This window comes from Mesorhizobium sp. WSM3873 (assembly GCF_001672445.1).
Taxonomy (GTDB): domain Bacteria; phylum Pseudomonadota; class Alphaproteobacteria; order Rhizobiales; family Rhizobiaceae; genus Mesorhizobium.
The window spans coordinates 115,151-172,153 of record NZ_LYTM01000057.1; the positions used below are offsets into that span (position 1 = coordinate 115,151).

The 57,003-nt window shown below is 64.1% G+C and carries 51 protein-coding genes and 1 pseudogene (2 of these 52 only partly in view); 38 read left to right on the forward strand and 14 right to left on the reverse strand.

All coding sequences use genetic code 11. The features are described from left to right. The 3 genes from A9K71_RS29000 to A9K71_RS29010 form a co-directional block, all read left to right on the forward strand. Window positions 1–1,107, forward strand: the 3' portion of a protein-coding gene (locus tag A9K71_RS29000) for an FGGY-family carbohydrate kinase (RefSeq protein WP_067003928.1). The gene continues 501 nt to the left of window position 1, outside the view; only the last 1,107 of its 1,608 coding nucleotides appear in the window; its start codon lies beyond the left edge, outside the window; its stop codon occupies window positions 1,105–1,107. Window positions 1,108–1,217: 110 nt separating this feature from the next. Next, window positions 1,218–1,613, forward strand: a complete 396-nt coding sequence (locus tag A9K71_RS29005; RefSeq protein WP_067004194.1) for a hypothetical protein — start codon at window positions 1,218–1,220, stop codon at window positions 1,611–1,613. A 49-nt stretch (window positions 1,614–1,662) separates the two neighbouring features. Next, on the forward strand, window positions 1,663–2,853 hold the full coding sequence (locus A9K71_RS29010; RefSeq protein ID WP_067004196.1) for an NADH-quinone oxidoreductase subunit D: 1,191 nt from the start codon (window positions 1,663–1,665) through the stop codon (window positions 2,851–2,853). Window positions 2,854–3,078: 225 nt separating this feature from the next. Here A9K71_RS29010 and A9K71_RS29015 read toward each other — a convergent pair whose 3' ends face one another. Then, entirely contained in the window at window positions 3,079–3,513 is a 435-nt protein-coding gene (locus tag A9K71_RS29015) for a hypothetical protein (protein ID WP_067003930.1), read from the reverse strand. A 627-nt stretch (window positions 3,514–4,140) separates the two neighbouring features. After that, window positions 4,141–5,325 carry a Gfo/Idh/MocA family oxidoreductase gene (locus A9K71_RS29020; protein WP_067003932.1) on the reverse strand — a complete coding sequence of 395 codons (1,185 nt, stop codon included), beginning with the start codon at window positions 5,323–5,325 and terminating at the stop codon, window positions 4,141–4,143. A 304-nt stretch (window positions 5,326–5,629) separates the two neighbouring features. Here A9K71_RS29020 and A9K71_RS29025 point away from each other — a divergent pair, with 304 nt between their 5' ends. The 8 genes from A9K71_RS29025 to A9K71_RS29060 all read left to right on the forward strand — a co-directional run bounded on the left by A9K71_RS29025 (window position 5,630) and on the right by A9K71_RS29060 (window position 14,608). Next, window positions 5,630–6,517 (forward strand): MurR/RpiR family transcriptional regulator, encoded by an 888-nt coding sequence (locus A9K71_RS29025; RefSeq protein WP_067003934.1) that lies wholly within the window; start codon window positions 5,630–5,632, stop codon window positions 6,515–6,517. 71 nt (window positions 6,518–6,588) lie between these two features. Then, window positions 6,589–7,371: an SDR family oxidoreductase gene (locus tag A9K71_RS29030; protein WP_067003936.1), complete on the forward strand. Its 783-nt coding sequence runs from the start codon at window positions 6,589–6,591 to the stop codon at window positions 7,369–7,371. Beyond that, window positions 7,368–8,903 carry a mannitol dehydrogenase family protein gene (locus A9K71_RS29035; protein ID WP_245299828.1) on the forward strand — a complete coding sequence of 512 codons (1,536 nt, stop codon included), beginning with the start codon at window positions 7,368–7,370 and terminating at the stop codon, window positions 8,901–8,903. Before A9K71_RS29030 ends, A9K71_RS29035 begins: the two co-directional genes overlap by 4 nt. Before the next feature lie 18 nt (window positions 8,904–8,921). After that, a complete protein-coding gene (locus A9K71_RS29040) occupies window positions 8,922–9,836 on the forward strand; it encodes a sugar phosphate isomerase/epimerase (protein ID WP_067003940.1) in 915 nt (304 codons plus the stop codon). Window positions 9,837–9,905: 69 nt separating this feature from the next. Then, complete coding sequence (locus tag A9K71_RS29045; RefSeq protein WP_067003942.1) at window positions 9,906–10,940, forward strand: ABC transporter substrate-binding protein; 1,035 nt, start codon at window positions 9,906–9,908, stop codon at window positions 10,938–10,940. 154 nt (window positions 10,941–11,094) lie between these two features. Continuing rightward, entirely contained in the window at window positions 11,095–12,642 is a 1,548-nt protein-coding gene (locus tag A9K71_RS29050; RefSeq protein ID WP_067004198.1) for a sugar ABC transporter ATP-binding protein, read from the forward strand. After that, a complete protein-coding gene (locus A9K71_RS29055; protein ID WP_067003944.1) occupies window positions 12,639–13,625 on the forward strand; it encodes an ABC transporter permease in 987 nt (328 codons plus the stop codon). Before A9K71_RS29050 ends, A9K71_RS29055 begins: the two co-directional genes overlap by 4 nt. Then, window positions 13,622–14,608 (forward strand): ABC transporter permease, encoded by a 987-nt coding sequence (locus A9K71_RS29060; protein WP_067003946.1) that lies wholly within the window; start codon window positions 13,622–13,624, stop codon window positions 14,606–14,608. The genes A9K71_RS29055 and A9K71_RS29060 overlap by 4 nt, the downstream gene beginning before the upstream one ends. 9 nt (window positions 14,609–14,617) lie before the next feature. Here the strand turns inward: A9K71_RS29060 and A9K71_RS29065 are convergent, their stop codons facing one another. From A9K71_RS29065 to A9K71_RS29075, 3 genes and pseudogenes are all read right to left on the reverse strand, one after another. Further along, the gene (locus A9K71_RS29065) at window positions 14,618–16,687 is read right to left on the reverse strand and encodes a response regulator (RefSeq protein WP_067003948.1); all 2,070 of its coding nucleotides are present in this window, start codon (window positions 16,685–16,687) and stop codon (window positions 14,618–14,620) included. Window positions 16,688–16,710: 23 nt separating this feature from the next. Then, a pseudogene (locus A9K71_RS29070) lies at window positions 16,711–22,435 on the reverse strand (HAMP domain-containing protein). A gap of 140 nt (window positions 22,436–22,575) precedes the next feature. Next, window positions 22,576–24,075: an ATP-binding protein gene (locus A9K71_RS29075; RefSeq protein WP_067003950.1), complete on the reverse strand. Its 1,500-nt coding sequence runs from the start codon at window positions 24,073–24,075 to the stop codon at window positions 22,576–22,578. Between the two features lie 207 nt (window positions 24,076–24,282). Here A9K71_RS29075 and A9K71_RS29080 point away from each other — a divergent pair, with 207 nt between their 5' ends. Continuing rightward, entirely contained in the window at window positions 24,283–24,537 is a 255-nt protein-coding gene (locus A9K71_RS29080) for a hypothetical protein (RefSeq protein WP_067003952.1), read from the forward strand. 96 nt (window positions 24,538–24,633) lie between these two features. Here A9K71_RS29080 and A9K71_RS29085 read toward each other — a convergent pair whose 3' ends face one another. Next, window positions 24,634–25,119 (reverse strand): hypothetical protein, encoded by a 486-nt coding sequence (locus A9K71_RS29085; RefSeq protein ID WP_067003954.1) that lies wholly within the window; start codon window positions 25,117–25,119, stop codon window positions 24,634–24,636. Between the two features lie 197 nt (window positions 25,120–25,316). On the opposite strand from A9K71_RS29085, the gene A9K71_RS29090 reads away from it, so the two are divergent. After that, window positions 25,317–25,682: a RidA family protein gene (locus tag A9K71_RS29090; RefSeq protein ID WP_067003956.1), complete on the forward strand. Its 366-nt coding sequence runs from the start codon at window positions 25,317–25,319 to the stop codon at window positions 25,680–25,682. 29 nt (window positions 25,683–25,711) lie between these two features. Continuing rightward, window positions 25,712–26,935 (forward strand): amidohydrolase/deacetylase family metallohydrolase, encoded by a 1,224-nt coding sequence (locus tag A9K71_RS29095; RefSeq protein WP_067003958.1) that lies wholly within the window; start codon window positions 25,712–25,714, stop codon window positions 26,933–26,935. Between the two features lie 5 nt (window positions 26,936–26,940). Here the strand turns inward: A9K71_RS29095 and A9K71_RS29100 are convergent, their stop codons facing one another. Then, on the reverse strand, window positions 26,941–28,731 hold the full coding sequence (locus A9K71_RS29100) for an NAD(P)/FAD-dependent oxidoreductase (protein WP_067003960.1): 1,791 nt from the start codon (window positions 28,729–28,731) through the stop codon (window positions 26,941–26,943). 218 nt (window positions 28,732–28,949) lie between these two features. Beyond that, entirely contained in the window at window positions 28,950–29,897 is a 948-nt protein-coding gene (locus A9K71_RS29105; protein ID WP_067003962.1) for a MurR/RpiR family transcriptional regulator, read from the reverse strand. 270 nt (window positions 29,898–30,167) lie between these two features. Here A9K71_RS29105 and A9K71_RS29110 point away from each other — a divergent pair, with 270 nt between their 5' ends. The 13 genes from A9K71_RS29110 (at window position 30,168) to A9K71_RS29170 (ending at window position 43,987) form a co-directional block, all read left to right on the forward strand. Continuing rightward, a complete protein-coding gene (locus A9K71_RS29110; protein WP_067003964.1) occupies window positions 30,168–31,001 on the forward strand; it encodes an ABC transporter ATP-binding protein in 834 nt (277 codons plus the stop codon). Continuing rightward, the gene (locus A9K71_RS29115; protein ID WP_067003966.1) at window positions 30,998–31,846 is read left to right on the forward strand and encodes an ABC transporter permease; all 849 of its coding nucleotides are present in this window, start codon (window positions 30,998–31,000) and stop codon (window positions 31,844–31,846) included. Before A9K71_RS29110 ends, A9K71_RS29115 begins: the two co-directional genes overlap by 4 nt. A gap of 73 nt (window positions 31,847–31,919) precedes the next feature. After that, a complete protein-coding gene (locus tag A9K71_RS29120) occupies window positions 31,920–33,092 on the forward strand; it encodes an ABC transporter substrate-binding protein (RefSeq protein WP_067003968.1) in 1,173 nt (390 codons plus the stop codon). Between the two features lie 74 nt (window positions 33,093–33,166). After that, complete coding sequence (locus A9K71_RS29125; RefSeq protein WP_067003969.1) at window positions 33,167–34,258, forward strand: Gfo/Idh/MocA family oxidoreductase; 1,092 nt, start codon at window positions 33,167–33,169, stop codon at window positions 34,256–34,258. Window positions 34,259–34,750: 492 nt separating this feature from the next. After that, window positions 34,751–34,840 carry a K(+)-transporting ATPase subunit F gene (locus A9K71_RS29130; protein ID WP_067003971.1) on the forward strand — a complete coding sequence of 30 codons (90 nt, stop codon included), beginning with the start codon at window positions 34,751–34,753 and terminating at the stop codon, window positions 34,838–34,840. A gap of 22 nt (window positions 34,841–34,862) precedes the next feature. After that, window positions 34,863–36,566 (forward strand): potassium-transporting ATPase subunit KdpA, encoded by a 1,704-nt coding sequence (kdpA, locus tag A9K71_RS29135; RefSeq protein WP_067004200.1) that lies wholly within the window; start codon window positions 34,863–34,865, stop codon window positions 36,564–36,566. A gap of 1 nt (window position 36,567) precedes the next feature. Next, window positions 36,568–36,804 (forward strand): hypothetical protein, encoded by a 237-nt coding sequence (locus tag A9K71_RS29140; protein ID WP_245299830.1) that lies wholly within the window; start codon window positions 36,568–36,570, stop codon window positions 36,802–36,804. After that, window positions 36,801–38,897: a potassium-transporting ATPase subunit KdpB gene (gene kdpB / locus A9K71_RS29145; RefSeq protein ID WP_067003973.1), complete on the forward strand. Its 2,097-nt coding sequence runs from the start codon at window positions 36,801–36,803 to the stop codon at window positions 38,895–38,897. Before A9K71_RS29140 ends, kdpB begins: the two co-directional genes overlap by 4 nt. Window positions 38,898–38,909: 12 nt before the next feature. Then, a complete protein-coding gene (gene kdpC / locus A9K71_RS29150; RefSeq protein WP_067003978.1) occupies window positions 38,910–39,473 on the forward strand; it encodes a potassium-transporting ATPase subunit KdpC in 564 nt (187 codons plus the stop codon). A gap of 56 nt (window positions 39,474–39,529) precedes the next feature. Then, window positions 39,530–42,253 carry a sensor histidine kinase KdpD gene (locus tag A9K71_RS29155; RefSeq protein WP_067003980.1) on the forward strand — a complete coding sequence of 908 codons (2,724 nt, stop codon included), beginning with the start codon at window positions 39,530–39,532 and terminating at the stop codon, window positions 42,251–42,253. Continuing rightward, window positions 42,250–42,942, forward strand: coding sequence for a response regulator transcription factor (locus A9K71_RS29160; RefSeq protein WP_067003982.1), 693 nt, complete (start codon window positions 42,250–42,252; stop codon window positions 42,940–42,942). The genes A9K71_RS29155 and A9K71_RS29160 overlap by 4 nt, the downstream gene beginning before the upstream one ends. Window positions 42,943–43,111: 169 nt before the next feature. Continuing rightward, window positions 43,112–43,375, forward strand: a complete 264-nt coding sequence (locus A9K71_RS29165) for a hypothetical protein (RefSeq protein WP_245299831.1) — start codon at window positions 43,112–43,114, stop codon at window positions 43,373–43,375. A gap of 144 nt (window positions 43,376–43,519) precedes the next feature. Continuing rightward, entirely contained in the window at window positions 43,520–43,987 is a 468-nt protein-coding gene (locus tag A9K71_RS29170; RefSeq protein ID WP_067003986.1) for an NUDIX hydrolase, read from the forward strand. A 109-nt stretch (window positions 43,988–44,096) separates the two neighbouring features. Here the strand turns inward: A9K71_RS29170 and A9K71_RS29175 are convergent, their stop codons facing one another. The 5 genes from A9K71_RS29175 to A9K71_RS29195 form a co-directional block, all read right to left on the reverse strand. Beyond that, entirely contained in the window at window positions 44,097–44,936 is an 840-nt protein-coding gene (locus A9K71_RS29175; protein WP_067003988.1) for a citryl-CoA lyase, read from the reverse strand. Then, on the reverse strand, window positions 44,933–46,117 hold the full coding sequence (locus A9K71_RS29180; protein ID WP_067003990.1) for a CoA transferase: 1,185 nt from the start codon (window positions 46,115–46,117) through the stop codon (window positions 44,933–44,935). The genes A9K71_RS29175 and A9K71_RS29180 overlap by 4 nt, the downstream gene beginning before the upstream one ends. Window positions 46,118–46,132: 15 nt before the next feature. Then, window positions 46,133–47,656: a tripartite tricarboxylate transporter permease gene (locus tag A9K71_RS29185; protein ID WP_067003992.1), complete on the reverse strand. Its 1,524-nt coding sequence runs from the start codon at window positions 47,654–47,656 to the stop codon at window positions 46,133–46,135. 5 nt (window positions 47,657–47,661) lie between these two features. Beyond that, a complete protein-coding gene (locus tag A9K71_RS29190; RefSeq protein WP_067003994.1) occupies window positions 47,662–48,198 on the reverse strand; it encodes a tripartite tricarboxylate transporter TctB family protein in 537 nt (178 codons plus the stop codon). Between the two features lie 121 nt (window positions 48,199–48,319). Then, complete coding sequence (locus tag A9K71_RS29195; protein WP_067003996.1) at window positions 48,320–49,285, reverse strand: tripartite tricarboxylate transporter substrate-binding protein; 966 nt, start codon at window positions 49,283–49,285, stop codon at window positions 48,320–48,322. A gap of 202 nt (window positions 49,286–49,487) precedes the next feature. On the opposite strand from A9K71_RS29195, the gene A9K71_RS29200 reads away from it, so the two are divergent. The 7 genes from A9K71_RS29200 to A9K71_RS29230 all read left to right on the forward strand — a co-directional run bounded on the left by A9K71_RS29200 (window position 49,488) and on the right by A9K71_RS29230 (window position 52,959). Next, window positions 49,488–50,339: an IclR family transcriptional regulator gene (locus A9K71_RS29200; protein WP_082980771.1), complete on the forward strand. Its 852-nt coding sequence runs from the start codon at window positions 49,488–49,490 to the stop codon at window positions 50,337–50,339. An 82-nt stretch (window positions 50,340–50,421) separates the two neighbouring features. Next, entirely contained in the window at window positions 50,422–50,892 is a 471-nt protein-coding gene (locus A9K71_RS29205; protein WP_067004204.1) for a nucleoside deaminase, read from the forward strand. Between the two features lie 102 nt (window positions 50,893–50,994). Beyond that, the gene (locus A9K71_RS29210) at window positions 50,995–51,318 is read left to right on the forward strand and encodes a metalloregulator ArsR/SmtB family transcription factor (RefSeq protein WP_067003998.1); all 324 of its coding nucleotides are present in this window, start codon (window positions 50,995–50,997) and stop codon (window positions 51,316–51,318) included. Beyond that, window positions 51,315–51,725, forward strand: a complete 411-nt coding sequence (locus tag A9K71_RS29215; RefSeq protein ID WP_067004000.1) for an SRPBCC domain-containing protein — start codon at window positions 51,315–51,317, stop codon at window positions 51,723–51,725. The genes A9K71_RS29210 and A9K71_RS29215 overlap by 4 nt, the downstream gene beginning before the upstream one ends. Window positions 51,726–51,805: 80 nt before the next feature. Beyond that, window positions 51,806–52,039: a hypothetical protein gene (locus A9K71_RS29220; protein ID WP_067004002.1), complete on the forward strand. Its 234-nt coding sequence runs from the start codon at window positions 51,806–51,808 to the stop codon at window positions 52,037–52,039. After that, window positions 52,039–52,482: a DUF1801 domain-containing protein gene (locus A9K71_RS29225; protein WP_067004003.1), complete on the forward strand. Its 444-nt coding sequence runs from the start codon at window positions 52,039–52,041 to the stop codon at window positions 52,480–52,482. The genes A9K71_RS29220 and A9K71_RS29225 overlap by 1 nt, the downstream gene beginning before the upstream one ends. 78 nt (window positions 52,483–52,560) lie before the next feature. After that, the gene (locus tag A9K71_RS29230; RefSeq protein ID WP_067004005.1) at window positions 52,561–52,959 is read left to right on the forward strand and encodes a DUF1801 domain-containing protein; all 399 of its coding nucleotides are present in this window, start codon (window positions 52,561–52,563) and stop codon (window positions 52,957–52,959) included. Between the two features lie 48 nt (window positions 52,960–53,007). On the opposite strand, the gene A9K71_RS29235 is transcribed toward A9K71_RS29230, so the two are convergent. Beyond that, a complete protein-coding gene (locus A9K71_RS29235; protein WP_067004007.1) occupies window positions 53,008–53,562 on the reverse strand; it encodes a GNAT family N-acetyltransferase in 555 nt (184 codons plus the stop codon). A 213-nt stretch (window positions 53,563–53,775) separates the two neighbouring features. On the opposite strand from A9K71_RS29235, the gene A9K71_RS29240 reads away from it, so the two are divergent. The 4 genes from A9K71_RS29240 to A9K71_RS29255 all read left to right on the forward strand — a co-directional run. Then, window positions 53,776–54,231: a DUF2214 family protein gene (locus A9K71_RS29240; RefSeq protein ID WP_067004009.1), complete on the forward strand. Its 456-nt coding sequence runs from the start codon at window positions 53,776–53,778 to the stop codon at window positions 54,229–54,231. A 261-nt stretch (window positions 54,232–54,492) separates the two neighbouring features. Next, entirely contained in the window at window positions 54,493–55,470 is a 978-nt protein-coding gene (locus A9K71_RS29245; RefSeq protein WP_067004010.1) for a tripartite tricarboxylate transporter substrate-binding protein, read from the forward strand. 93 nt (window positions 55,471–55,563) lie between these two features. After that, a complete protein-coding gene (locus tag A9K71_RS29250) occupies window positions 55,564–56,025 on the forward strand; it encodes a tripartite tricarboxylate transporter TctB family protein (protein WP_067004012.1) in 462 nt (153 codons plus the stop codon). 10 nt (window positions 56,026–56,035) lie between these two features. Continuing rightward, a protein-coding gene (locus A9K71_RS29255; protein ID WP_067004205.1) for a tripartite tricarboxylate transporter permease crosses the window boundary here: on the forward strand, window positions 56,036–57,003 show its 5' portion. 541 nt of this gene lie beyond the right edge of the window; the window shows 968 of its 1,509 coding nt (coding positions 1–968); it begins with the start codon at window positions 56,036–56,038; the stop codon falls past the right edge of the window.

Below are 57,003 nucleotides of genomic sequence, written 5' to 3' on the forward strand. Positions count from 1 at the left end.
TTCCTCACCTGGCGCGCCACCGGCAGCCTGGCGCGCTCGACCTGCACGGTGACTTGCAAATGGACCTATCTCGCGCATGAGGCACGCTGGGATGATGGCTATTTTCGCAAGGTCGGGCTCGGCGCGCTCGCGGATGAGGAATTTGCCCGGATCGGCACCGAGGTCGTGGCGCCGGGGAGCGCGCTGCCCAACGGCTTGACGAGCGAGGCGGCGGCCGAGCTTGGCCTTTTGCCCGGAACGCCGGTCGCCGCCGGCATGATCGATGCGCATGCCGGCGGCATCGGCTCGGTCGGCGCGCGCGGCGGCGCCGGCGATGTGACCACGCGCATGGCCTATGTCTTCGGCACTTCGGCCTGCACCATGACGACGACCGAACAGGCGGCTTTCGTGCCGGGCGTGTGGGGGCCCTATTTCTCCGCCATGGTGCCGGGGCTGTGGCTGAACGAAGGCGGCCAGTCGGCCGCGGGCGCCGCCATCGATCGCCTGGTCGGCATGCACCCCGCCGCCGTCGAGCTGGCAGGGATCGCGGCGCGAGGCGGCCAGAACCTCAGCCAGTGGCTGGCGCAGGAGGCGGAGCGGCATGGCGGTGCGGCGAAGGCGGACAGACTGGTCGGCGGCCTGCATGTCGTTCCCGAATTTCTAGGCAATCGTGCCCCCTTGGCCAATCCCGACGCGCGCGGACTGATCGCCGGCTTGGACATGGCGACCGGAGCCGACAGTCTCGTCGCGCTCTATGTCGCCGGCCTCTGCGGCCTCGGCTATGGCGCCCGCCAGATCCTGGCGGCCATGCATGGCCGCGGCATCAACATCGACACCATCGCCATCAGCGGCGGCGCAGGGCAGAGCCCGCTCGTGCGACAGCTCATCGCCGACTCCACCGGCAAGGTGGTCTACGCGCCAACGTCCCCCGAGCCGGTGCTGCTCGGCTCAGCGATGCTCGGCGCGGTCGCCGCCGGGCGCCACTCCAACCTTCCCGCGGCCATGGCGGCGATGTCGGAGGTGGGCGAGGTCTATTCGCCGAACGCCGCGCTCGCTGCCTGCCACGACAGGCGCTTTGCCGCGTTCGAACGCCTGCAGGCTGCTGCGCTGTCAGTGTTGACTGTGTGAGATATCCAGCCGTCGCCCGCCGACGTTTACCGTCACTTGCCCTCCTGGCCGGAACCATCGCCGGGCGGAGGGGTTGTGTCGTCAGACTTCGAGACATGGAAGGAAAGACGATGCGGACGGTGACGATGATGCTCGCTCTTTCGACCCTTGCCCTGGCGCAGCCGGTCTCGGCTCAACGCGCCGATCCGCAACCGCCCCAGGTTCTGCCCCCGGCTGAACAACCTCGGCTCGACCAGGTGCAACCCGATCCGGGAAGTTCCGGCCAAACCGTTACCAACGTCGTGGTGGTGGCGATGGAGGACCTGCCCGCAGAGATCAAGGTCCAGGCCGAAGCCGTGGTCACCAGGACAACCGCCACGGACCTGGCCAGGCTGCAGAAATCGATCGATGCCTCGCCCGAGGCGGTATCGGTTCTGCATGCGAACGGGCTGAATTCCTCGCAGGTCGTCGCCGCCAACATGGATGGCGACGGCACGCTGACGCTGATCATCCAGACCACGACATGATCGGCGCCGCCGCGCGCCAAACAAAATGAGAGTCCGCGAAGAGGCCGCCATGGCCGAAACCGCAATTCGCAACTTCACGCTCAACTTCGGACCGCAGCACCCGTCGGCGCATGGTGTGCTCAGGCTGGTGCTGGAACTCGACGGCGAGATCGTCGACCGCGCCGATCCGCATATCGGCCTGCTCCACCGCGGCACCGAGAAGCTGATCGAATACAAGAACTATCTGCAGGCCCTGCCCTATTTCGACCGGCTCGACTATGTGGCGCCGATGAACCAGGAGCATGCCTTCTGCCTCGCCGCCGAGAAGCTGCTCGAAATATCGGTTCCCCGGCGCGGACAGCTTATCCGCGTCCTGTTTTGCGAGATCGGCCGGCTGTTGTCGCACCTGCTCAACGTCACCACGCAGGCGATGGATATCGGCGCGCTGACGCCGCCGCTCTGGGGCTTCGCCGAGCGGGAGAAGCTGATGGTCTTTTATGAGCGCGCGTCGGGCGCGCGCATGCATGCCAACTATTTCAGGGTCGGCGGCGTGCATCAGGATCTGCCGGGAGAGTTGCTCGACGACATCTGGAATTTCTGTGATCCGTTCCTGGGAACTTTGAGCAATCTCGATGAACTCCTGACCGAAAACCGTATCTTCAAGCAGCGCAATGTCGACGTCGGCGTGATCGGACAGGACGATGCTTGGGCATGGGGTTTCTCCGGCCCGATGGTGCGCGGCTCGGGCGCGGCCTGGGATTTGCGCAAGGCGCAACCCTATGAATGCTATCCCGAAATGGATTTCGACATTCCGGTCGGCAAGCACGGCGACTGCTACGACCGCTATCTCGTGCGCATGGAGGAGATGCGGCAGTCGGTTAGGATCATGAGGCAATGTCTGGAGAAGCTGCGCTTGCCCGACGGGCACGGCCCGGTCGCCGTACCGAACCAGAAGATCACGCCGCCGCCGCGCGCCACCATGAAGCGTTCCATGGAGGCGACGATCCACCATTTCAAGCTCTACACCGAAGGCCATCATGTGCCGCAGGGCGAGGTCTACGCCGCGGTGGAGGCGCCCAAAGGCGAATTCGGCGTCTATCTTGTCTCTGACGGCAGCAATGTTCCGTACCGCTGCAAGATACGTGCGCCGTCTTTCGCCCACCTTCAGGCGATGGACTTCCTGTCGCGCGGGCACATGATCGCCGATGTCGCGGCCATCATCGGATCGCTGGATATCGTGTTCGGAGAGATCGATCGCTGAGTGGAGGTGCGGCGCGGGCAGCCCTAAGAGCAAATTCCAGACACAGTCCCAAACTTCGCGCGGGGAATTGCATCAACAGCCGAATGAGCGAAAGCAAAAAGATAGAGCGATTCGACGTTCTCGCAAAACGGTGAATCGCTCTAGCTACCGACGGCTGGGGACAACTCCCCTCCGTCTCCGATAAGGATTGAACTTGCCGCGGTTCTTCGAACCGCGGCAGTCGTCTTAGTGCATGAACACCGATCTCAGCCAGGCAAGAATGCCCGAGCCTGGAGAGATGGCCGCGCGAACGCGGGACGCCGCCCAGCGTGCCGGCAGATTGGCGCCGACATGGCAATGGCAGACGACCTCGTGCAGTTGCCAGTCGCTGAGTTCGAAGAAGCGCTTTGCTTCGCCGTAGGTGTCGTCCTTCAGGCCCTGAGCACGAAAGATCGGGTCTTCGAAGGCGACAGTAATCGGCGATCCGGTGGAACGCATCTTTTCGCGCACGTCGGGTGTGGCGTATTCGGTGCCCGCAAGCGCCATAAGGCGCCGGCCGGGATCCTGCTCGAGAAGTTGCGCCCAGCGTTCGAGGCGTTGGCCACGACTGGCGATGAGAACCGCTGCTTCAGCATGAACGTCGGCAACGGCATTGAGTTGGTCTACGGTTTGGTGCTTCAAGGCCGCCTCCTATGTCGGCAGATGATCACCCGCCCCGCAAACGGAACTAAGGCGCTGCATGGCGCCGGCAAGGGCGAAATGGGCGACGGGAAATCATTTGATCGTCATTCGTGTCCGACCCCGCCGAAGCGCGGCGGGATCGCTGTGGAACCATCCCCGGTCGAGGCCGTTCTGCCATGCGTCAGCCGCCGGTGATCAGGTGTCGATGAAGCGTCGGATGAGGCGGCTCTACCCATCATGTTCTGGTCGGGCAGATACCGGTTGCCCAAACCGCATCTCGCGGACTGCTCTGCCAGCGCAACGAGGGACCACCTTATGGCTATTCTCCCCACTCCCGACCCCACGCCAACGCCGGTCCCCACGCCGCCGCCGTTTCCCGACCCAAAACCGATGCGCGAACCGGATCCGGAGAAGCTGCCGGACGAGGAACCCGTTCCCAATCCGGATGAGAACGACGTGCCTCCCAAGCACTCGGGTGCGCTCGGTGCAGGGCCACGAGGCCATATCGGTGCGGGACATCATCGATGAGGCCGACCTCGGCCGCTCGGCTGATTGGCCACACGTCGGCCGGTCGCGCCGCCCCGCATTGTAAAGCGGATTGAACGATTCAAAGCACCAAGCCGGCGTCTATTCAAACCGCGCCGGCGCCCAGGCTCCTCCAGCCGTGTTCGACTCCACTGCCGCCGCCACGAACTTCACACCACGAGCGCCGTCGACGACGTCCGGTACCTGCGCCGCGCGCCCAACATCGACCGCAGTGCCCGCTCGATGCGCGCGGATGATGTCGGCGGCATCGCGGTAGAAATTGGCGAAGGCCTCGATATAGCCCTCGGGATGCGCCGCCGGCATGCGCGAGACGCGCCGGGCTTCCGCCGTCGAGCCGTGGCCGCCGCGCACCAGCGTGCGTGCCTCCTCGCGATACGGCGCGAAGCGCAGTTCCTCCGGCCGCGTGCCCGACCATTCGAGCCCGGCCCGGTCGCCATAGATGCGCACCGAAAGATCGTTGTAGTGGCCGGGCGAAGTCTGGCTGGCGAGGATGGTGCCGCGCGCCCCGCCGGTCCAGCGCACCAGGACATGCGCGTTGTCGTCGAGGCGACGACCTGGCACGGCGGTGAAAAGGTCCGCCGATACGGCGTCAGCCTCGAAGCCGGAGATGAAGCTCGCCAGGTTGAAGGCGTGCACGCCGATGTCGGCAAGCACCGCCGATTGCCCGGCGCGCGCAGGGTCGGTGCGCCATTCGGCCTGCTTCTGGCCTTGCGCGTCGATCGGCTGCGTCAGCCAGTCCTGGATGTAGGCACCGTGCACGGACAGGATGCGGCCGAGTTCGCCCGCTGCCACCATTTCGCGCGCCTGCCGCGCCATGGCGTAACCGGTGTTGTTCAATGTGACGAGGAAGCGGCGCTTCTTCGCCTTGGTGAGCGCCACCAACGCCTCAGCTTCGGCAAGCGTCGTCGACAGCGGCTTGTCGCAGATGACGTCGATGCCGGCTTCCAGGAAAGCAGTGGCGATCGGCGCATGCAGATGGTTGGACGTGACGATGACCACCGCCTCGATGCCGTCCGTCCGCGCCGCTTCGGCCTTTGCCATCGCATGGTAGTCGGCATAGCTGCGCTCCGGCGCGATGCCGATCTCGGCGGCCGATGCCGCGGCGTTTTCGGCATCCGAGGACAGCGCACCCGCCACCAGCGCGATCTGGTCGTCGAGCCGCATGGCCAACCGATGAACCGCGCCGATGAAGGCGTTGCGACCGCCGCCGACCATGCCGACCGTCAGGCGCTTGCGTAAGGTTCCGTCAGCGGTTGCGTAGACCATGGTTCGAGTCCTCCCGGATGCCGTCCAGCACAGGGACTATAGGAGGCGCCTCGCCAATTTCGAACAGCCTTTCCAAATTTTGTTTTGTAAAACGATCGTGCCGCACTAGCCTTGTGCGAGACCGGTGGAGGAGGGTTCGGATGGTGAAGGGTCGCATGACTACCCGCCGGCTTGTCGAGGCGATGGAAGCAAGACAATCGCTTCAAGTTTTGAATTCTCCCCTTTTTCCAACCGTCGGCGACTGGCGATCTTCACCGCAAGTTCGGGGCGCCTCAGGTACAACAGCTCGAATCCGGCCCATCTGATGAGCGGCGCACGAACCTCACCCGGCGAGAGCGTTCCCCGGAAACGCGGCCGTTCGCTGGCGGCACTTGGCCACACGAAACCACAAACCTATGAGGAGCTGCGCGCGGTGCTGTCTTCCGGCACCGTGCATTTCCCGAAAAGGATGCGCCAGGTCGCCATCTTCCTATGGCAGCATCCGAGCGACGTTGCGCTTGGCTCCATCGCCCAGGTGGCGGCGCAGGCAGGCGTGCAGCCCTCGACGCTGGTACGCTTCGCGCAGATCTTCGGCTATGCCGGCTTTTCCGACTTCCAAGGCCTGTTCAAGGACCACATGAAAGGCTCCTGGCCGGAAGGACGCACGCGCGACAACAAGGGACCGGCAGCAGCCGAACCCCACGCCGACTTGCATTTCCTCAACGGCATGGTCGGCGCCTCGCAGGCTTCGCTCAACCGCATCGGCAATGGCTTCGACACCGACAGCTTCGACAAGATGGCCGACCTGCTGGCGGGAGCCGAGCTGATCTACGTGATCGGCAGCAAGCGCGCTTTCCCGGTCACCACCTATCTGTCGCTGACGCTGTCGCAACAGGGCGTGCGCAACGTGTTGGTCGACAATGTCGGCTCGACCGCGCTCGATCAGGTCGGCTGCATAAGCCAGCGCGACGCGGTGCTCGCCGTTTCCTTCAGCCCTTACAACTCGATCACGCCAGACCTGGTCGCCCTCGCCCATGATCGCGGAGCACGCATCGTCGCCATCACCGACAGCACCTTCTCACCGCTGGTGAAACTCTCCGACACCTGGCTGGAAGTGGTGGAACAGGACTTCGCAGGCTTCCGCTCGCTCGCCGCTTCGCTCGCCGTCGGCATGGCTTTGGTCCACGGCGTCGTCGCGCGGCGGACAGGCTGATCGGCGCAGTTGACTGCAAGGAACTGCCGTTCCATATTCGAGAAAATAGAAACTTTGTTCCAGGAGGAGGAATGGAGGTTCGGCTCGACGGCAAGGTCTTGTTGATCACCGGTTCGACGCAAGGCATCGGCCGCGCGATTGCCTGGACGGCCGCCCGTTCCGGCGCCGAAGCTTTGCTGATCACCGGCCGCAACCGGCAGCGCGGCGACGCGGTCGCGGCGGAACTGTCGGCGATCGGGGCGCCGTCCGCTTTCCTGGCAGCCGACCTCGGCGACCCGAACACTCCGGCCCTGCTCGCCGCCGCATGCACCGAGCGCTTCGGCCGCATCGACGGGCTAGTCAATGCAGGGGCTCTGACCGACCGGGCCTCCTTCGTCGATGCCGGCCTCGACGACTGGACATCATTGTTCGCCGTCAATGCGCGTGCGCCGTTCTTCCTGATGCAGGCGGCGATCGCCGACATGAAAAAGCGCGGACAAGGCGGCGCCATCGTCAACATCCTGTCGATCAATGCGCATTGCGGCGCGCCGGACCTCGCCGTCTATTCCGCCACCAAGGGCGCTCTGGCGACGCTGACCAAGAATGCCGCCAACGCGCACCGCTTCGATCGCATCCGCGTCAACGGCATCAATGTCGGCTGGACCGATACGCCCGCCGAACGCGTCATGCAGGCCGAAACGCTCGGCCACGGCCCGGGCTGGCTAGACGCGGCCAATGCCGCGCAGCCCTTCGGCCGGCTACTCTCCGTTACCGACGTAGCGAACCTCGCCGTCTTCCTGCTTTCCGACGCGGCCGGGCCGATGACCGGCGCGCTGATCGACCAGGAGCAATGGGTGATCGGAGCGAACCGGTGAGCATCTCACCCTCCGCCTATCTCGGCCCCGCCCTGCTCGGCGGCCTGCCGCCTGAAGTCCGCAAACCGGCTTACGCTCGCTCGGCGCTGCAGCCGGGCATTGCCCATATCGGCGTCGGCGCCTTTCACCGCTGCCACCAGGCTGAATACACCGATGACCTCCTGGCGGACGATTTCGACCGCTGGGGACTGGTCGGCATCAACATCCGGCCTCCCGTGCTCGCCGCGACGCTCGGCCGGCAGGACGGCCTCTATACGCGGCTCATCCGTCAGAACAACGAGGTCGAGGCCCGCGTCATCGGCAGCATCGTCCGCGTGGTCGACAGCCAGCACAGCGCCGCGCCCGCACTCGAGGTGCTCGCCTCGCCCGATATCGAGATGGTCACGATGACGGTGACCGAAAAGGGCTATTGCCACATCCCGTCGAGCGGCGCGCTCGATCTAGACCATCCCGACATTGTCCACGACCTCGCCAACCCTGAGGCCCCGCGCAGCGTGCCCGGCATCCTGGCACGAGCGCTTGAGCTGCGCATGGGCTCGCATGGCCGCCCGGTGACGCTGCTTTCCTGCGACAACATCCCGGCCAACGGCACTATCCTCGGCAATGTCGTGCAGACATTCGCCGAGCGGCGCGGCAACGGCTTGGCGGACTGGATCGCCGCCAATGTCGCCTTCCCCTCGGCCATGGTCGACCGCATCGCGCCGGCAACGACCGAGGCCGATATCGAGACGGTCGAGCAGCGCTTCGGCTATCGCGACAGCGCCGTCGTCGTCGGCGAGCGCTTTCGGCAATGGGTGATCGAGAACCGCTTCGCCGGCCGCGTGCCGCGCTGGGACCGCATCGGCGCCGCTTTCGTAGACGACGTCACGCCGTTCGAGCATCTCAAGATGCGGGTGCTGAACGGCGCCCAGACGACGCTCAGCTATCTTGGCGTTTTGGGCGGCTTCGAGCACACATCGGATGCCATGGCCGACCCGTTGCTTGCCACCTTCGTCCGCCGCATGCTGACGGAAGAGACGCTGCCGACGCTGATGCCCGTGCCCGGCATCTCGCCGTCGGCCTATGTCGAGCAAAGCCTTTCGCGCCTCGCCAACACGGCGATCCGCCACCGCAATCACCAGATTGCTACCGACGGCTCGCAGAAGATCGTCCAGCGCCTGCTCAACCCGGTCAGTGATCGCCTGGCTAAGGGCCAAAGCATCGCGCTGCTGTCGGTTCCGGTCGCGGGCTGGATGGCCTATCTGATCAAGGCATCGTCGCGCTTCGGCCGCGCCTGGCAGGTGTCCGATCCTTTTGCCGAAAAGATTGCGGCCATCGCCGACCGCGTTGGTTCGGACAGCAAATCTCTTGCCAATGCAATCCTTGCCGTCGAAGCCATCTTCCATCCGTCACTTGCCGCCAGCGACGTGTTTCATGCAAATGTCGTCACCAGCCTCGATGGTTTGCTGTCAGATGATCCGATGGCCTTTGTCAGACATGTGTGCGCTGACCCAACAGATGCACGGTTGAAGCGACCAGCACGATCTGCATAGTACGAAGCGGGAGGCATCATGAAGCTTGGACTGCTCACGGCACCATTTCCGGATACTGCCCTCGGCGATGTCGCCGACTGGGCGAACTCGGCCGGCTTCGAAGCGCTCGAGATCGCCTGCTGGCCGAAGACTTCGGGCGCCAGCCGCCGCTATGCCGGCACCAGCCATATCGACGCCGCCGGCACCTCCCCCGCGCAAGCCAAGGACATTGCCGCCGAGCTCGCCGGCAAGGGCCTGACGATCTCCGGTCTCGGTTTCTATCCCAATCCGTTGCATCCCGATCAGGCGCATCGCGATGCGGTGATCGATCACCTGAAGAAGGTGATCGTGCTGGCAAGCCGAATGGGTGTCTCGCTCGTCAACACCTTCTGCGGCGGCGACGCCTCGAAGACTGTCGACGACAACTGGCAGGCCGCGCAGAAAATCTGGCCCGCGATCATCGCCCACGCGCGCGAGCACGGCGTCAAGCTCGCCTTCGAGAACTGCCCGATGATCTTCAGCTATGACGAATGGCCGGGCGGACACAACATCGCCTATTCGCCCTATGTCTGGCGCCGGATTCTCGAGGCTTGGGGCGGCGACGTCGGCATGAATTTCGACCCCTCGCATCTCGTCTGGCAGATGATCGACAAGGAACGCTTCATCCGCGAGTTCGGCCCGCACATGCTGCATGTGCATGCCAAGGACCTGATGATCGATCATGATGGTTTGTATGAGCGCGGGATCCTTTCCGCAGGCATAGGCTGGCAGGTGCCACGCATGCCGGGGCTTGGCGACATCAACTGGAGCAGCATCTTTTCGGGCCTTTACCGGGCCGGATATGACGGGCCGGTGGTCATCGAGCATGAGGACCGCCGGTTCGAGGGAAGCGACGACAAGGTCAAGCGCGGTTTTCTGCTGGCTCGCGACGTGCTGCGCCCCTTCGTCAAATGAGGGGACAAACGGCTAGGCTTCGATCGTTTCGGAGCCCAGGAACTGAAATCAATGTGGAGGAGTACTGAAATGAAGAAATACCTGACCATGGCCCCGCTGCTTGCCGGCGCTGCCTTGCTTGCCTCGGTGGGCGTGTCGTCCGCCGAAGGCAAATACACGATCGGCATCTCCAACACCGTGCAGGGCAATGGCTGGCGTGAGGAAATGATCTGCGCCATGAAGGCCCAGGCGCTCGCCTCCGGCGAAGTGGCGAAGCTCAACATCGCCCACCGCAACACCGACGCCGCCGGCCAGCTCGAGGACATCCGCAATCTGATCAGCGCCAAGGTAAACGCCATCGTCGTCAACCCGGCCGATCCGGCCGGCATCAAGGCCGGTCTGGAGGAAGCCACCAAGGCCGGTATCGTCGTCGTCGCTGTCGACCAGGCGGTGACCGAGCCGTCCGCATACATCATCTCCAACAACCAGGAACAGTATGCCTATCTCGGCGCCAAGTGGCTGTTCCAGCAGATGGGCGGCAAGGGCGAGGTGCTGTACATGCGCGGCGCCGCCGGTGCTTCCGCCGACAGCGACCGCGACAAGGGCTTCAAGAAGGCGCTGGCCGAATTCCCCGACGTGAAGGTCGCGCAGGAAGTCTTCACCGGCTGGCAGCAGGATCAGGCCAAGCAGCAGATCCTGTCCTTCCTCGCCACCGGAACGCCGATCAACGGCATTTGGACCTCCGGCATCGACAACGTCATCGTCGACGCTCTGGTCGAGCAGCAGGCGCCGATGGTGCCGGTTGTCGGCGCCGACAATGCCGGCTTCGTCGGCCAGTTGAACACGGTCAAGGGTCTGGTCGGCGCTGCCGTCACCAATCCCGGCTCGATCGGCGGCGCCGGCGTCACGCTCGCACTGCAGATCCTCGACGGCAAGAAGCCGGCGCAGCAAACCGTTCTGGTCGAGCCGCAGCTCTGGGAAAATGTCACGGAGGAAGGCAAGGCCAAGCTGAAGGCGGCCGCCGATCCGTCGCTCAGCCCCGAATGGCCGGTCTCGATCTCTATCCCGGACTGGACCACCTACACCAAGGAGCAGATCGTCGCCTGCAAGGGTCCGGGCGAATAGTCGCCTGAGCGACTTCAACTCCGCAGATTTCGCAAAAAGCATCCTACGGTTTTTGCGATAAGGAACTGCGGCAGATAAGGTCGCCGGGACGGCAGGTGCGAACCTGCCGTCCTTGGCGCTTGATGCGAGAACGCTGGTTTTGACGACGAACGAATTGCCGAACAATACATTGCTGGACGCCACCGGCGTGGCGAAGAATTACGGCGCGGTGTCGGCGCTGCGTGACGCATCGTTGTCGGTGCTGCCGGGCGAAGTCCATGCGCTGATGGGCGCCAACGGCGCCGGCAAGTCGACCCTTGTTAAGATCCTGACCGGTGCGATCCCGGCGGATGCCGGCCGCATCCTGATCCGCGGCGAAGCTCGCGATGTCCGCTCTCCGGCCGCCGCGCGTCGCGCCGGCCTGCTGCCGGTCTACCAGGAACCGGCGCTGATCCCTGACCTCGATGTGCTTTCCAATCTCAGGCTCACTGGCACGCCGGTCGAGCCGTTCCGCGCCTGGGTGCGCGAGCTCGGCATTCCGAACCTCGACATACGCGAGACCGCGCGCGACATTCCGCTGGCCGTCCTGCGTGTGCTCGACCTAGCGCGCGCGCTCGCCGCCGAGCCCGACGTTCTGCTGCTCGACGAGATGACGGCCGCGCTGCCCGCCAACCTTGCCGAAAAAGTGCTGGAAGTCGTGCGCCGCCAGGGCGACAGCGGCCGCTCGGTCATCTTCATCTCGCACCGTTTCGTCGAGATCTCGGCGCTGTGCGACCGAGCCACAGTGCTGCGCGACGGCGCAACCGTCGGCGTGGTCAACATCGAGCCCGGCGTCGAGGAAAAGATCGTCGAGATGATGCTTGGCGCCCGTATCGAGAAGACCAGCGTCGCCGCGGCGCGCACGGCAAGCGAAGCGCCGGTCGTGAAGGACAGCCACCCTCGGCTTTCGGTCCGCAACCTGCAGCTCGGCACGAAGCTGCATGACGTCTCTTTCGATCTCGCCAATGGCGAGGTGGCCGGCGTCGTCGCGCTCGAGGGCCAGGGCCAGGACGAGCTCTTCGCCGCCCTTGCCGGCTCGATCCGCCCGGCCGGCGGCACGATCGCCGTCGATGGCGCGCCGGTGAAGTTCTTCCATCCAAGCGATGCCATCCAGGCCGGCCTCGCCTACGTGCCGGGTGACCGCACAGAGGCTTTAGCCATGCAGCGTTCGGTGCGCGAGAACATCGCGCTGCCTTTCAGCGCTGCGCTGCGCAAATGGGGACCGATCAAGGTGCGCCGGGAGCATATGGTGGTTTCAAGCGCCATCGCCCGGCTGCAGATCGACACCCGCGCGCAGGGCGAGGTCCAGCGCCTTTCCGGCGGCAACCAGCAGAAGGTGACGATTGCCCGCTGGATCGCGGCAGATGCCCGCACCATCCTCTGCTTCGACCCGACGCGCGGCATCGATGTCGGCACCAAGCAGGAAATCTACAAATTGCTGCGCGAGCTCGCCGGCCTCGGCAAATCGGTCCTCTTCTACACATCCGAGCTGGAGGAAGTGCAGCGTGTCTGCGACCGCGTCATCGTCATCTTCGGCGGCCGTGTCGTCGACACCTTCCCGGTCGAGCTCGCCGACGAGCCGGCTCTGATGCGGGCCGCCTACGGCCTGCCGCGCGGCGCCAGGGCGGATGTCGGCATCCTTGCCGATGTCAGGCCAACGTCCGACGCGGAGACCGCGCCATGATGCGCTTCCTGCGCCGCCAGGGCTGGGTCGCCGGCCTGCTCGCCCTGCTCGTATTCCTGTTCGTCGTCACCAAGCTGATCCAGCCGGGCTACGGCAGCGGCGACTTCGGCTCGCTGGCGCGGGCGGTTCTCCCCTACGCCTTCGCCGTCGCGGCGCAGACTGTGGTGGTCATCGCCGGCGGCATCGACCTGTCGGTGGCCGCCATGATGGCGCTGACCAGCGTCACCGCCGCCTCGATGATGAACGGCGCCAGCGAGGAATATGCGTACTTCGTCGTGCCCTTCGTGCTGGCCATGGGCCTTGTGCTCGGCGCGCTAAACGGCCTCCTAATCGTCGTGACCCGAGTGCCGGATATCGTGGTTACTTTGGCCACGCTATTCGTCCTGCAAGGCGCGGCGCTCCTGGTGCTTGACGCGCCCGGCGGCGCAGCCGCCGAGTGGCTGAAGGCCACCGTCGTCGGCACCATGCCGATCCCCGGCCTGCCGGATTGGGCCGATGCCTGGGTCCCAAAGGCGCTGGTGCTGCTGCTTGTCTGCCTCTTCGTCATCTGGATCCCGCTCAGGCGCTCGCGGCTTGGCCTTTCCATCTACGCCATCGGCAGCAACGAGCTCGCCGCCTTCCGCAGCGGCGTGCCGGTGGCCCGCACCAGGATCGTCGCTTACGCGCTCTCCGGCCTGTTCGCAGCACTTGGCGGGCTGTCGCTCACCATCAGCACCGGCATCGGCGCGCCGATTCCCGGTCCCTATCTGCTGGCCAGCGTCGCGGCGGTGGTGCTGGGCGGCGTCGCGCTCGGTGGCGGCAAGGGAGGGCTGCTCGGGCCGATCATCGCCGTCTTCGTGCTCAGGCTGGTGCGCACCGACCTGACGCTTCTGGCCATCGATCCCAACGTCACGGCCATCATCGAGGGCGCGATCATGGTCGCCGTGGTGATGTTCGGCGCCTTCATCACCATCCGGGGCCGCCCGGCAGGAGCAACACCATGACGAACAGCGCGACCATGCCCCAGCCGGTCTCGCTCGGCCGCCGCCTGAAGCGCTTCATGGCGGATCGGCCGCTCATTCCCCTGATCATCCTGCTCGTCATACTGGTGCTGATCCTGCAGGTTCTTCGCCCCGGGATCGTCAATGAGCGCTGGATCGCCAACACCGCCAAGTTCGCCATTCCGCTGGCAATCCTCGCCGGTTGTCAGACCATGACGATGCTCACCGGCGGCATCGACCTCTCGGTCGGCACGGTGGCGACGATGAGCGCCTTCATCATGGCGACGCAAATCGTCAACCAGGATCCGACGGTGGCTTTCATCCTCGCCATGCTGCCGGCGGTGCTGATCGGCCTCGTCAACGGCGTCGGCGTCGGCGTCTTCCGCGTCCATCCGCTGATCATGACGCTCGGCACCAGCCTGATCGGCACCGGCTTCCTGCAGGTCTACCAGCGCACCGTGATCGCCTCCGGCGCCAAGATTCCGGATTTCCTCAACTGGCTCGGCACCGGTCTCACCTACGGCTTCCCCAACGCGCTCTTCCTGTTCGTGCCGGTGGCGGTGCTGATCGTCTTCACCTTGAACCGTACAGGCTTCGGCCGCCTGCTCTACGCCGTCGGCGACAATGAGCGCGCTGCACGGCTTTCGGGCGTCCGCTACTGGCAGGTGATCACGGCGCTCTATGTCATCTCCAGCCTGCTCGCCGGCATCACCGGCCTGCTCTATATCGGCCTGATCAAGGCGCCCTCGCTGTCGCTCGCCGAGCCGCTGGTGCTGCCTTCGGTGGCTGCCGCCGTCATCGGCGGCACCTCGATCTTCGGCGGCCGCGGCGGCTATATGGGAACCATTGTCGGCGCGCTGATCCTGACCGTGCTGACGACGCTGCTCACCATCCTGCATATGCCCGAAGGCGGCCGCCGCATCCTCTTCGGCTTCATCGTGCTGTTCGTGACCGCGGCCTATTTGAGGATCATCGAGGACAGGTAACAGGCGAAGCTATGCCGAGGCGTTGATTAGCTTGCCGCGCGCTGCGGCATGTATGGCCACAACAAGATCCTTTTCGTCGAACGGCTTGCCGACAAGCGCGACATCGAGGGGGCGCTCCACGATTTTCTCCGCATCCGCATAGCCGGTGATCATGACCGCCGGCCAGCCGGCACGCAGATTGCGGGCAAACCGGATCACGTCTATGCCCGAGATAAGGGGCATGGCAAAGTCGGTGACGATCACGTCGAATCGATCCGGCTCTCTCTCAATGGCGGCAAGCGCTTCGGCTCCGCCGGAGGCCCCTACGACCTCGAAGCCGGACTGCCTGAGCGACATGGCCGTCATTTCTCTCAAGGAGTGGCTGTCATCGATGAGCAGAACGGTCAGTGATCGTTCGCCAACCGCCGTGGCGCGCTCCGCGTCGGCAGCCTCGACAGCCTCTGCGCCGGCAGCAGCGATAGCCTCGGTGACATCCTGCGGCTGATTGGATCGGGGCAGCCACAGTTCTATGATGGTGCCGCGGTCCACCTCGCTCTCTATCCTGAGCGTGCCGCCCGACTGCTTGGCGAAACCATAGACGGTGCTGAGACCCAGCCCGGTGCCCTTCCCGATCGGCTTGGTTGTGAAAAACGGCTCGACCACCTTGCTTATCATGTCGCCGGCAATTCCGGTCCCGGTGTCCTCGACAGCGACCACCACATAGTCGCCGGCCGGCAGTTCGTCGCCCGCGTGGCCGACGCTGCGGTTGCTCGTCCGGACGAGAACCGTGCCTCCCGAAGGCATTGCGTCTCGCGCATTGAAGATGAGGTTCATCAAGGCGAGCTCGAGCTGCGCCGCATCCACATACACCGGCCATGTGCCGTCACTCACCAGCCACTTGAAGCGCACGAGGCCTCCAAGGACCGGGGCAACCAACCCGTTCATCGTATCCCCAAGGCTCGACAAGGGTACTGCCACGGGCTTCAGGTCCTGGCGTCGCGAAAAAGCGAGCATGCGCTGGACGAGATCCCTGCCTTGCCCGGCGGAGCGGCGTGTCATGTCGAGGATCTTGGTAGCGTTGCCGTCCAGCGTCAGCTGTCGCTCGAGCAGGCTTAGGCCGGAAAGGATCGCCGCGAGGAGATTGTTGAAGTCATGGGCGAGTCCGCCGGTCAGTTTGCCGATCGCATCGAGCCGCTGCGACTGCAGCAGCTGGCTCTCCAGGCGGCGTTGCTCTGTTATGTCTTGCATGGTGCCAAGCAACTCGAGCCCAGCGTCATCTTTGGAAACCACGCCCCGATCGAAGAAGATGCGATATTCATCATTGGCGCACCGCCAGCGAAATTCGCAGCCATAGGACCCCGTCTCGCATGCCGCCGAAAGCGACCTGGTTACCTCCTCGCGATCGTCGGGGTGAACCCGGCTGAGCCCGAAATCCGGATGCGACAGGAAACGGCTCGGCGGGAACCCTGTCAGCCGCTCGACGCCTTGCGAGACGTAGCTTGCGGCGAAAGGCGCCTCAGCCGAGCGGGCATGAAAACAGATCGGAAGCGAGGCAAGAATCGCCTCCTGCCTTGCTTCCGAATGGCGCAGCGCCCGTTCGGCATCGAGTTTGTCCGACTTGGCCTTCAGCGCCTGTTCGAGCAGCCGCTGCTCCCGCGCCGCGTTTCGCTCGATCTCGCGCGTCTTCTCATGAAGATCGACGAAGACCATAACCTTGGAGCGAAGCATCACCGGGTCGAACGGCTTGAACAGGTAGTCGACAGCGCCGACGTCATAGCCGCGCAGCATATGCGCCTCTTCCTTGCTGATCGCGGTAAGGAAGATGATCGGCGTGTTTTTCGATCGTTCACGCCGGCGGATCAGCGTAGCCGTCTCGTAGCCGTCGAGGTTCGGCATGAGCACGTCGAGCAGGATGACGGCGAAATCTTCCTTGAGCAGGAAGCGCAGCGCTTCCTCACCCGACTGGGCGCAGACGACCTCGCCGACTTCGCCAAGCACCTCCGCGATGGCAAGCAGATTGCGTTCGTCGTCATCGACCGCGAGAACGCGTGCCCGCAATCCTTCGACCGGTTCGCTTCTTTCTGCCTCGATCGCGGCCATTCCTTTTACCTGCCGGAGCGCTTTCAGATGGCGGTCATCAATGCCGGCGCGAAGGGCTCAGCCCGCGCTCGCGCGCGACCGATCCAAACCCGCAGCAACGCAAGCAGCAGATCGAGGTCGACCGGTTTGGCGATGTAGTCGGATGCGCCGGCGTCCAGGCATTTCTGACGGTCGCCTTTCATCGCCTTGGCGGTAACCGCGATCAATGGGATGTGGGCTATCGCCGGCATGGCCCGAATCCGACGCATGGTCTCGTAGCCGTCCATTTCCGGCATCATGATGTCGATCAGGGCGACATCGGCGTCGGGTGTTTCTTCGAGCAACGCGATGCCGTCCCGGCCCCGTTCGGCATGCTGCACATCAATGTCGTAAGTCTCCAGCACGCTGGTCAACGAGTAGATGTTGCGAATGTCGTCGTCGACGATCAGAACCTTGGCGCCGGCGAGATCGGCATTGTCGACCTGCTCGGTGGCCAAGATCTGTTCGCTCTGCGTGTCGCTTGGCAGTGCCGCCGAGATCAGGAGCCCGAGCTGGCCGAAGTTATCGGCACGTGGGACATCGCCCAGTGCCGGATGCAGCGCGACCTGCTGCAGAAACGCGTCCGGGTGCGGCGTGAAGAACAGCAGGCGCGGTAGAGCGTCGCTGAACTGAGACACGATTTCGTCGAGCATCTGGGCGTTGTCCTTGGCCGAACGCCCAAACCCGAAAACAATCGCGTCATAAGCGGCGGCGCCCGGCTCGTCCACGTTGGCGGCGACACGACCGACCGCGGTGACCGAGGTGATGCCATCTCGAATGGCTTCCACCAGGGCCAGGCGGCGCTCGGGGTCAGGATCGGCGATCAACACGTTGCGCTGCACCCTCAGGTTCCGCGAATGGATTTCCTCGAAAACGCGGGCGAGCTCGCCGGCCGAAACCGGCTTGCTCGAAACGCTTGCAGCGCCCCTGCGCGTCAGCACTTCGAGATCCTCGGCGCCGGAGATGACATGGATCGGAATGTTCCTGGTCTTCTGGTCATGCCGCAGAAGGTCGAAAAGCACCCAGCCGTCGATGTCTGAAAGGCCGAGATCGAGCGTGATCGCATCGGGCATCAGCTTGCGGGTCAGCGCCAGCGTGCCGGAGCCGGCCGTTGAAAGCACCCCCTTCAGTCCGGCGGATCGAGCAAGACCGAGCAGCAGCCCTCCGAAAGTCGGGTCGTCCTCGACAATAAGCACCACCCTGTCCGAGGGATTGATCGAGTCACGATCGTCCGCAAGTTCTGGGGTACCCGAGCTGTCTGCTGGCTGGACGCCCGCCGCGATGACGTCGGCAGGCGAAAGCTCGATCGGCGCCGCCAGGCTGCTGCTGCGCGGGCCGTCGAAGGGGATGACCAGGGTGAAGGTCGATCCCTTGCCTTGCTCGCTTTCGACGCGCAGCTCACCGCCGAGCAGCCGGGCGATTTCCCGGCTGATGGAAAGGCCGAGGCCAGTGCCGCCATATTTGCGGCTGGTCGTGCCGTCGGCCTGCTGAAACGCCTCGAAGATGAGCTTTTGCTTGTCTTCCGGAATGCCGATCCCGGTATCGGTAACGGCGATCGCCAGTGCCCGGGGCGGCGCCGCACCGTTTTTGCGGCCGGTTCTCTCGGCATGGATGTTCAGCATCACCTCGCCGTTGGACGTGAATTTGAAGGCGTTGGACAGCAGATTGAGCACGATCTGCTGCAGCCGCTTTTCGTCCGTGCGGATCGTGTCAGGCAGGGCTTGCTCGATCTTGATGGTGAAGCCGAGCCCCTTGTCAGCCGCAAGCTGTCTGAAAGTCCGCTCCATATGCTGGCGCAGGTGTGCGAGCGGCATGTCGTTGATTTCGATCGACACCGTGCCGGACTCGATCTTGGAAAGATCCAGTATGTCGTTGATGAGGCTGAGCAGGTCGGTACCTGCCGAGTTGATAGTACGCGCGAAATCGATCTGCTTGTCGTTCAGATTCCCCTGCTGGTTGGTCGCAAGCAGATTGGACAGGATCAACAGCGAATTCAGCGGCGTCCTCAGCTCGTGACTCATGTTCGCCAGGAATTCGGATTTGTATTTGGAGGTCAGCGCCAGTTGCTCGGCCTTCTCCTCCAGAGCCCGCCTGGCCATCTCGATCTCGAGGTTCTTGTTTTCCACCTGCTTCTTTTCATTCTCGAGCAGTTGCGCCTTTTCCTGCAGCTCCTCATTAGTGGCGTGAAGCTCTTCCTGCTTCTTGGTGAGCTCGGTCTGACGCGACTGCAGTTCGGACGTCAAAAGCTGCGATTGCTTGAGAAGCCCTTCCGTGCGCATGGTCGCGGCGATCGTGTTGAGCACGATGCCGACCGATTCCATGAGCTGCTCCAGGAAAAGGCGGTGCGTATCGCTGAACCGGCTGAACGAAGCGAGTTCGATAACCGCCTTGACCTCGTCCTCGAACAATGCCGGCAGGACGATGGCGCTCGCCGGCGGGGCCTCGCCCAGGCCGGAGGTGATGCGCAGGAAGCTCGATGGGACGTCATCGAGCATGATTGCCCGTTTGTCGGCGGCGCACTGCCCGATCAGGCCTTCGCGGAAGTCGACCCGTTGGCGGACGGTGGCCTTGCCTTCGGCGGCGTAGGACGCGGCTAGTTCCAGATAGGATTCTTCCTCGTCGCGATTGGTGACGTAGAACAGGCCGTATTGCGCGTTCACCAGTGGCGCGAGCTCGGAAATGATCATCCGCGAAACCGTGGCAAGGTCCCGCTCGCCCTGCAGCATGCGCGAGAAACGGGCGAGATTGGTCTTCAGCCAATCCTGCTCGGCATTCTTCAAGGTCTGGTCCTTGAGGTTGCGGATCATCTCGTTGATGTTGTCCTTCAGCGCCGCGACCTCGCCGGAGGCCTGCACGCTGATCGAGCGGGTGAGGTCGCCCTTGGTCACCGCGGTCGACACTTCGGCGATGGCCCGGACCTGGGTCGTCAGGTTCGCCGCCAGCTGATTGACGTTGTCGGTCAGGTCGCGCCACAGGCCGGCGGCGCCCGGCACCCTGGCCTGGCCGCCGAGCTTGCCCTCGATGCCGACCTCGCGAGCCACGTTGGTCACCTGATCCGCGAAGGTCGCCAGCGTCTCGATCATGCCGTTGATCGTGTCCGCCAGCGAAGCGATCTCACCCTTGGCATCGACCGCAAGCTTGCGCTTCAGGTTGCCCTGGGCAACGGCGGTGACGACGTCTGCAATGCCGCGCCACCTGGTTGGTCAGATTGGTCGCCATCAGATTGACGTTGTCGGTCAAGTCCTTCCAGGTGCCGGCCACACCCTCCACCCGAGCCTGACCGCCGAGCTTGCCTTCGGTGCCGACTTCGCGCGCCACGCGCGTCACCTCGCCGGCGAACGAGTTGAGCTGGTCGACCATGGTGTTGATGGTCGACTTCAGCTCCAGGATCTCGCCTTTGACATCGACGGTGATCTTCTTGGACAGGTCGCCTCGCGCCACCGCTGTGGTAACTTCTGCGATGTTGCGAACCTGACCGGTGAGGTTCTCGGCCATCGAGTTGACGTTGTCGGTCAGGTCCTTCCAGGTGCCGGCGACGCCGCGCACCTGTGCCTGACCGCCGAGCTTGCCTTCGGTGCCGACCTCGCGCGCCACGCGCGTCACTTCCGAGGCAAAGGAGTTCAATTGGTCCACCATCGTGTTGATGGTGTCCTTGAGCTCCAGGATTTCACCGCGCACATCGACCGTGATCTTTTTCGACAGATCGCCGAGTGCGACGGCGGTCGTCACCTCCGCAATGTTGCGCACTTGGCCCGTGAGATTGGCGGCCATGGCGTTGACGTTGTCGGTGAGGTCCTTCCAGGTGCCGGCAACACCGCGCACCTGCGCCTGTCCCCCGAGCTTGCCGTCGGAACCCACTTCGCGGGCGACGCGCGTCACCTCCGAGGCGAAGGAGTTCAACTGATCCACCATCGTATTGATGACGTCCTTGATCTGCAGGATTTCGCCCAAGGCGTCGACGGTGATCTTCTGGGTCAGGTCGCCGGTGGCGATTGCGGTCGCGACCTTGGAGACGTCGCGCAACTGCACGGTCAAATTGCCGGCCATCGCGTTGACATTGTCGGTCAGATCCTTCCAGGTGCCGCCGACGCCCTCGACATGCGCCTGACCTCCCAATTTGCCTTCCGAGCCCACTTCGCGCGCCACGCGGGTGACCTCCGACGCGAAGGAATTGAGCTGGTCCACCATGGTGTTGACGGTGTTCTTCAGTTCGAGGATTTCGCCCTTCACATCGACGGTGATCTTTTTCGAAAGGTCGCCCCTGGCAACGGCCGTGGTAACATCGGCGATATTGCGCACCTGCCCGGTCAGATTGGCGGCCATCAGGTTGACGTTGTCCGTCAGGTCCTTCCATGTGCCGCCGACTCCGCGGACTTCAGCTTGGCCGCCCAGCTTTCCCTCGGTGCCGACCTCGCGTGCCACGCGGGTGACTTCCGAGGCGAAGGAGTTCAGCTGGTCCACCATCGTGTTGATGGTGTTCTTCAGCTCCAGGATCTCGCCCTTCACATCGACGGTGATCTTCTTCGAGAGGTCACCCAGTGCCACCGCGGTAGTCACTTCGGCGATGTTGCGCACCTGACCGGTAAGATTCGCCGCCATGGAATTGACGTTGTCGGTCAGGTCCTTCCAGGTGCCGGCGACACCGCGCACCTGTGCTTGGCCGCCGAGCTTGCCTTCCGTGCCGACCTCGCGCGCCACGCGCGTCACCTCGCCGGCAAATGAGTTGAGCTGATCGACCATGGTGTTGATGGTCGATTTCAGTTCCAGAATTTCGCCTTTCACGTCGACGGTAATCTTCTTGGAGAGGTCGCCCAAAGCCACCGCCGTCGTCACATCGGCGATGTTGCGGACTTGGCCGGTCAGGTTGGCGGCCATCAGGTTGACGCTGTCGGTGAGGTCTTTCCAAGTACCGCCAACGCCCTCGACACGGGCTTGGCCTCCGAGTTTGCCCTCGGTGCCGACCTCACGCGCGACGCGGGTCACCTCCGAGGCGAAGGAGTTGAGCTGGTCCACCATCGTGTTGATGGTGTTCTTCAGTTCGAGGATCTCACCCTTCACGTCGACGGTGATCTTCTTCGACAAGTCGCCAGACGCGACAGCCGTGGTCACCTCCGCAATGTTGCGCACCTGGCTGGTCAGATTGGTCGCCATCGCGTTGACATTGTCGGTCAGGTCCTTCCACGTGCCCGCCGCCCCCCTGACGCGTGCCTGACCGCCCAGCTTGCCTTCGGTGCCGACCTCGCGCGCCACACGCGTCACCTCCGACGTGAAGGAGGCGAGCTGCTCAACCATGGTGTTGACGATTTTACCGATGCGCAGGAATTCGCCGCGAAGCGGCCTGCCGTCAATTTCCACCATCATGGATTGGGACAGATCGCCCTTGGCGACCGCGCCGATGACGCGGGCAACTTCCGCGGTGGGCTGCACCATGTCCTCGATCAGGTCGTTGACCGAACGGACGCTCGATTCCCAGCTGCCTTTGGCGTTCCTCACATGGCCGCGTTCGCCGATGCGGCCGTCCTTGCCGACGACCCTGCTCAGCCGCGCAAATTCTCGCGCCATCTGATCGTTCAACTCGACGATCTGATTGAATGTGTCGGCGATCTCGCCGTTCAACCCTTCATAAGAATTCTCGATGCGGACGGAGAAGTCACCGTTTCGAAAGGCTTTGAGGGCGTTGAGAATCTGACGGGAATCGAATTGTTCCTTTGACGAACGAGAAACGCCCACACTCCCCTCCGCGCCTGCCCCGACAGCTATATTAAGCCGAGGGCCAAAACGCATCGCGGCCTGTTTGGTTCCGTGCCTGTTTGAACAGGTGGTTAATCAGATGTGGCGAAGCTTGCCGTAGAGACACTCAGGCCGGATTCTTATGCAGCCGAACTGCCCGGCTCTTCTTCTCCGCCATTCGGATCCCCCGGGGCCGTTGCCCAGGCGAGCTCGACCAGTGTCACCGTGCGGCGGCCAACACCGTCGATCTGGCAGACGATCAGCCCCTGCTCCTCGATGTAATCGAGCAGCCGCCGGGCGCGACGCAGCGAATGCGAGCCATAAGCGCGGGCGATCGCCGCGTCGCTCGGGCAGGGCCAGCCTTCCTTCGCCGCCCTCGCGATCATCATGAACACGCCCTGCATGTCCTCCGGCAGAAGCGATGCGCGCACGGAGACGTCGCGCCACGCGTCGTCCTCGGCCATGTCCGAGCCGACGCCGGCGCGGGCGCGCGTCAGCATGCGTCGGAATTCCGAAAGGTCGGGCACCACCGAAGCGAGTCCTTCGATTCGGCAGCGGACCACGAACTCCTGATAGAGCACGCCGATGACGCGGAATCCGGCATCGGGCTCAGCCAGGATAGCGCGCAGGATACGGTCCATCCGCCCGCGCCGCTCGGCAAGGTCCTCGGCGCTGGGCTGCGGCTCGGCCGGCTCGGGGCGGATGTCGAGCGGCGCGGCCTTGGCCGCCATCAACTGATCGAGCAGGTCGGGCGACGGCCGGCGCTGCGGGCGGACCGTCTCCGGCGGCGGTGCCGCGAGGATGATGGCGCGCGCATCTTCGAGCGTCGCTTCGGGCAGCGGCATCAGCCGCGGCGTGCCGTTGCGCGGGCTCGTCTCGGTCGATCCGATCCGCACGCTGAGCGGGCGACGCGACAGCGCCGGACCGAGCGCCATGAAATGCCCGCGGTCAAGGTCGCGGAAGGCTTCCGCCTGCCGCCGCTCCATGCCGAGCAGGTCGGCGGCGCGCGCCATGTCGATGTCCAGAAAGGTGCGGCCCATCAGGAAGTTGGAGGCCTCCGCCGCGACGTTCTTGGCGAGCTTCGCCAGCCGCTGCGTGGCGATGATGCCGGCGAGCCCGCGCTTGCGGCCGCGGCACATCAGATTGGTCATGGCGCCGAGGGAAAGCTTGCGCGCCTCATCCGAGACCTCGCCTGCAGCAGCAGGCGCGAAGAGCTGCGCCTCGTCCACCACCACCAACATCGGATACCAATGGTCGCGCGCGACCTCGAACAACCCGCCAAGGAAGGCTGCGGCGCGCCGCATTTGGTTCTCGGCATCGAGCCCTTCGAGGTTTAGCACTGTCGAGACGCGGTGGATGCGCGCTCGCTCGCCGGCCGCCTGCAGGCCGCGCTCGGTATGATCCTCGGCGTCGATCACCAGATGGCCGTAGCGCTCACCGAGCGAGACGAAGTCGCCTTCGGGATCGATGATGGTCTGCTGCACCCAGGGCGCGCTCTGCTCCAGCAGCCGGCGCAGCAGATGCGACTTGCCCGAGCCCGAATTGCCCTGCACCAGCAGGCGGGTCGCCAGCAGCTCTTCAAGGTCGAGGGCCGCCGGCGCGCCTGCCGACGTCTGCCCCATCTCGATCGCAACCGTCATATTCTCGACTCGGATAGTCTCCCTGCGCGGGAGGGACTTAGCAACCGACGCGCGGTGCGTCGAGCACGGGGCAAAGGGCTCGGCGCGATGTTCCACACTTAACGGCAGGCCATCGCCAGCTGAACTGGTCCGACCACCATTTCGCTGGCGCAATCTCCTGATCGGCGTATCATCCTTTTAGGGAGGGTTCATGGCAGGAGGAGGCTTATGAACGTCGCTGCGGAGGTGCCCGTCGTAGACCTGACGGTGCAAGACATTGTTTCGTCTGCTCTTTCGAAATTTCGCGCCGGCGACACTGTTTCGACCCGGGCAATGCTCGACGCCATCCGCCAATCGGACCCCGCCTGCGGGGACAGCGACGACCATCTGGTCGAACTGATCGTCATGGCCGCTGTTGGTAAGACCATGGGCGTCGTCTTCGATCACCGCTCGCCCGACGAGCAGTTGCCGTGCCTGTCCTAAACCTCGTTGCGCTGAAAAGGATTAGGCGAGGCGCTGTAAATCCTTGTTTGGGGCATGTCGGTGTCCCAGAACGCGCGCACGTCCGGGCGACATGCATTAGCTTCCGAGCGGATGCGGCATATAACCGACGAAACCGGCGATCTTCCAGCGCCCGCCGACCTTGCGGCAGAAATAGAGCGTCTGCCATTTGAGGCGGTCGACGCCGCCATCCACCTTGGCGATCGAGCCGTCGAACTTCTTGTGCAGCACAGCACGATCGCCGTTGACGTCGATGTCGCGCAGGTTGGTGACGCGGAAAATCGCCTCGCGCAGCGGCTCGGCGAATTCCGTCGCGGCTGTCTCCTTGGCCTGCCGCAGCCATTCGTCGCGATAGACTTCCAGCCTGGGAAACTGCAGCCGCCAGGCGTCGGCATTGGGCAGGAAATGCGCATGCATGCCGAAGAAGCTTTCGGCAATGAAGTCGTCCTCGACCAACGACCAGTCCTGGCCGAGGAAGGCGTCGATGTCGCGCCGCACGAGCATTTCCCACAGCGCATGGCGATCGGCATCGCCTTCCGGAAACGGATTCTTGTCAAAGGTCATGTTGGTTCTTCCCCTTGCGTTCGATCAGCAACCCACCGGTCGCATCGCCGGTTCGGGGTGCAGGATGCTCACGATTTGTAATAAAGCAACATGAATTTCGGAAAAATGTTGCTTTCCGACATTGCCTCTTGGAGGATCACCTCTACAAGCGTAGACGGCTGCAAGAACGGTCCTTACGTCGACAACAGGAGATTCATTTGCCCAAGCAGTGCTTCGGAAAATCGCATGTCCCGCTCTCGCCCGCCGTCCGCGCCGGCGATTTCGTCTATGTCTCCGGCCAGGTGCCTGTGGGCAGCGACGGCCTGGTAGTCAAGGGCGGCATAACTGACCAAGCCGAGCAGGTGCTGCAAAACGTCAAGGCTGCGCTGGCGCTGGCCGGATGCACCATGGACGACGTGGTGAAGACCACCGTCTGGCTCGAGGACGCACGCGATTTCGGCGCCTTCAATACGGTTTATGCCAGGCACTTCCCGAACGACCCGCCGGCGCGCACCACCGTCGAGTCGCGCCTGATGATCGACATCAAGATCGAGATCGAGGCCATCGCCTACCGGCCGGTCTGATCGCGGCCAGACAACAACGGAGGCGCGGAATGCAGTTCGATCTGTTGATCAAGGGCGGCCGTGTGATCGACCCGGCTTCCGGGTTGGATGCGCCGCGCGACATCGCCGTCGCCTATGGCCGAATCGCCGCCATCGAAGCGACCATCGATAGCGAGACCGCCGGTGAGGTGGTCGACGCCGGGGGCTGCATCGTCACTCCGGGCCTCGTCGATCTGCACAGCCACGTCTACTGGGGCGGCACCTCGCTCGGCGTCGACGCTGACCGTCTCGCCGCCAAGAGCGGCACCACCACCTTCATCGATGCCGGCAGCGCCGGCGCCGGCAATTTCCTGGGGTTTCGCCGCCATGTCATCGAGCGTTCGAAGGTCCGCATCCTTGCCTACGTCAACATCTCCTTCGCCGGCATATTCGGCTTCGCCGAGACGGTATCCGTCGGCGAATGCAGCGATCTCAGACTCTGCGAGCCGCGCGAGACGGTGGCCGCGGTGCGCGAGCACGCCGCTGTCGTCGTCGGCGTAAAAGTCCGTTCCGGCAAGCATGCCGGCGGCACCAGCGGCATCGCGCCGGTCGACCTCGCGCTCGAAGCCGCGGACCAAGCCGGCCTGCCGCTGATGGCGCATATCGACGAGCCGCCGCCCGGCCGTTCGGAAGTGCTGCCCAGGCTCCGCCGCGGCGACATCCTCACTCACTGCTTCCGGCCGTTCCCCAACGCGCCGGTCTTCGCTTCGGGCGCGGTGCGGCCGGATATGCGGCAGGCGCGCGAGCGCGGCGTCATCTTCGACATCGGCCACGGCATGGGCTCCTTCGACTTCGAGGTGGCGAAGGCGATGCTGTCGGAAGGGCTGGCGCCGGACGTCATCTCGAGCGATGTGCATCTCTACTGCGTCGACGGCCCTGCCTTCGATATTCTCGTATGCATGTCGAAGCTCATGGCGCTCGGCATGCCGCTGGTCGAGGTCGTGCGCGCCGCAACGCAGCGCCCGGCCGAAGCGATCGCCAGGCCCGAGCTCGGGGCGCTTAAAGTCGGCGGCATCGGCGATGTCGCGGTGCTGAGGCTGCAGCCCGGCCGCTTCACCTTTGTCGATGCGGTCGGTGCGTCACTGATCGAGGACCAGCGGCTGGTCTCCAATGGCATCGTCATCGGCGGCAAATGGTGGCGGAACGAGGCGCCCGACCATAATGAGACCGAGCGCTTCGAGGCCCATGCGCACCATACGCATGTCGAGGTTGCGGCCAGGCACTTCGGGCGCTGATTGGCTCACCGTCGCGAATTGCTCGGCTCGCCATAGACCGGCGTCGCAATCCCCTCCATCCGCGCCTTGAGCTGCAGCGCCACGAATTTCGAATAGAAGCGCGACAGCGCGAGATTGCCGCCGTGGAACCACAGCGCCTCCTGGGCCGTCGGCTTCCACATGTTGCGCAACTCGCCCTGCCACGGGCCGGGGTCGCCCTTGACGCCGGAGCCGAGGCCCCAGCACGGCCCGACCTTGTCGGCGACCTCCCGGGAAACGATCCCTGCCACCGTCTCGTTCATCGACTGGTAGCCGGTGCAGGAGACGATCGCGTCGACCGCCAGCTCGCTGCCGTCCTCAAACAGAATGCCGGTCGGCGTCAGCGATTTGATGCCGACGCCGCTCTTCACCGCGATCTCGCCGTTCAGGATCAGCTCGCAGGCGCCGACGTCGATGTAGTAGCCGGAACCGGTGCGATAGGCTTTCATGAGCAGTCCGGTCTCGTCCTCGCCGAAGTCGATGGCAAAGCCGCTGTCGCTGAGGCGCTTGTAGAAATCCGCGTCGCGCTCGCGGATGACGTCGTAGAGCGCCCGCTGTCCCTGTGGGACCAGCGCGAAGGGCGTCGAAGCGACGATCATGTCGGCCTTGTCGGTGGTGATGCCCCGCGCCAGCGCCTTTTCCGAAAAGATCTCGAAGCCGACCTCCATCAGCGTGTCGGACTTCACCACCGTCGTCGGCGAGCGCTGCACCATCGTGACCTTGGCGCCGGCTTCCCAGAGGTCGACGCTGACATCGTGGCCGGAGCTCGCCGCGCCGATCACCGCGACGCGCTTGCCGCGGAATTTCTCGCCGGTCGAGTACTGGCTGGAATGCAAAAGCTCGCCCTTGAAGCTGTCCGCGCCAGGCAGATCGATCTGCCGTGGCGGCCCGTAGGCGCCGGTGGCGAAGACGATTTGCTTCGGCTTCAGCGTGATGCGCTCGCCGACGCGGTCGACCACCACCGTCCAGACCTTTTCGGCCTCGTCATAGGCCGCGCTGATGCATTTGGTGGCGACCCAGTAGCTCAGCTCCATGACGCGGGCGTACATTTCGAGCCAGTCGCCCATCTTGTCCTTGGGCGTGAACACGGGCCAGTTTTCCGGGAACGGAATGTAGGGCAGATGGTCGTACCAGACCGGGTCGTGCAGCACGAGCGAGCGGTAGCGGTTGCGCCAGGAATCGCCGGCGCGCGCGTTCTTCTCGACGATGAGGGTGGGAACGCCGAGCTGCCGCAGACGGGCGCCGAGCATGATGCCGCCCTGGCCGCCGCCGATCACCAGGCAATAGGGCTGCTCGTGCACGCCGAGCTCACGCGCCTCGCGCGCTCTTGCTTCCGCCCAGGTCTCGCGTTCGGGATCAGCCTTATGGCGGATGCCGAGCGGCCGGGCAGGCCCCTTCTGCTCCTCGAAACCCTTGAGCTCGCTCATCGCCGTGAACAGCGTCCGGCAGCGGCCATCCTTGAGCCGCAGGATGCCCTCGCCTCGCGCCACGGCCGTCTCGAAGCTGAACCAGGCCTCGATGACGCCGTCGGCGACGCTTGGCTCCCCGGACAGGCGCCAGTGCGACGGTTGCGTCGAGAAAAGCGTCGCCTTGAGCATCTCGCGGACCGCGGGTTGGCCCTCCATGGTCTTGATGTTCCATGTGAAGGCCAGCAGATCGCGCCAGTAGCAATCGTCCACGAAAAGGTTCGTCGCCGCCTCGATGTCACCCGCCTCGAGCGCGCGGCCGAATGTGCCGAGCCAGGTTGCCGCCTGTTGCGATGCTGCGATGTCGAGCATTGATGTTCGTTCCCTTTCTTCTGTTCGAATTCTTGATCGGAGCCGGCGGCCGGCCTTCCCTTCTCCCCTTGTGGGAGAAGGTGGCCTCGCGAAGCGAGGTCGGATGAGGGGTGCTCCAGGGAACGCCAGCGTCTCACTCCGCTGGAACACCCCTCATCCGTCTCGGCGCTATCGCGCCGATCCACCTTCTCCCACAAGGGGAGAAGGAAGAACCTGCCTCAATCTCCGAGCGGCTCCATCTCCTTCCCCGTCCGATGGATCTGGGCGTTGAACTTGATGCGGCGCACCGTCTCGCGCGCGGGGCCGTCGAGCTTGTAGGCGGACGCGACCGCGAGCAGGTCGATGGCCGCAAGAAAAGCGTAGCGCGAAGCTGTCGGCTTCAGCGTGTCGGGATATTCGGGAACCGCCATCGTCAGCTGGACATCGCAGACGCGTGTCAGCTCCGTGTCCGGCGCGGTCACGCAGATCGCGTCGGCGCGATAGTGCTTGGCAAGCTCCACCGCCTCGGTCACCTCCCGGGTACGGCCGGTCGCCGATATCGCGATCACCACATCGCCCGGCTTCAGCGTCGAAGCCGTCATGCGCATCAGATACGGATCGCATTGCGCGCTGATGGTGATGCCATAGCGAAACAGGCGATACTGCGTCTCTTGCGCCAGCGCCGATGAGCTGCCGCCAAGTCCGAATACTGTCACTTGCCTTGCCTTGGCGATCAGCTCCGCCGCTTTCTGCAACTGCCCTGGATCGATCTGCCGTTCGGCCTCCTGCAGCGCGCGGCGCGCTTCGCCGAAGACGGCGTTCCAGAACGGCATGCCGCTGTCGCCGTTCGTGCGTTGCGGCTTGGTGCTAAGATAAAGCGCGCCGACGACGAGGCTCTGCGCCAGCTTCAGCTTGAAGTCGCGCACGCCGTCGCATCCGATGGCGCGGCAGAAACGGGTGACCGTCGGCTCGCTGACCTGGGCGCGCTGCGCCAGCGCGGCATTCGATGCGTCGACGGCATATTTGACATCGTCGAGCACGACGTCGGCGACGCGACGTTCCGCCGGCCGCAAGTCCGTGTAGCTGTCCTTCACCTGCGAAATGATGTCGGGGAAGCGCCTGACATGATCATGCCGGCCGTCATCCGCGTCGGAAATCCGCAGCGCCTGGCTGTCAGCTTCGGTCATTGGCCGTCCTTCTCTGCCGTTTCTGGACCACCATATTTGCGATTATCCGCCGGCTGGCCATAGGCAATCAGCCGAAGTGAGTATGTAGGAAAGTAACACACACTGCAAGCCCGTCTAAACAAGGCGAAATCAGTCACTTAGATAAGCTTTGGTTGAATCTGATGGCGCCAGATCTTTGCCGCCGCTTGACAGTAAAGTAGGATAGTTACAGACTGATTTCGCGGACAGAGGGGGCTCCGGCAACCCAATCACGCAGTCTCCGAGGGGAGCATGAATACCGGCAGCGCAAGAACGCCGAAGCTCGGCGTGCAGGCAGCGAGCAAGGTTTATACCACGGCCTCCGGCGATCTTCTCGCCCTAGACCGCTGCAGCCTCGACGTGCACGCCAACGAGATCGTCTCCATCGTCGGCCCCTCCGGTTGCGGCAAGACCACGCTCTTGTGGTCGATGTCGGGCCTGCATCGTCTGACCAGCGGCGCGATACTGCTTGACGGCAAGGAGGTCACCGGCCCGCGTCCCGAGATCGGTATCGTCTTCCAGGAAGCGAACCTTCTGCCCTGGCGCAATCTCGACGCCAACATCAACTTCCCGTTCGAGATCAAGGGCGAGAAGCCCGATCGCGCCTGGATCGCGCATTTGCTTCATCGCGTCGGGCTCGACGGCTTCGGCGGCAAGTTCCCGCGCGAGCTTTCCGGCGGCATGCAGCAGCGCGCGGCGATTGTCCGCGCGCTGGCGCTGAAGCCTTCCGTGCTCTTGATGGATGAGCCCTTCGGTGCGTTGGACAGCTTCACCCGCGAGGAGATGAACCGCCTCGTCGAGGAGATCTGGCTCGATACCAAGACGACCATCGTTTTCATCACCCACAGCATCGAGGAAGCGATCTTCCTCTCCGACCGGGTCGTGGTGCTGACCGCGCGGCCGGGACGCGTCGCCAAGGTCTACGACGTGCCGTTCCCGCGCCCGCGCTCGCTGGAGATCATGGCCACCAAGGAGGTCTTCGACCTCACCAACCGCATCAAGATGGACATCGTCGGCGAGCGCCGGCCGAAGGCGCAGGAGCAGCTGGAACACAAGAGCGCTGAAATCGTGAGGATCAGACCGTGAGCGGGGGCGACGCCATTCCGGAATTCTCCAAAGCCAAGTCCGGTGACGGCCAGGATGTCAGCCTCACCAACCTCTCCGCCTTCGCCGGCGGCCCAGGCATCAAGTCCGGTGCCGAGGTGGCCGCGATTCTCGTCGTCGCGGTGGTGATCATCGGCGGCATCGAGCTGGCGCTGCGCATCTTCCACGTGCCGCAATACATCATGCCGCCGCCGAGTGCGATCGCTTACGCTTTGTTCGACGAATTCCCGCTGATCGCGCCGCATCTCGGCTACACGCTGGTCGAGCTCTTCTCCGGCTTTGCCATCGGCGCCGTCGTCGGGTTGGTGATGGCGGCGGTGATCACGCAGTTTCCCTTCGCCGAGAAGATCGTCGCGCCTTACATCTTGATCCTCGTCACCACGCCGATGCTGGCGCTGGTGCCGCTTCTCATCCTGCGCTTCGGCTTCGGCTACACGCCGCGCATTATCGCGGTAGCTTTAGCCGCCGGACCGATGGTGATGATCAATGCCGCGACCGGGTTCCGGCGCGTGGACAGCGCCAAGATCGCGCTCGCTCGCTCCTATGGCGCGAGCACCTTGCAGATCTTTTGGAAGATCCGCGCGCCGATGGCGCTGCCGATGATCCTGGTCGGGCTGATGATCGGCGCGATCTTCGGGCTCCTCACTGCGGTAGGTGCCGAGATGGTCGGCGGCGGCTTCGGCCTCGGCAACCGGCTTACCTCGTATTCGTCGATGATCCAGATGCCGCAATTCTTCGCGGTGGTGCTGATCCTGTCGACGCTCGGCATCCTGATCTACGTGCTCTTCTTCCTGATCGGCAAGAAATGGGCGAGCTGGGAGGCATGAGCGCGGACGCCCGGGAGACGGGCGAAGGCAAGGGCAAGCGATCGATAAGGGCAATCAACAAAAGGGGAATGCCATGACCAACGAAAGCTTATTCAGTACGGCGACAAGAGCGGGCATCAGCCGCCGCTACTTCCTGCAAGTGACGGCCGCCGGCGTGGTGACCGCCACCGCGCTCGGCGCATCGGGTCTGAAAGCCAGGGCGGCGGCCTATGAAAAATTCACCTGGATCTCGCCGCGCGGCACGCTCGAAGTGCTGGACGACTATCCCTACTGGTCGGCCAAGAAGGCCGGCTATTTCGGCGACCTCGCCACCGACATGCAGCCGGGTCCGTCTGACGGCACCGCGACGGTCAAGTTCGTCGATGTCGGCCAGGCCGACATGGGCTTCCCCTCGCCAGGTGTCTTCTCCTTCGCCATCCAGAACGGCATGAAGCTGAAGTCGGTGTTCCACATGGGCGCGCGCGACACCTTCAGCATCGCTTTCCGCAAGGGCCAGGGCACCAAGAACCTGAAGGACCTCGAAGGCAAAACGATCCTTCTCGGCTCCGCCGCTTGGCAGGCGATCGTCGATCCGCTGCTTGCCGCGCAGGGTGTCGACATCAAGAAGGTGAAATATGTCGAGGCCGGGTGGCCGACCTGGGGCACCGCGCTCGCCGGCGGCCAAGGCGATGCCGCACTCTCCTGGGAAGGTCTGCGCGCCGAATGGATCGCCAAGGACCTCGACTTCGAATATTGGCTCGGCGTCCAGAATTCCAAGCTTCCGGCCAACACCTTCGTCGTGCGCGCCGCCGATCTCGAGGATCCCGACAAGAAGGCCTTCCTCGAAAAATATCTGCGCGGCTGGGCGATGGGCCTCGAATTCGGCTACCAGAACCCGCGCGCGGCCGTCGAAGCCGTGTTCGAGCAATTCCCGACCTTGGCCAAGAACCTTGGCCCTGAGCTCGGCACCACCTCGATCCTGCAGCAGATCAACGTCTTCCGCGGTGACATGGACAAGCGCAGTGGCTGGGGCTCGCACGACATGGCGAGCTGGCAGGGCTTTTTCGACGAGATCCTGAAGATCGGCCAGATCACCGCGCCGGTGAAGGCCGAAGACGTCTGCACCAACGACCTGATTCCGACCGCCAACGACTTCGACAAGGCGAAGGTCAAGGCCGATGCCGACGGCGTGAAACTGTCGGAAGGCTTTGCCGCGCTCGACGTCGAGAAGATCAAGGCGCACCTGTTCGATTCCGCCGTCAAGTAAGGCGGGCGCATTGACCATCGGGCGGCGCCTGATGCCGCCCGAGCTACTGTTCAAAGAGCATTGGGGAGGCTGACATGGCCGACAAAGTAAAAATCCTGGTGGTTGGTCTGGGCAATATGGGCGCTTCGCATGCGAGCGCCTATCACCGCTCCGACGGCTTCGAGATCGTCGGCATCATGAGCCGCACCATCAAGAGCAACAAGAAGATCCCGAAGGAGCTCGCCGGCTATCCGCTCTATGAGGATTTCGACTTGGCGCTGAAGGAGACCAAGCCGGACGCGGTCTCGATCAACAGTTGGCCGAACACGCATGCCGAATACGCGCTGAAGGCGATCGCCGCCAACTGCCATGTGTTCATGGAAAAGCCCCTCGCCACCAACATCGCCGACGCCGAGAAGGTGGTGGCCGCCGCGCGGGCCAAGAACCGGAAGCTGGTTCTGGGCTACATCCTGCGCGTCCACCCGTCCTGGATCAAATTCATCGAGGTCGGCAAGACGCTCGGCAAGCCGCTGGTGATGCGCCTCAACCTCAACCAGCAGAGCAGCGGCAGCGCCTGGCACTGGCACAAGAACCTGATCGACTCGCTGATCCCGATCGTCGACTGCGGCGTGCACTATGTCGACGTCATGTGCCAGCTGACCGGCGCCAAGCCGGTGCGCGTGCACGGCATCGGCGCCAAGCTCTGGGCCGAAGCCGACAAGCAGAATTATGGCCATCTGCACGTCACTTTCGATGATGGCTCGGTCGGCTGGTATGAAGCCGGCTGGGGCCCGATGATGAGCGAGACCGCCTATTTCGTGAAGGATGTGGTCGGCCCGAAGGGCGCCGTTTCGATCGTCGCCGGCCAGTCCGCAAGCAGCGCCAAGGAAGCCGAGGAGGTATCGGATTCCGCCGACATCGACCGCCACACCAAGACCGACGCGCTGAAGATCCACTACGCGCAGGTCGATGGCGACAAGAACTTCTCGAAGCCCGACGAGATCGTCAGCATGGAGGACGAGCCCGGCCATCAGGAGCTTTGCGACCGCGAGCAGGCCTTCTTCCTGCGCGCCATCCGTGAGGACCTCGATCTGACCGAGCAAATGGATGCCGCCGTCAACAGCCTGCGCATCGTGCTAGCCGCCGAGCAGAGCATCGCGGAGAAGCGGACCGTCGAGCTGACCTGAAGCTCCGAGTCACCTGCCGCGCAGCCCTAAGCCCTTCGCGGATGGGCAGTCCGCCGGCGGCGTGCCGATCGGCATGCAGCCAGTCGGGCCGCTAGGGAGCGCTCTCCACGCAGTTGGAAGAGGAGATGCCGTGCAAGGACCGACGGCCGGCCAACTAGCTTCCGGACTTTGGAATAGCACGTCGCCCTCCGCCTTCATCCGCGTGGCGTCAATTTCCTATAAAATTCCTATATCTTTGCTCCCCGCCTCGTCTCGAACCTTTATGGCGGTCGGGTCCATATTCCCCTCGAAAAACACTTTCATCGCCATCGCCGCCAAGATGACGGGCGGTCCTGTGCAATTTTGAACTCGACCGTGTCGGGGTGCAAACACAAGCGGAAACAAGGAATGCCTGCAATGGACCTCGTTGTGTTCGGGATGGGGATTTTGTTCTTCGTCCTGTCCTTAGCTTACGTCAAAGCCTGCGACAGAATCTGATCGAAGGGTCTTACAATGCTTTTCGACTACGTCCTCGGCGGCGCGGTGACCTTGTTCTTGCTTGCCTACCTCACCTACGCCCTCATCCGCCCAGAGCGCTTCTGATCGGCATATGGAAAGTCAGTTCATGACACTCAACGGCTGGATACAGATCCTCGTCTATTGCGGGATCCTGCTTTTGCTCGTGAAGCCGCTCGGCGGCTACATGCACCGGGTCTTCAAAGGCGATCGTACGTTGCTGTCGCCCGTGCTTGTCCCGATCGAGCGCGGCCTCTATCGCCTCGCGGGGACAAGCGAGAAGGAAGAACAGCACTGGGCCGCCTACGCCACCGGCATGCTGCTTTTCAACCTCGCCGGTTTCCTCGTGCTTTATGCCTTGCAGCGGCTGCAGGGCGCGCTGCCCTACAATCCCGCCGGGATGGCTGCGGTCGAACCGGAGCTCGCCTTCAACACCGCGGCGAGCTTCGTCACCAATACCAACTGGCAGAACTACGGCGGCGAAAGCACGATGTCCTACCTCGTGCAGATGGCCGGCCTCACCGTCCAGAACTTTGTTTCGGCCGCCACCGGCATTGCCATTGCGATCGCGCTGATCCGCGGCTTTGCCCGCGCCTCGGGCAAGTCGATCGGCAGTTTCTGGATCGACCTGACCCGCTGCACGCTTTACGTGCTCCTGCCGGCCTGCGTCGTGCTGACGCTCGTCTATGTGTGGCTCGGCATCCCGCAGACGCTTGGACCCTATGTCGACGCCACCACGCTGGAAGGCGCCAAGCAGACGATCGCGCTCGGCCCAGTCGCCACGCAGGTCGCCATCAAGATGCTTGGCACCAATGGCGGCGGCTTCTTCAACGCCAATGCCGCGCATCCTTTTGAGAATCCGGACGCCATCTCGAACCTGATCCAGATGCTGTCGATCTTCGCGCTGGGCGCCGGTCTCACCAACGTCTTCGGGCGGATGGTCGGCAGTGAGCGCCAGGGCTGGGCGATCCTTGCCTCGATGGCCGTGCTGTTCCTCGTCGGCGTCGTCATCTGCTACTGGGCCGAGGCTGCCGGCAATCCGCTACTGCATGCGCTCGGCATCGACGGCGGCAATATGGAAGGCAAGGAGACGCGCTTCGGGATAGCGTTGTCGGCGCTGTTCGCGGTCATCACCACGGCCGCCTCGTGCGGCGCCGTGAATGCCATGCATGATTCTTTCACCGCGCTTGGCGGCATGATCCCGCTGATCAACATGCAGCTTGGCGAGGTCATCGTCGGCGGCGTCGGCGCCGGCTTCTACGGCATCCTGATGTTCGTCGTCCTTGCCGTCTTCGTTGCCGGCCTGATGGTCGGCCGCACACCGGAATATCTCGGCAAGAAGATCGAAGCCAAGGAGGTCAAGATGGCGATGCTTGCCATCCTCTGCCTGCCGCTGGCGATGCTGATCTTCACGGCTATCGCCGTGGTCCTGCCGAGCGCGGTGGCCTCGATGGCCAATGGCGGCCCGCACGGCTTCTCGGAGGTGCTCTATGCCTATACGTCGGCGGCCGCGAACAACGGCTCGGCCTTTGGCGGACTGACCGGCAACACGCCCTGGTACAACATCACCATCGCGATCGGCATGCTGATGGGCCGCTTCCTGGTCATCATCCCGGCTTTGGCCATCGCCGGCTCGCTGGCCACGAAGAAGACCGTGCCTGCTTCCGCCGGCACCTTCCCGACCGACGGCATGCTGTTCGTCGGCCTCCTGGTCGGCGTGATCGTCATCGTCGGCGGCCTCACCTTCTTCCCGTCGCTCGCCGTCGGTCCGATCGTCGAGCATCTGGCGATGATCCGCGGACAGACTTTCTGAGATGACCATGCCCTGGTTCAACAACATGCGTCGGCACGATCGTCACCAATCCGGTGACGGAACGCCCGATGACGGAGGGGACGAGAAGCCTCGTCCTTTCCCGACGCTCTCCACCTTCCTCGGCATGGCGACCGTGCTGGTCGTGCTTTGGCTGCTGGCCTCCGGCCTTCCGCATCTGTTGCCGAAGACCGAACACCCGGCGCCATCCAACATCACCGATACCGGAGTCCTGAAATGAGCCAGTCCAAATCCGCGAGCATTCTGGATGCCAGCATCCTGATGCCCGCCATTGGCGGCGCTTTCCGCAAGCTCGATCCGCGCACGCTGATCAAGAACCCGGTGATGTTCGTCGTCGCCATCGTCTCAGCACTCACCACCGTCCTGTTCGTCAAGGATGTCATCACCGGCGGCGGCGATCTCGGCTTCACCTTGCAGATCATCATCTGGCTGTGGTTCACCGTGCTGTTCGCCAACTTTGCCGAGGCGGTGGCCGAGGGGCGCGGCAAGGCGCAGGCCGACTCGCTGCGCAAGGCACGCACCGAGACCCAGGCCAAGCTGCTCGTCAACGGCGAGGATCGCGGCAAGTTCAAGTTGGTGCCTGGCACCAGCCTGAAGGTCGGCGACATCGTGCTGGTCGAAGCCGGCGACATCATCCCTTCCGACGGCGAGGTGATCGAAGGGGTGGCTTCCGTCAACGAGGCAGCAATCACCGGCGAATCCGCGCCTGTCATCCGCGAATCCGGCGGCGACCGCTCAGCCGTCACCGGCGGCACGCAGGTGCTGTCCGATTGGATTCGCGTGCGCATTTCCGCCGCCTCCGGCCAGACATTCCTCGACCGCATGATCTCGCTGGTCGAAGGTGCGGAGCGCCAGAAGACGCCGAACGAGATCGCGCTCAACATCTTGCTTGTAGGCATGACACTGATCTTCGTCCTGGCCACCGCGACCATCCCGAGCTTCGCCTCTTACTCCGGCGGCTATATCCCGGTGACGATCCTCGTCGCTTTGTTCGTGACGCTGATCCCGACCACGATCGGCGCGCTGCTTTCGGCCATCGGCATTGCCGGCATGGATCGCCTGGTGCGTTTCAACGTGCTTGCCATGTCCGGCCGCGCCGTCGAGGCTGCCGGCGACGTGGACACCTTGCTCCTGGACAAGACCGGCACCATTACCCTCGGCAATCGCCAGGCGACCGAGTTCCATCCGGTGAAGGGTGTGTCCGAACAGGAGCTTGCCGATGCTGCTCAATTGGCCTCGCTGGCTGACGAGACGCCGGAAGGCCGCTCGATCGTGGTGCTGGCGAAGGAAAAATACGGCATCCGCGCCCGCGATATGGCGACCTTGCATGCCACTTTCGTGCCCTTCACCGCGCAGACCCGTATGAGCGGCGTCGACATCGACGGCTCGTCGGTGCGCAAAGGCGCGGTCGATGCCGTGCTAGCCCATGTCAATCAAGCAACGGTCGCAAGCCATGGCACGCGTCCGACAAGCGACACCATGCGCGACCTGCAGGCCAGGGCCGACGAGATCGCCAAGGCCGGCGGCACGCCGCTGGCGGTCGAGCGCGACGGGCGCCTGCTCGGCGTCGTCCACCTCAAGGACATCGTCAAGGGCGGCATTCGCGAGCGTTTCGCCGAGCTTCGCAAGATGGGCATCCGCACGGTGATGATCACCGGCGACAATCCGCTGACCGCAGCGGCCATCGCGGCCGAAGCCGGCGTCGACGACTTCCTCGCCCAGGCGACGCCTGAAAACAAGCTGTCGCTGATCCGCGAGGAACAGGCCAAGGGCAAGCTTGTCGCGATGTGCGGCGACGGCACCAACGATGCGCCGGCGCTCGCCCAGGCCGATGTCGGCGTCGCCATGAACACCGGCACGGTCGCCGCGCGCGAGGCCGGCAACATGGTCGACCTCGACAGCGATCCGACCAAGCTGATCGAGATCGTCGAGATCGGCAAGGCGCTGCTGATGACGCGCGGTTCGCTGACCACCTTCTCGATCGCCAACGACGTCGCCAAGTATTTCGCCATCATCCCGGCCATGTTCGCCGTGTTCTACGTCGCGCCCGGCCAGTCGGCGGGCCCGCTGCAGGCGCTCAACATTATGCATCTGGCGACGCCGCAGAGCGCCATTCTGTCGGCGATCATCTTCAACGCGCTGATCATCGTCGCGCTGATCCCGCTGTCGCTGAAGGGGGTGAAATACCGCGCCATCGGCGCCGGCGCGCTGCTCACCCGCAATCTTCTCGTCTACGGCCTTGGCGGCATCATCGTGCCGTTCGCCGGCATCAAGGCGATCGACCTGATCGTCACGGCTCTTGGCCTGGCATAGGGACCCATTCCGATGTTCAAGCAACTCAGACCCGCGATCGTGATGATCGTGTTCTTCACGGTGCTGACCGGCCTTATCTATCCGATCGGCATGACCGGCATCGCGCAGGCGCTGTTTCCCAGGCAGGCCAATGGCAGCCTGATCGAAAAGGATGGTAAGGTTATCGGCTCCGAACTGATCGGCCAGGCCTTCGCCAGCGACCGCTATTTCCACGGGCGGCCCTCGGCAGCCGGCGACGGCTACAACGCCGCCTCCTCCGGCGGCTCGAATCTCGGGCCGACCAATGCGAAGCTGATCGAACGCATCAAGGCCGACGCCGACAGGCTGAAGGCCGAGAACCCGAACGCACCGGTTCCGATGGATCTCGTCACCACGTCTGGCAGCGGCCTCGATCCCGAGATCAGCCCGGAGGCGGCCTATTTCCAGGTGCCGCGGATTGCCAAGGCCAGGGGCATCGATGAAGCCAAGGTGAAATCGCTTGTCGACGGCCATGTCGAGGATCGCGAGCTGGGCTTCATGGGTGAGCCGGTGGTCAATGTGCTGGCCCTCAACATGGGGCTCGACGATCTCAAATAATCAGCACCCGCAGCGGGGATCGACACGATCCCCGGTGCAATCCATGATTGGACTTGATGCCGGACGACAGGACCAACTTCGAGAACAGACCTTCTCCCGACGCGCTGCTCGAGCACGCGGAGCGGGAGGGCCGCGGCCGTCTGCGCATCTTCCTTGGCGCGGCGCCCGGCGTCGGCAAGACCTACGAGATGCTGTTGGCAGGCCGCGCCCGGCGCGCCGACGGCATCGACGTCGCGATCGGCGTCGTTGAAACGCATGGCCGCAAGGAAACCCAGGCGCTGGTCGAAGGCTATGAGGTGATCCCGCGCCGCGAGGTCGAATACAGGGGCCGCGTCCTCGACGAGATGGACATCGACGCCATCCTGAAACGGCGGCCGGAGCTGGTTCTGATCGACGAACTCGCGCACACCAACGCGCCCGGCAGCCGTCATCCCAAGCGCTATCTCGATGTTCAGGAAATCCTGTCGCAGGGCATCGACGTCTACACCACGCTCAACATCCAGCATGTCGAAAGCCTGAATGACGTCGTGGCGCAGATCACCCGCGTCAGGGTGCGCGAAACCGTTCCGGATTCCATCATCGACGAGGCCGACGACATCGAGGTCATCGACCTCACCCCGGACGACCTGATCAAGCGGCTGCATGAAGGCAAGGTCTATTTCCCGCAAACCGCTCAGCGCGCGATCGAGAACTATTTTTCGCCTGGCAATCTGACGGCGCTTCGCGAGTTGGCGCTGCGACGCACCGCGCAGCGCGTCGATGAACAGCTCCTCAGCCATATGCAGTCCCACGCCATTCCGGGACCGTGGGCGGCCGGCGAGCGGGTCCTTGTCTGCGTCGACTCGCGTCCGGACGGGGGCGCTCGTATCCGCTACGCGCGCCGGCTCGCCGATCGCCTGCGGGCGCCATGGACGGCGCTGCATGTCGACACGCCTCGCCTGGCCGGCATGTCCGAAGAGGACAAGGACCGGCTGGCGACAAACCTGCGCCTTGCCGAACAGCTCGGCGCCGAGGTGGCGACCATCCCGGGCCAGAACGTCGCCCAGGACATCGTGCGCCATGCGACGGCGAACAACTTCACCCATATCGTCATCGGCAGGCCGACCCGCTCGCGCTGGCGGGAACTGATCGAGGGCTCGCTCACCTATGACCTGATCCGCAATGCCGGCGACATCAGCGTCCATGTCATTTCGGGCAAGGAGCGCGATGCCGACATTCCGTCGGCCCGGGTGAAGGCCGCGTCCGAGCAGAAGCCCTTCCAGATCTGGCCCTATCTGTTCTCGACGGCCTATGTCGCCGGCGCGGTGGCCGTCAGCTCGATTCTCGATCAGTTCCTCGATGTCCGCAATCTGGCCAGCGTCCTGCTGCTGGCGGTGCTGACTTCGGCGGTGACGTTCGGACTCTGGCCGGCGCTCTACGCTTGTTTCCTGAGCGCGCTTGCCTTCAACTATTTCTTCCTCGAGCCGCGCTATACGTTCACGATCAGGGATCCGGAGAGCATCGTTGCCTTCGCGGTCTTTCTCGTTGTCGCAGTCATCGCCAGCAATCTGACGGCGCGCGTCCAGCGCCAGGCGGTCGCCGCCCGCTCACGCGCGCGAGCCACGCAGGACATCTACTCGTTCTCCAAGAAGCTCGCCGGCGCCGGCACGCTTGACGACGTGCTGTGGGCCACCGCCTTCCAGATCGCCTCGATGCTGAAAGTGCGCGTGGTGCTGCTTCTGCCCGAGAATGGAACGATCACCGTCAAGGCCGGCTATCCGCCGGACGATACGCTCGCCGAGGCCGACATCGCGGCCGCCCGCTGGGCCTGGGAACATGACCGCCCCGCCGGCCGCGGCGCCGATACGCTGCCCGGCGCCAAACGCCTCTATCTGCCCTTGCGAACAGGCCGGACAGCGGTCGGCGTCGTCGGCCTCGACAACGACAAGCAGGGCCCTTTGCTGACCCCCGAGCAGCAGCGCCTTCTCGACGCGCTTGCCGATCAGGCGGCGGTCGCCATCGAGCGCATCCAGCTTGTCGCCGATGTCGACCGCGCCAGGCTGGCGGCGGAAGCGGACCGGCTGCGCACGGCGCTGCTTACCTCGATCTCGCATGACCTGAAGACGCCGCTGGCCGCCATCATGGGTGCCGCCGGCACGCTGCGGGAATACGCGGCCGCCCTTCCCGAAGAAGACCGCGCGGAACTCCTGTCGACGGTGGTCGACGAATCGGAGCGGCTCAACCGCTTCATCGCCAATCTGCTCGACATGACCAAGATCGAGTCCGGTGCCATGGAGCCGAACTACGCCCTCCATTATGTCGGCGATATCGTCGGCTCGGCGCTCGATCGCGCTCGCAAGATCACCGGCGAGCACCGCATCGACACCGACCTTCCGCCGGACTTGCCGATGCTGCGCCTCGACGCGGTGCTGTTCGAGCAGGCGCTGTTCAACCTCCTAGACAATGCCGCCAAATATTCCGCGTCCGGCTCGACCATCCGCCTGCAAGGCTGGGTCGACAACGGCTCCGTCATCCTGCAGGTCATGGACGAGGGACCAGGCATCCCGCCAAACGACCTCGAACGGATCTTCGACACCTTCTACCGGGTGCGCAAGCGCGACCAGGTCCGCGCCGGCACCGGTCTCGGCCTGTCGATCAGTCGCGGCTTCGTCGAGGCCATGGGCGGCAGGATCTCGGCGACGAACCGCACCGACCGGCCCGGCGCGATCTTCACCATCCGCATGCCGGTGCCGCAGGAAATTCCGGACCTTGCCGTCGCCAAAACGGATGACGCCGCATGACCGGTCAGAACGTCAGCATCCTGGTCGTCGACGACGAGCCGCCGATCCGCAGGCTGCTTCGGGTCGGTCTCGGCAGCCAGGGCTATGCCGTATCGGAGGCACCGAACGCCAAGGCAGCGATCGAGCTCATGCAGGCGCAGCGGCCCGACCTGATCCTGCTCGATCTCGGCCTCCCGGGGATGACGGGCCTCGAACTGCTCGGCAAATGGCGTGACGACGGCCTCGACATTCCGGTCGTCATCCTGTCGAGCCGCACCGACGAGGCCGGCATCGTCCAGGCGCTCGAGATCGGCGCGGACGACTATGTGACGAAACCCTTCGGCATGAACGAGCTCGTCGCCCGCATCCGCGTGGCGCTGCGCCACAAGTTCCAGCAGCAGGGCGAGAAGCCGGTGTTCCAGGCCGGCGACCTTTCGGTCGACCTGGTGAAGCGCATCGTCAAGGTAGAGGGCAGGGAAGTAAAACTGTCGCCGAAGGAATACGATATCCTGCGCATGCTCGTGCAGTATGCCGGCAAGGTTCTGACCCATCGGTTCCTGCTGAAGCAGATCTGGAACGAGTCGACGGACGTGCAATATCTCAGGGTCTATGTCCGCCAATTGAGGCAGAAGATCGAGAAGACACCGGACCAGCCGCGCTACATCATCACCGAGACCGGCGTCGGCTACCGTTTGCGCGAGGTCGATTGAAGGAACCGGCGGGCATCATCCAACCGATCGAGGCTGTGCCGCGAGATCGGTCGCTTGAACCATGGTAGATCCGCACAAACACCCTATATTACGGCAAGGTTTCTGTTTTTCGTGCGGGAAGGAAGCGATGTCGCATCCTCGGCTATCGGCGGCTTTGATTGCCGCGGCTTTGTCGACTGCCGCCCTTTTGGGCGCGGCTTCATATGCCTCCGCGCAGGTCGTCATTCCCACAGACCGCAACGCCCTGATCCAACATAACGAGCTGCAGGCGCTCCGGAACCAGCTGCAGCGACGACAATTCCAGCAACAGCAGCAGCTTTACCGCGAGCAGGACCGGCAGATCGTTCCGAAGGCTCGCCCTGAAGTGCCGATCGTCAAGCAGAATTGCCAGTCTCAGGTGATCGGCACCACGATTTCGCGCGTCTGCCGCTGACATTTTTCTTTTTTGGGTTTACTTAGCCGACTTACTGTCGGCAGCGCGCCGGCTTGCATGGGCGGCGGTTTTGGGATTTGCAGGAGCGAGGTTTTTGCCGTGCGGATAGCGTACGGCAGGAATGCCGCTTTGATCGGATTTGGGATGGCAGCAGCCAAGAAGAAAGCAGTACGCAGGGCAAAGAAGGGAGAGCGGATCCGCCAGGTGGCGGCCATCCCCTTTCGCCTACGCGGCGACGGCCAGCTTGAAGTCTTGCTGGTCACCTCGCGCACGACCAAACGTTTCATTGTGCCCAAGGGCTGGCCGATGAAAGGTAAGAGCGGGCGCAAGGCGGCCGCGATCGAGGCCCAGGAAGAGGCGGGCGTGCTGGGCAAGGCGCTGAAGCAGCCTGCCGGCGGCTACTCCTATTGGAAGCGCATGGCCAGCCGTTTCGTCCGTGTCGACGTGGTCGTCTACCTGCTCGAGGTCAGCGAGGAGATGGCCGACTGGCGGGAGGCCGTGAACCGTCAGCGGGCTTGGCTGCCGGCGGCCGATGCGGCCCTGCTGATCGACGAGCCCGAGCTTTCCACGCTGCTGAGGGATTTGACGGGCTTGGCGACCGATCCGGCGTAAGACGATGGCCTGGCGCAATTCCACGAAAGTGTGACACGGCATCCGTCAGGAATTCCGTCAAAACAAAGAGATAGATTGGTTCGCCGTTCCCGTCGAACGGTGAAACGCTCTAATCGGAGTCGCCAGGAAACGGCCGTGCCGGGGTGCCGCTATAGGCCCACAGCCATTCTTTGGGCAGAGGTCCCTTGTTGCGGTCGCTCTCCTGTGATTGCTCCCAGGCATGCGCCAGTATGCCTACCGAACGCGACAGCACGAAGAGGCCGCGCGTCAGCGGCGGCGGGAAGCCAAGCTCGCCATAGATGACGGCCGTGGCGCCATCGATGTTGAGCGGGATCGTCTTGCCCTTGCGTGTCGCCACCTCCGCCTCGATCGCCTCGGCAATGTCGGCAAAGCGCCCGCTGACGACCCCGCGCCCGGCGAAGTCGCGCGTCAGTTCGATGAGGCGCGGCGCCCGCGGATCGATCGGGTGGAAGCGATGCCCGAGGCCGGGCACGTAGTCCTTTTCCTCGGCGAAGATCCGGTCGAGCCGCGCACTCACCGCTTCGGCGAGGCTCGCGCCACCATCCATTGCGGCAGCGATGTCGCCATAGAAGGAAAGCGCCTGCTCGCCGGCCCCGCCATGCACGTCGCCCAGCACATTGATGGCGGAGGCCATGGCGTTGTTGATGCCGACGCCGCAGGTCGCCGCCATGCGCGCGATCGCGATCGACGGCGCCTGCGGGCCGTGGTCGACGGCGGCCCCGAGCGCGATGCCGAGCAGCGCCGCCTGATCGTCGCCCGGCAAATCGCCGCGCAGCATCAGCCAGATCATCGCCGGAAAGCTGACGCGGCCGATCAGATCCTGGATCTCGTAGCCGCGCAGCCGGATCACGCCGGGCCGCATCTCGATGATGCCGGTCTGCCACCACTCTTCGCCGCGCTCGCGGCCGGTCCTTTTGTCCGCGCTCATGCCCGCGCCCTCCCTTTGCCGCGCGCCGGCAAGCTGGCGAACACGTCGTCCATATGCGCGCCAAGACGTGGCGGAGGGCCGGCTGGCACGGGAGCCGCACCGTCGACCATAAAGCCGCCGCGCACCACCGTGAGCGGCTTCTCCATTCCGGGTATCTCCTGGAAGCGGGTCGTCATGCCGCGCTCGATGACCTGGCGTTCCTCCAGCACTTGCGGGATCGTCAGCACCCGCCCGGCCGGCACGCCGGCGCGGTTGAGCTTTTCTTCCCAGACCGCCGCAGGAGCGCCGGCAAGCGCGTCTTCGATGAGCGGCTTCAGCGCTGCCCGGTTCTCTTTGCGCGTCTCGCGCTCGGCGAAGCGCGGATCCGAAGCCAACTCTGGGCGGCCGATCAAGCCGCAAAGGATGACGAACTGCTCCTGCTTGTTGGCGGCGATGTTGAGCAGGCCCTCGCCGGTGCGGAACGCGCCGGAGGGCGCGGCCGTCATGTTCTCGTTGCCCATGGCTTGAGGCTGGACGCCCGCCGTCAGATAGTTCGACACCGGCCATCCTAGCGCCGACAGCGTGCATTCGAGCATCGACACGTCGAGGAAGGCGCCTTCGCCGCTGGTCTTCTGCCGCACCAGCGCCGCAGCGATGGCGAAGGCCCCCACCAGCCCGCCCAGCGTGTCGGCGACCGGATAGCCGACGCGCAGGGGCGCCGTTTCCGGCGTGCCGGTGATGCTCATGATCCCGGACAGCCCCTGGATGATCTGATCATAGGCCGGGTTGCCGCGCATCGGGCCGGTCTGGCCGAAACCCGATATCGCGCAATAGACGAGGCTTGGCCGCACCTTCTTCAGCTTCTCATGGCCGAGGCCGAGCCGATCCATCACGCCGGGCCGGAAATTCTCGACCAGTGCGTCCGCCGTGGCGACCAGGTTGAGGAAGCGCTCGCGGTCGGCCTCCTGCTTCAGGTCGAGCACCACCGATCGTTTGCCGGCGTTCTGCGCCAGGAAGGATGCACCCATGCCGGCTTTGTTGAGCTCCGGCGAGGCGCCAAGCTGGCGCGCGAGATCGCCGCCCGGCGGCGCCTCGACCTTGATGACGTCGGCGCCGAGCAGCGCCAGCTGGTAGGCGCAGTAAGGACCTGCCAGCACATTGGTGAGGTCGAGGACGCGGATGCCGGAAAGCAGGTCTGTCATGATGCTCCAGATCGGTCAGGCATCGCCCGGCACATGCTCTGGTCCGCGCGTGCGCCGGCGTTCGATCCAGGCCCAGATATGCGGGCCGACCAGACCGATGAAGGCGAGCGTTAAAAGCGTCAGCGAGAGCGGGTGCCGGTAGAACACCGTCCAGTCGCCATTGGCGATCGTCATCGCCCGGCGGAACTGCGTCTCGGCGAGCGGCCCGAGGATCATGCCGATGATGACCGGCGCCGTCGGAAAATCGAAGCGGCGCATCAAGAAACCCGCCGCGCCCAGCAGATAGAGGATGATGAGATCGATCGGCGACTGCGAGATGCCGTAGGTCCCGACGGTGGCGAACACCAGAATCCCGGCATAGAGCTGCGGCGCCGGGATCTTGAGCAATCGTACCCATAGGCCGATCAGCGGCAGGTTGAGGATGACGAGGATGACGTTGGCGATGAACAGACTGGCGATGAGGCCCCAGACGAGATTGGCCTGCGTCGTCAACAGCAGCGGTCCGGGATTGATGCCGTAGCTCTGGAAGGCCGACAGCATGATCGCCGCCGTTGCCGAGGTCGGCAGGCCAAGCGTCAGCATCGGCACCAGCACGCCGGCAGCCGACGCGTTGTTGGCAGCCTCCGGCCCGGCGACGCCTTCGATGGCGCCGACCGTGCCGAACTCCTCCTTGTGCTTGGAAAGCTTCTTTTCGATGGCATAGGACAGAAAGGTCGGGATCTCGGCCCCGCCGGCGGGCAGGGCGCCAATCGGGAAGCCGATTGCCGCGCCCCTGAGCCACGGCTTCCACGAGCGCGCCCATTCGGAAGCAGTCATGTAGAGCGAGCCCCTCAGCGGCACGATCTCGTCCTTCCCGGCATAGCGGCGCGAGGCCACGTAGAGAGTCTCGCCGACCGCAAAGAGGCCGACCGCGACGATGATGACGTCGACGCCGTCGAGCAACTCGCCCATGCCGAAGGTGAAGCGCGGCTGCCCGGTCTGCAGGTCGACGCCGATCATGCCGATGACGAAGCCGACGAACAGGCTGGTAAGCCCACGCACAGAGGACGAGCCGAGCACCGCCGAAACGGTGATGAAGGCGAGCACCATCAGCGAAAAATATTCCGCCGGCCCGAAAGCCAGCGCCAGCTTGACCACGATCGGCGCCAGGAAGGCGACGCCCAGCGTGCCGATGGTCCCGGCGACGAACGAGCCGATCGCGGAAGTCGCAAGCGCCGCGCCGCCGCGGCCCGAACGCGCCATCCGGTTGCCCTCGAGCGCGGTGACGATGGTGGCGCTTTCGCCCGGTGTATTGAGCAGGATCGACGTCGTCGAGCCGCCATACATGGCGCCGTAATAGATGCCGGCAAACAGGATGAAGGAAGCTTCCGGCGCCACCTGGTAGGTGATCGGCAAAAGCAGCGCGATGGTCAGCGCCGGCCCGAGGCCGGGCAGCACGCCGATCGCGGTTCCGAGCGTCGTGCCGAGCAGGCACCACAAGAGATTGGTCGGCGTGAAGGCGACCGCAAATCCGTGCGCGAGATAACCGACGGTGTCCATCGTCCTCAGCCCCTTCCGATGCCGACGAGGGCGCTGATCAACGCGTTGAGCTGGTTCTCGATCAGGCCGGCCCCGATGTTGACGCCGAGCGCTCTGGCGAATCCGAAATAGGCCGCCAGCGCCAAGATCAGGCCGAGCAGCGCATCGCGCAGCGGATGCCGGCTGCCGAAGCCGAAGCAGACCAGCACGAACATGATCACCGAGGCGGCTGTGAAGCCGAGCGGCTGGATCAGCACGAGATTGGCAACGAGCCCCGCGACCACGAAACCCATCGCCTTCCAATCGGTCGGCGTCTCCTTTTCCTCGTCCGGCTGCCAGCCGCCACGCAGGGCGGCAACGATGAGCAGCAGCGACAGGATCACCATGCCGGCCATGGTCATGTAGGGGAAGACCTTCGGGCCGACCTTGGAATAGAGCGGCGAAACCGGGATCGCCAGGGTCTGCCAGGCAACGGCCCCGGCGCAGGCAAGAAGCCCGACGCCGATCAGCAATTCGGGTATGGCAAGGCGCGGCGGTGACGCCTGCTGGTCGCTGGTGCTCATGATCTCCTCCCCGGAAGCCGGCCTTCCACTGCCGGCTTCGCCGCAGTTTCATTGAACCGTCGCATGTCCGCTGTCTACGAAGAAGGCGATGCAGCCTCCTTCGAGATCAGGCAGGAGGCGATCAGGCGAGGCCGAGATCCTTGAGGATCGCGCCGATGCGTGTCGTGTCCTCGGCGACGAACTTGGCATAATCGTCGCCGGTCAGCAGAATCGGCGTCCAGTTGCGGTTCTTGCACTCGGTCGCCCAGGCCTCGCTCTTCGCCATGATCTCGACCATCTTGATCATCGCCGCCTTGTCTTCGTCGGAAACGCCGGGGGGTGCAAAGACGCCGCGCCAGTTGAACAATTCGACGTCGATGCCGGCCTCTTTCAATGTCGGCGCGTCGATGCCTTCCTGGCGCTTGTCCGACGAGATCGCCAGCAGCCGGAGCGCGCCCGCCTTGACCTGCTCGGAGAATTCGCCATAGCCGGAAATGCCGGCCGCGACCTGGTTGCCGAGCAGCGCCGACAGCGCCTCGCCGCCGCCGGCGAACGGCACATAGGACAGGTTGGCGGCAGGCACGCCGGCCGTCTTGGCGATCAGGCCGAACAGGATGTGGTCGGAACCGCCGGCCGAACCGCCGGCCACCGGAACCTTCGTCGGATCCGCCTTCAGAGCCGCGACGAAATCATTGGCCGTCTTGAACGGCGAGGCTGCCGGCACCACCAGCGCCTCGAACTCGCCGGTGAGGCGCGCGATCGGCGTCACTTCGGTGAGATTGTTGGCGGCCTTGTTGGCGATGATGGCGCCAACCATGACCATGCCGGCAACCATCAGCGCGTTGCCCTTGCCCTTCCACTGGTTGACGAATTGCGGCAGGCCGACCGTGCCGCCGGCGCCACCGACATTGGTGATCTGCGAGCCTGAGATCAGCTTTTCGGAGCGCAGCACCTGATCGATCGTGCGCGCGGTCTGGTCCCAGCCGCCGCCGGGGGCCGCCGGCACGAAAATTTGGATTTGCGGGGCGTCCTGCGCAAAGGCGGGTCCGAAATGCAAAGCCGCGAAGCCGGCGGCGGTGGTCGACAAGAATCTGCGTCTGTTCAGCATGGGATTCCTCCAAATCACGACACCTCCTCCGGTGCCTGCCAAGACGTGGCCTGAATTAAGACCCGCATTCGAGTTCAAGCATTTGTTACCGCGTTCTGTCAACGGGAATGCCATTCTGCTGGACAGAACGCATAGGATCGGACTAAATCCGCATGTCCAGGGTCATTCCCGGATGGGCGACCACGATGAAATCGTCACCGCAATGACAGACCTCCCTCCAAGCCAGGCTCCGGCCGACGGCGTAGCCGCGCTCGACAGGGCAATCGCCATCCTCGACGCCTTCACCATTGCCGACCGGTCGCTCGGCCTCGCCGAGATCGCGGCCCGCACCGGCCTCTACAAGAGCACGATCCTCAGATTGGCCAACTCGCTGATGCGCGGGCAATTGCTGGAACGCCTGGAGGACGGACGCTATCGCATCGGACCGGCGACCTTCAGGCTTGGCGCGCTTTACCAGCGCTCGCTCGTGGCGATGGATATCCTGTTGCCGATCATGCGCGATCTCTCCGAGCGGAGCTGGGAAAGCGTCGCCTTCTATGTCCGCTCGGGCGACGTCCGCACCTGTCTCTACCGAGTCGAGTCCAAGCACCCGATCCGCTACACGATACGGGAAGGTGACGTGCTGCCCTTGCTGGTTGGTTCGGGCGGCCGGGTGCTGGCCGCTTTCTCGGGAGAGCAGGGCGAGCCTTACGAGACGATCCGGAAAACCTATAGTTACATTTCAATCGGTGACCGCGATCCACAGACTGCCGGCATCTCCGCCCCTGTCTTCGGGCCGGGACGGACACTGCTCGGCGTGCTCACGCTCGCCGGTCCGAACACGCGGGTCGACGCGGCCTTCCTCACCCGCATGAAGCGGCCGCTGCTCGAAGCTGCCGCCCGCGCCACCCGCGCTTTTGGCGAAGATGCATCCATGCTGGATGCGGCAAGCCTCGACACGCCGCCGGAGCCCACAACGGATCCGGGTTTTGGCGAGCATCAAATTCGAGTTTCCGGCACGCAGCAGGCCAATGTCGCCGAGCTTCGGGCAGGTGGACGCTCAAGCGACGGTTAGCTCTTGCCAATCGCGTCCCTTGGCACCAATCTCGGCTCGACGGGCCGCTCATCGGGTGGATGGCGGCGCGATAGGTTTTGCCATGACCCGCGATCAGATGCTCGCCCATCTCCGATCCGCCGACGCCGCGGCGCGCGAGGCGGCGGCGCACGGTCATCATCCATTCGGTGCGGTGCTGGTCGGCCCCGACGACGCCATCCTCATGCGCCAAGGCAATATCGACACCGTCCATCACGCCGAAACCGAACTTGCGCGACGCGCGGCGGCTGCCTATTCGCCGGAGTTTCTCTGGACCTGCACGCTCGTCTCAACCGGCGAGCCCTGCGCGATGTGCACCGGAACGCTCTACTGGGCCAATATCGGCCGGCTGGTTTACGGCTTCGAGGAGACCCAGCTTCTGGCGCTCACCGGGGATCACGCGGCGAATCCGACGATGAGCCTTTCTTCGCGCGCCGTCCTCGACTCCGGGCAGAAAAAGATCGAGGTGTTTGGCCCTTTCGCCGAAGTCGCGGACGAGCTGCTCGCACCACACCGCGATTTCTGGAGGCGCTGACGCCGAGGCTGCGCCCTAAGCTTCCATCCTCCAGGCTTCTGCTTGACTCACATATATCTCACTGGTTATACGTCAATCATAGCCATTGAGTTATCGATCCAGATGACGAACGCACACGATATGCTGTTCCGGACGCTTGCCGATCCGACAAGGCGCGCCATCTTCGAGCGTCTGTGCCGGCAAGGCGAGCAGACGGTCGGCGCACTGACGGCTGAGGCGGGTGTCTCGCAGCCGGCGGTGTCGAAACATCTCGGCCTGCTCAAGCAAGCCGGACTGGTGCGCGACCGCCACGAGGGTCGCCAGACCCATTACAGCGCACAGCTTGGCGCGCTGGCGCCGCTAATGGATTGGACTCGCGATATGGCTGGGTTCTGGGAGAGCCGGTTCGACGATCTCGAGGATCTGCTGCAGAGGATGGATCAATGAACGATATGCCGGCCGGAACGCGCTCCGTTGTCGTCGAGCGCGAGATTCCCTATCCGCCGGAAAAGATCTGGCGGGCACTGACCCAGCCGCATCTCATCGAGGAGTGGCTGATGAAGAACAACTTCAAGCCGGTCGTAGACCACCGTTTCGAACTGAGCGCGGACTGGGGCGGTGTCGAGTGCCAGGTCCAGACAGTCGAGCCAAACAAAACGCTTTCCTACACATGGGACACCAAGGATCTAGAGAGCGTCGTCACATGGACGCTCACCCCGACCAGCGCCGGCACTCGCCTGCGCATGGAGCAGACGGGCTTCCGGACTGACCAGGAGCCGTATTTCCGAGGTGCCACTGTTGGCTGGCCGAGGTTCTTTGCGGCCTTGGAGCAGGTGCTTTCGCGGATCGAGTGAGGGCGGCAATCTCATCCAGATGACGCAGCCTGGCGCGCTGGTAAGCCCAGCGTTCATTGGATCTTTCAGAGGAGGAAGCATTGGACTGGAGCAAGTGGATCAGGCAGTTGCATCGCTGGCTGTCGATCATCTTTACCACCACCGTCATCGCCAACTTCATCGCCATGGCATTGGGCGAGCCGCCCGCCTGGGTGGTCTATTCGCCGTTCCTGCCGCTTTTCCTGCTGTTGTTCAGCGGCCTCTACATGTTCGTGCTGCCCCATGCCGCAAGATGGCGCGGTGAGCCGGCGCGCGAGCGCGCCGGACCGGCCTGATGGCGAAATCGGCAAAGGTTGCAGCCAGGCCGCCGGGGGAAAAACCCGTCCTGCTTTCGGGCGGCAACCCGCAGATCGCCAAGGGGTATGGTGACGCTCCCGTGCAGGCCTATATCGCGGCGATGCCGGGTTGGAAGAGCGAGCTAGGCCGCCGGCTCGACCAACTCATCATGCAGGCCGTCCCCGACGCGCAGAAGGCCGTCAAATGGAACTCGCCGTTTTACGGCATGGACGGCGAAGGCTGGTTTCTCGGCATTCATTGTTTCATCAGATACGTCAAAGTGGCCTTCTTTCGCGGCATGTCGCTGACGCCGGTGCCGCCCGGCGAATCCAAGAGCAAGGACACGCGCTATTTTCACATCCATGAGGACGACCAGCTCGACGAAGCGCAATTCGTCTCCTGGGTGAAACAGGCAAGTCAATTGCCTGGCGAACGAATGTAAGCGCATTATCGGTCACTCACGGTCCGCCCGACGAGACATCATGGCGATCCGTCTAGCGGGTGTTGAAGGAGAACACATATGGAGAAAATCGGCGTGCAGGAAAGCAAGTCTCCTTCCGAGCTGATCGATGGCCGTATCGCGGACTTGGGCGATTGGCGGGGCGAGATGCTCGGCCGGCTGCGCGCCCTGATTAAGGATGCCGATCCGGACGTCACCGAGGAATGGAAGTGGCGCGGCGTGCCGGTCTGGGAGGACGCCGGAATGATCTGCACCGGCGAGACCTACAAGGCCGTCGTCAAGCTGACCTTCGCCAAGGGCGCGGCGCTGCCGGATCCCTTACGCCTCTTCAACTCCAGCCTTGAAGGCAACACAAGGCGCGCCATCGATTTTCGCGAAGGCGAGGAGATCGACCAGGAAGCGTTCAAGACTCTCGTGCGAGCAGCGGTGGCCCTGAACAGGTCCAAGGCCAGACGCTGATCCGAGAAGCGCTTCAGCACCGGAGGCGGACGAACCCGGCATTGCCCTCTAGGCTGCTGCCCCTCCGGCCCACCGCTCCAGCAGGATCGTCGGCTTGTCGTGATAGGTGGTCCGCAGGATCTCGCGATAGCCGCTCTTATCTGCGACCTTGAGCGAGGCGCCATTTTCGGGATCGATGATGCAGACGGTCCTGGCTCGCCCGAACGCCTCGTCACCCCAGGCAACGATGCGCCCGACGACTTCGCTTGCAAGCCCCTGGCCATGCGCACCCGAAGCTAAAGCCCAGCCGGCTTCCGGCACGCCTTCGATCGAGGGCTCGATCTCGCGCTTCAGATCATGGAACCCGGCCTCGCCGAGGAAGCGGCCAGTCGCCTTGTCCTCGATCGCCCAGAACCCATAGCCAAGCAGCGACCACAGCCCGGCATGGCGCAGGAAGCGCATCCAGCTTTCCTCGCGCGTGCGCGGCTTGCCGCCGATGAAGCGGGTGACCCCCGGGTCCGCCCACATCGCGACATAGGTCTCGAAATCGTCGAGCCGATGCGGCCGCAGGACCGTCCGCGCGGTCTCGAGGATCGGCACCCCGGCTTCCCTTGCAATGCTCATCGCGTCCTCTCCTTTGAGCGGCAGCGCTTAGCAAACCTGCACGTTCGAACAAGGGCCAGGATCGCTCGGGGCATCCTCCAGCGACGCAAGTAGATGAGCGCAGTCATTGACCGGCTGACATTTCGGCGTGTGGGATTCTCGACAGGCGATGTTAGTCTTCGGACGAAGCTGATTCAGCGATATCGCGGCGCCGTCTGAATACGAGGAAAGATAATGGACACCACCGACCTTCTGCTGGCGATCGTCCATCATCTTCTTGTGTTCTCGCTGGCCGGCATCATTGGCGCCGAGTTCGTGCTGGTGCGCGGCGAGTTGGGGGCGACGACGCTCAAGCGCCTTGTCGGCATCGACCGCCACTACGGCATCATCGCCGCGCTGATCGTCATCGTCGGCATCTGCCGAGTGTTCTTCGGCCTGAAGGGTTGGGAGTTCTACGTCTTCAACTGGGTGTTCTGGGCAAAGATGATGGCCTTCATCATCGTCGGCCTGCTGTCGATCATCCCGACCGTGCGCTTCATCTCCTGGAGCAGGCAGGCGAGCGGCAATCCATCCTTCTCGGTTCCGGCGGCGGAGCTCGCCTCGGTGAAGAACTATGTCCGCGCCGAGGGCTTCATCTTCCTGCTCATCCCGGTCTTTGCGGCGGCGATGGCGCGCGGCTACGGTTATTAGAATAGAACCGAGGAAGAGCAGGGATCGGGCAGCAACCGGCATCCGCCAAACGTACCGTCGTCAGATGTCGACATCCCGCGATCCATCATCCGACCCAGATCTTTTCCATCCATCTTGCGGGTGATTTGTAGATAATTGCGGTTTGCCGTTTGAGTCCGATTGCAATCTGCTAGCCTGCACTAGTTGCTATTGCATCCACAGCCGTCGCCGAGAGGAATTTCGCGCGGTGGCTGAAGATTCATACTCTGGGAGGAAGTCACAATGAGAAAATTTGTTGCCGCTCTGGCTGCCGCAGCGGCCGTCACGCTTTATCCGTTCGCCGCGGGCGCGCAGACCTATCCGGAACGCACCATCACCGTGGTGGTGCCGTTTGCGGCCGGCGGCCCGACCGACACGGTCACACGCCTCATCGCCGAAGCCATGTCGAAGGATCTCGGCCAGCAGGTCATCGTCGAGAATGTCGGCGGTGCCGGCGGCACGCTGGGCGCGGGCCGCGTCGCGAAGGCTGACCCGGACGGTTATACGCTGCTCCTCCACCACATCGGCATGGCGACCAGTGCGACGCTGTACAGAAAGCTCGCATACGACACGCTCAACGCCTTCGAATATGTCGGCCTCGTCACCGAGGTGCCAATGACCGTCGTCGGCCGCAAGGACCTTGAGCCGACCGATCTGAAGGGACTGGTCGAGTACGCCAAGGCCAACAAGGATACTGTCACCGTCGCCAATGCCGGGATCGGTGCGGCCTCGCATTTGTGCGGCATGCTGTTCATGAGCGCCATCGGTACGCCGCTGGTCACCGTGCCCTACAAGGGCACCGGCCCGGCAATGACCGATCTTCTTGGCGGCCAGGTCGACATGATGTGCGACCAGACGACCAACACCACCAAGCAGATCCAGGGCGGCACGATCAAGGCCTATGCCGTCACCTCGCCGGAACGCCTCGATGTGCTGCCGGACGTCCCGACGACGACGGAAGGCGGCCTTCCCGAGGTGCAGGTCAGCATCTGGCACGGCCTCTACGCACCAAAGGGTACGCCGGCCGAGATCACCAGACGCCTGTCGAAATCGCTGCAGGTCGCGCTGAAGGATCAGAACGTCGCCGCCCGCTTCGCCGAACTCGGCACCAAGCCGTCGCCCGAAGCCGACGCGACACCGGCGGCACTGAAGGCCAAGCTTGAAAGCGAGATCGGGCGCTGGAAGCCGATCATCGAAGCCGCCGGCCAGTACGCCGACTGAGGTTTTGGACGGGGCGCGATCGGCGCCCCGTTTTTGCTTCGGCCCCGTTTTGCGTTGCAACGGCGCGTCCGATGCGCACCTGAGAGGAACGTGATGAAGCCTTTCGCAATCGACACGACCAACGGCATATGCGCCGCGCTGTTCATCGCCTTCGGCGCATTTTTCGCGCTGCAGTCGCTCGGCCTCGAAATCGGCACCGCCTTCCGCATGGGACCGGGCTATTTCCCGCTGGTCCTGGCGATCGTGCTGCTCCTGCTTGGCGTTATCATTCTCGTCCAGGCAGTGCGCTTCGAGAGCGAGGCGATCGGCCACATTGCGTGGCGCGGCATGCTGCTCATCCTCCCCGCTCCGATCTTCTTCGGCCTGACGGTGCGCGGCCTCGGCTTCATCCCGTCGATCTTCCTGACGGCGCTGATCGCATCCTTTGCCAGCGCCCGCATGAAACCGCTGACCGCGCTCGTGTTATCGGCCGGCCTGACGCTGTTTGCGTCGCTCGTCTTCAGCTACGCACTCGGCCTGCCGTTCCGACGCTTTGGCCCGTGGCTGCCATTGTGAGGAGATGACCATGGAACTCCTCGCCAACTTGGTGCTCGGCTTTTCGACGGCGACATCGCTGACAAATCTCGGTTTCTGTCTGATCGGCGTCCTTCTCGGCACGCTGATCGGCGTCCTGCCCGGCATCGGCGCCACCGCAACCATCGCCATGCTCTTGCCGATTACGTTCCAGATAGGCGACCCGGTTTCCTCTCTCATCATGCTCGCCGGCATCTATTACGGCGCGCAATATGGCGGCTCCACCACCGCCATTCTCATCAATATGCCCGGCGAATCCTCGTCAGCCGTCACCGCAATCGACGGCTACCATATGGCCAAGAACGGCCGCGCCGGGGCGGCACTCGCGATCGCGGCGATAGGCTCGTTCTTTGCCGGCACGGTGTCGACCTTCCTGGTCGCCATCTTTGCTCCGCCGCTGACGGCGATGGCGCTGGAATTCGGCGCGGCCGAATACTTTTCGCTGATGGTCGTCGGCCTCGCCTCGTCCGTCGCGCTCGCCCACGGCTCGATAGTCAAGGCGCTGGCCATGGTTGTGCTCGGCCTGCTGCTCGGCATTGTCGGAACCGACATCTATACCGGCACGCCGCGCTTCACGCTCGGCATCACCCAATATGCCGACGGGCTGAATTTCGTCGCGGTAGCGGTCGGCGTCTTCGGCGTCGCCGAGATCCTGCGCAACCTCGAGAACGAGCATGAGCGCTCCGTGCTGATCCGAAGAGTCTCCGGCCTCATGCCGACCCGCGAGGATTTTCGGCGCATGGCCGCGCCCATCATGCGCGGAACGATCATTGGTTCGGCGCTCGGCATCTTGCCGGGAGGCGGCGCGATCCTTGCAGCCTTTGCCTCCTACACGGTCGAAAAGCGCGTATCGAAAAACCCGGGGGAGTTCGGCAAGGGCGCCATCGAAGGGGTCGCCGGGCCGGAATCGGCCAACAATGCCGGCGCGCAGACCTCCTTCATCCCCATGCTGACGCTTGG

Excerpts from the sequence above, each read along its gene's own strand:
- A9K71_RS29005 (WP_067004194.1), top strand. The coding sequence starts at position 1,218 with ATGCGGACGGTGACGATGATGCTCGCTCTTTCGACCCTTGCCCTGGCG.
- A9K71_RS29010 (WP_067004196.1), top strand. The coding sequence starts at position 1,663 with ATGGCCGAAACCGCAATTCGCAACTTCACGCTCAACTTCGGACCGCAG.
- A9K71_RS29020 (WP_067003932.1), bottom strand. The coding sequence starts at position 5,325 with ATGGTCTACGCAACCGCTGACGGAACCTTACGCAAGCGCCTGACGGTC.
- A9K71_RS29025 (WP_067003934.1), top strand. The coding sequence starts at position 5,630 with ATGAGCGGCGCACGAACCTCACCCGGCGAGAGCGTTCCCCGGAAACGC.
- A9K71_RS29030 (WP_067003936.1), top strand. The coding sequence starts at position 6,589 with ATGGAGGTTCGGCTCGACGGCAAGGTCTTGTTGATCACCGGTTCGACG.
- A9K71_RS29040 (WP_067003940.1), top strand. The coding sequence starts at position 8,922 with ATGAAGCTTGGACTGCTCACGGCACCATTTCCGGATACTGCCCTCGGC.
- A9K71_RS29045 (WP_067003942.1), top strand. The coding sequence starts at position 9,906 with ATGAAGAAATACCTGACCATGGCCCCGCTGCTTGCCGGCGCTGCCTTG.
- A9K71_RS29055 (WP_067003944.1), top strand. The coding sequence starts at position 12,639 with ATGATGCGCTTCCTGCGCCGCCAGGGCTGGGTCGCCGGCCTGCTCGCC.
- A9K71_RS29060 (WP_067003946.1), top strand. The coding sequence starts at position 13,622 with ATGACGAACAGCGCGACCATGCCCCAGCCGGTCTCGCTCGGCCGCCGC.
- A9K71_RS29065 (WP_067003948.1), bottom strand. The coding sequence starts at position 16,687 with ATGGCCGCGATCGAGGCAGAAAGAAGCGAACCGGTCGAAGGATTGCGG.
- A9K71_RS29075 (WP_067003950.1), bottom strand. The coding sequence starts at position 24,075 with ATGACGGTTGCGATCGAGATGGGGCAGACGTCGGCAGGCGCGCCGGCG.
- A9K71_RS29080 (WP_067003952.1), top strand. The coding sequence starts at position 24,283 with ATGAACGTCGCTGCGGAGGTGCCCGTCGTAGACCTGACGGTGCAAGAC.
- A9K71_RS29085 (WP_067003954.1), bottom strand. The coding sequence starts at position 25,119 with ATGACCTTTGACAAGAATCCGTTTCCGGAAGGCGATGCCGATCGCCAT.
- A9K71_RS29095 (WP_067003958.1), top strand. The coding sequence starts at position 25,712 with ATGCAGTTCGATCTGTTGATCAAGGGCGGCCGTGTGATCGACCCGGCT.
- A9K71_RS29100 (WP_067003960.1), bottom strand. The coding sequence starts at position 28,731 with ATGCTCGACATCGCAGCATCGCAACAGGCGGCAACCTGGCTCGGCACA.
- A9K71_RS29105 (WP_067003962.1), bottom strand. The coding sequence starts at position 29,897 with ATGACCGAAGCTGACAGCCAGGCGCTGCGGATTTCCGACGCGGATGAC.
- A9K71_RS29110 (WP_067003964.1), top strand. The coding sequence starts at position 30,168 with ATGAATACCGGCAGCGCAAGAACGCCGAAGCTCGGCGTGCAGGCAGCG.
- A9K71_RS29120 (WP_067003968.1), top strand. The coding sequence starts at position 31,920 with ATGACCAACGAAAGCTTATTCAGTACGGCGACAAGAGCGGGCATCAGC.
- A9K71_RS29125 (WP_067003969.1), top strand. The coding sequence starts at position 33,167 with ATGGCCGACAAAGTAAAAATCCTGGTGGTTGGTCTGGGCAATATGGGC.
- A9K71_RS29130 (WP_067003971.1), top strand. The coding sequence starts at position 34,751 with ATGCTTTTCGACTACGTCCTCGGCGGCGCGGTGACCTTGTTCTTGCTT.
- kdpA (WP_067004200.1), top strand. The coding sequence starts at position 34,863 with ATGACACTCAACGGCTGGATACAGATCCTCGTCTATTGCGGGATCCTG.
- A9K71_RS29140 (WP_245299830.1), top strand. The coding sequence starts at position 36,568 with ATGACCATGCCCTGGTTCAACAACATGCGTCGGCACGATCGTCACCAA.
- kdpB (WP_067003973.1), top strand. The coding sequence starts at position 36,801 with ATGAGCCAGTCCAAATCCGCGAGCATTCTGGATGCCAGCATCCTGATG.
- kdpC (WP_067003978.1), top strand. The coding sequence starts at position 38,910 with ATGTTCAAGCAACTCAGACCCGCGATCGTGATGATCGTGTTCTTCACG.
- A9K71_RS29155 (WP_067003980.1), top strand. The coding sequence starts at position 39,530 with ATGCCGGACGACAGGACCAACTTCGAGAACAGACCTTCTCCCGACGCG.
- A9K71_RS29160 (WP_067003982.1), top strand. The coding sequence starts at position 42,250 with ATGACCGGTCAGAACGTCAGCATCCTGGTCGTCGACGACGAGCCGCCG.
- A9K71_RS29170 (WP_067003986.1), top strand. The coding sequence starts at position 43,520 with ATGGCAGCAGCCAAGAAGAAAGCAGTACGCAGGGCAAAGAAGGGAGAG.
- A9K71_RS29175 (WP_067003988.1), bottom strand. The coding sequence starts at position 44,936 with ATGAGCGCGGACAAAAGGACCGGCCGCGAGCGCGGCGAAGAGTGGTGG.
- A9K71_RS29180 (WP_067003990.1), bottom strand. The coding sequence starts at position 46,117 with ATGACAGACCTGCTTTCCGGCATCCGCGTCCTCGACCTCACCAATGTG.
- A9K71_RS29185 (WP_067003992.1), bottom strand. The coding sequence starts at position 47,656 with ATGGACACCGTCGGTTATCTCGCGCACGGATTTGCGGTCGCCTTCACG.
- A9K71_RS29190 (WP_067003994.1), bottom strand. The coding sequence starts at position 48,198 with ATGAGCACCAGCGACCAGCAGGCGTCACCGCCGCGCCTTGCCATACCC.
- A9K71_RS29195 (WP_067003996.1), bottom strand. The coding sequence starts at position 49,285 with ATGCTGAACAGACGCAGATTCTTGTCGACCACCGCCGCCGGCTTCGCG.
- A9K71_RS29200 (WP_082980771.1), top strand. The coding sequence starts at position 49,488 with ATGACAGACCTCCCTCCAAGCCAGGCTCCGGCCGACGGCGTAGCCGCG.
- A9K71_RS29205 (WP_067004204.1), top strand. The coding sequence starts at position 50,422 with ATGACCCGCGATCAGATGCTCGCCCATCTCCGATCCGCCGACGCCGCG.
- A9K71_RS29210 (WP_067003998.1), top strand. The coding sequence starts at position 50,995 with ATGACGAACGCACACGATATGCTGTTCCGGACGCTTGCCGATCCGACA.
- A9K71_RS29215 (WP_067004000.1), top strand. The coding sequence starts at position 51,315 with ATGAACGATATGCCGGCCGGAACGCGCTCCGTTGTCGTCGAGCGCGAG.
- A9K71_RS29225 (WP_067004003.1), top strand. The coding sequence starts at position 52,039 with ATGGCGAAATCGGCAAAGGTTGCAGCCAGGCCGCCGGGGGAAAAACCC.
- A9K71_RS29230 (WP_067004005.1), top strand. The coding sequence starts at position 52,561 with ATGGAGAAAATCGGCGTGCAGGAAAGCAAGTCTCCTTCCGAGCTGATC.
- A9K71_RS29235 (WP_067004007.1), bottom strand. The coding sequence starts at position 53,562 with ATGAGCATTGCAAGGGAAGCCGGGGTGCCGATCCTCGAGACCGCGCGG.
- A9K71_RS29240 (WP_067004009.1), top strand. The coding sequence starts at position 53,776 with ATGGACACCACCGACCTTCTGCTGGCGATCGTCCATCATCTTCTTGTG.
- A9K71_RS29245 (WP_067004010.1), top strand. The coding sequence starts at position 54,493 with ATGAGAAAATTTGTTGCCGCTCTGGCTGCCGCAGCGGCCGTCACGCTT.
- A9K71_RS29250 (WP_067004012.1), top strand. The coding sequence starts at position 55,564 with ATGAAGCCTTTCGCAATCGACACGACCAACGGCATATGCGCCGCGCTG.